Consider the following 57,671-nt stretch of genomic DNA (forward strand, 5'->3'; position numbering starts at 1 on the left):
TTCTTCTCCTACTATTGTTACCTTAGAATTTCCACTTAGACTTCCTATTACCTTACTACTTGTGCTAGCTCCTTCTCTTACATTTAGAGCACTACTTACATTTACTATTCCTGTCTTATTAGTAGTTTCCGGTTTTTCTGGTTCAGTTGGTTTTTCTGGCTCTGTTGTATTTCCTTCATCTTTAATATCCTTAATATATTCCTTAGCTACATAGCCATATGAACCTTTATATTCTATTTTATAGAATGAACCTTCTTCTCCTACGATTGTTACCTTAGAATTTCCACTTAGGCTTCCTATTACCTTACTACTTGTGCTAGCTCCATCTCTTACATTTAAAGCGCTGCTTACATTTACTATTCCTGTCTTATTAGTAGCTTCCGGTTTTTCTGGTTCAGTTGGTTTTTCTGGCTCTGTTGTATTTCCTTCATTCTTAATATCCTTAATATATTCCTTAGCTACATAGCCATATGAATCTTTGTATTCTATCTTATAGAATGAACCTTCTTCTCCTACTATTGTAACTTTTGTATTTCCACTTAAGCTTCCAATTACTTTACTACTTGTACTTGCACCGGCCCTTACATTTAAAGAGCTACTTACATTTACTATTCCAGTTTTACTATAAGCTCTAACAGCCATAAGTATTGGTTCAGCCTTAGGCTGAACTTTAACTTCTTCTTTCTTAGGTTCATCAGCCTTTTTTTCTACGACTTCTACAGCTTTATTTTCTTGAACCTTTTTATTTTTTACTTCTGCATCATTCTGTTCTTGAATTTTATTGTCACTTATATCCTTTGATATATATTTAGCATAAACATACCCATATGATCCATTAAATTCTATTTTATAAAATCCATTACTTTCAGTTATTATATTAACCTTTTCTCCACCCTTTAAACTTCCCATTATTCTACTATTGTTTGTAGCAGCTTGTCTAACATTTAAAGATGTATTTATATTAACTTTTCCAGTTCCTTCAACTGATTCTTTTTTGACTTCTTTAGCATCATTTTTTTCATATGAAATTAAACTTACGTATGAACTTGACACATATGCTCTTCTTCCATTGAAATCAATTTTATACCAACCATCAATTTCTTTATCTAAGACATTTACTTTGTCATTCTTATGTAATGTTCCAATCACTTGACCATTTTCATTTGGACTAGTTCTTACATTTAATTGGTTAGCAGAAATTAAACCAACATTTTTTTGATTTAATTCATCACCTAATATTCTTATGTCCTTAGCTTGTACATAACCAACATAGTCTTTATAAGAAACCTTACACCAATCATTTGATATTTTATCTATTATGTTAACTCTAGCACCACTAGGTATTGAAGTTATTATTTCATGAGAAGAATCTGTGCCTTTTCTTAACCCTAATGCTTCTGATGAAATAATTTCTCCAAGAACATTTCCTTTGGATTCATTAATATTTTTCACTTCATTTATTGGTTCCGCATGTACTTTTATATTAGATGCACAAACAAGTGTCCCTGTTCCAATTACAGTTCCTATTATAAGACAACTTAATCTATTTCTATTCATAATTAATCTCCTTTTTAAAAGAATTAATATTTTATAACAATTAGATTTACAAAATAATAATTATACAAATATTTCATTTAAATGAAAAATAATGCAAGTTTTAATAATTATTACATACTACTCATAATCTTTCCAATATTATTATACTTCTAAAAACAAAATTAGCCAATAATTATAAAACAAATCTTTTTTAAATTCTACCTTTTTTATTTACTAAATACATTTATTTAAATATTATTATTAGAGAATAATATTTATTTACATTTTAATCTATTTATATATACTTTTTTATTTTCTTTTAATATACAATAATAAACTTCATTAAACTTAATTTATTTTTATCTATAAATAATATTAATAAACTTTTGTTTAGTAACCCTAAAGTATATAAATAGATACTTTAGGTGCCTATATTATAAACCTTAGATAAAATAACTTTCATAAATTGAAGAACATATTATTTTCATTCTTCAATGCACTTTCTATTATTTTAAAGTTTTAATCTTTTAATTTTTTTCGTAAAAAAAGTAGTGTAGTTACTCTAAAATTAATTAAAGTAATCTACACTACTATATATATTTTTATAAAAAACTAGTTTTTATTGTTCCCTAATAAAAAAGTTCCGAAAGTAAAATCAAGCAAAAATCAGTAGTTATTCACAGGTATTTTGGAGCTAAATCATAATAAAGTTCCGAAAAAATTTCATGCATTAATCAATCAAATTCATCCACTACGCGCGAGCGAAAAACTCTTTTAATTATTGCCTATAAATCCTTTATTCATGCTATTCTTCATACATTAATCTTAATCATTTTAATCAATCTATTATCTCTTCATATTTAATTTCAGGCATAAAAAAAAGACCAACTCAGAAGCACTTACGTGCCTCCAGGCTAGTCCATATTCTGAACTTTATTATTTCGTTCGGAACTTTTTTTAGTGAATGTCGATTATATATATAAATATCTTGGATATGCAATATTACCTATTCCAAACTCAACTATAATATCTTCTATTTCACTTTTTTGTTTTATTATTTCTTCTTCTAATTTCTGAATTTCTAACTTATTAGCTTCATCTTTTTTATTGCTTAAGTCTCTTAATGTATATCCTTGTTTTTTTATGTTCTCATATTTTTTACTAGTAAGATTCTTTAAATATTGAATATCTTGTATATAGGTATTATAAGTAACTATAATTGAATTTAACACCTCTTCTATAGTAAGCTCTTCATTACGTTTTATATGATGGATTAATGTACCTAATATGCAATTTATATAGTATCTTAACATTAAAATTTTATTTTCTATATTCTTGTCCACAATTCCACCATTATGCACCAAATCATTTCTAAGCCTATAAATTGTAGTAATATTATGTCTTATAGCTTCTTCATCAAATATAATTTTATCCAATAACTCTCTAGGATTCTTTAACCAAGTATTCAAATCCACTACACTTTTGTTTATTATTACATTTGATTGTGTACACTCATATAATTTACTACCAGTTTCTTCTTTCATTAAGAATAGAGCAAATTTCTCTTTATCATATTTTTTATCATTTAAAACAGATTTACAGTTTGTTAATTCTGGTATATCAATCTTATTTTTATTTATAAGTGGAAGTATACTATCCCATAAATTATTCATTTCCCTCTTAATCGAGTACATAACTATAAGCTTAGGAATTATTTCTGTTATTTTTCCAATTATTGATTTTGAATCATAAAATCTCAAAATATTCTCTAAAGCACTCCATGCATTTAATAATCTGTTTTCTGATGTATCGTTAGAAAGCTTTTGTACGATATTTATTACTCTCTCTATATCCTTAATAGTTCTATTATTATGATTTTTCTCACGTAAATAAATAAATTCTTGTATATCCTCTTTTTCTCTTTCATTAACATACTTTGAATAATCTTGTGTTCCCTTCAAGTCCAAAATAGTATTTTCTACATAACAGCCTGTAATAGGCATTGCACCTATTGATGTGTCAAACGCTTTATATACTTCTATATAATTTTCAATTGTACTCGTAGCAACTTGTACTGCTTTTATTTCATCACACGCTATTATATCAGCCTTAAGACACACTGACTTAGGTGTTACTTTAAATTTATTATTCGTAGGTATCTCACTTTCTGATAATACACAATACTCAATATTGTCTATTGTTTTTTTATTATTCTCAAGGACATACTTTTTCAACGAATCCGGTAAATTAATGCTTATCTTAACTTCAAATTTCTTTTTATTATTTTCAGATAATTCCTTAAACTTTTCTATATAATTCTGTAATTCCTCTTCATCCTTAGCTTTATTAATATCATCATTATTGAAATTTTGTTTATACCAACTCTTCAAATAAGAAAGAGAATAGCCTTCAAATAACAACTCACTTACATAATAATCTACTAATATCTCAACATCTTTAAATGTCCTATCAAATTTATTATGTATATCAATTAAGCAATTAAGTATATTATAATTCTTCACTTTTTTACGAAATGAGCTTAAGCAAGAATATAAAATTTTATTACTTTTTTCCCTTTCAGATGTCTTTGTTACATCACCTGATTTTTCTAAATTAATTTGTTCTATAGCTGATTCTATAAGCGGTATAATTAATTGAATATCTTTAGAAAATTCTTTATTTTTATTTAACGGTATATTATGCAATGTAAACAATATACACTCCAGCAATGCTTTCTTTCCATTTAATAGTTTTTTCACATCACTACTATTTAGTCTTATATTCATTTCTAAGTCTATATAGTCTTCAAGCAAACTTCTAAGACTTTGTATTTTTTTATTTTCTATTTTACAGTACTTATTAAAAAAATATTCTTGCACTCCATATAAAAAATATTTATGTGCATTCATTTTATATCTATCCATAATTTCTCCAATCCTTATTTGACATTTCTGAAATATTACATTATAATAATAGCATAAACAAAGAAATTATAGTATTTATTTTATATATTTTGAATATAATAATATTGCAAATGTTATAGGTGTTTCATATGTGATAAGTGGGCTACAAGCGTAGATTCCCTGCATTATGAAAACACCTTTTTATATTTTTACATATTATCTTATTTCTCTAATCATCTTTTACTTCTATTTATTCCACAAATATGTTATAGACACTATATGATAAGGGCTAAACTTAGAAGCACCAATAAACTTCCAAGCTAGTCCCACTTTTCTCAATCTCAAGAAAATCTTTATTATTTATTAGATACTTCTATACTTATAATATCCAAGTCTTTATTTTTCTCATAATTATTAAATAAAGCATAATCTATAGAAATATCATCTTTAGTAGACTTATATACAATACCATCAAAACCAACTTGTAAACAAATAGCTGATACAATATTACTTAATATATACTGTTCTTTATATGTAGAACTTTCATCAACTAAGCTCTCATCAATTAATCCTGAATATTCTCCTTTAAATATATAATTGATAGGGAAAAGATTGAATTCCTTATGCGTGATTATTCTCGCAACATTGTAACATTTATTTTCATCTAGAAAAACTTCTTTTTTCAAAACATCTATATTATTCGCACAATAAAGTACACTAGTACCTATATCATTATATCTCCCATGATTTGTAATATTAAATGGAGGTTCCCACATTTCATCTTTTGATAACATTACTCCAATATTTTCTGTTCTAGCTCTAAAAATCATTCTATTAGGAGTAAGTAAATAACCTATTCTATTATCAAATAACTTCTGAATAAATCTCTCAAGTTTAGCAAAAGTTTCGTTCCTAGCAACAAATGTTTTATTTTTAAGATATTCTTCTTTTAAATTTATAAGCTCCTTGATTGAAAATGAGTTAGCTAATCCATGAATATCATTCTTTATTTCCACTAATTCATCACCATAAAACTTATGATTAAATCTATCAATATCAGATTCTCTATAGACTTCAGTATAAATATCAAATTTTCCATAATCAATTTTATCATCATAATTTTCTCCAGAGCCATTAAGACAATTAGGGCAATAAACATAATCAACTATTTGTTCATAATATTGATTCCAAAAATCATCATCATAGCAGAACAAATCATTTAATATATCTTCAATAGGAGTAGAAGTGTCATATTCATCAAAAATTTCTTCTGGGTTATCCTCTTTATCACAATAACACCTCTCAATTGATTCATGTATTTCTTCTATTTGAGCACCTTCTCCACATTCCTTGCAACATTTTATTTCATCTGTGACCAACTTTCCCATAAACTCTAATATTTCATCCATGAAATTTTCCTCATCATCAATATAGCATTCATCTTGTACTATCGTAGCGCCACAATTATCACAAATACATTCTTCATCTGCAATTTCTAATGAATCATCTAAAATTCTAGACACCTTTAATACTTCTTGTGGATTATACAAAACTAAATACTTCTCTATGTTCAACCAAAACTTATATTCACTACATCTATAACAAATCATTTATATCCCCCTCCCATTTATATACAATTCCTCTGCTGAAATTCAGCATTTTCAAACCCTTCATTATTTTTTCCGATGACTGCATTTCCAAAAAAGAATTCATTATTATATAAAAATTGATTCTTATTTAATCCTTCTAAGGCAAATCTATAACATAACTGATAATCTATGTCACAGATACTCTTACTAATCATATCAATTGTCGGCATCATATCATATATATATCTACATTCATCTAGTACAAACATATCTGTGAACATACGTGTTGATTTCGCCTTATATGTCCACCTTTTTGTTTCTTTCACATTTATATGATACGGAACTGTAATTTGACCTATAAGTACTCCTATGATACTTTGGAATGTAAATACATCGCAAAACTGTGGTGCAATTTTGCTATAATTTAAATTATAAATTTTCTTTAGTTTTTTTGAATAATACTTACTTTTCTCCGCAAAAATCAAATAATAAATTAGTTCTATATTATTTATTAATTCATTATTTCCATCAACAACTTGATTAAGAAATGATTTTGCAAATTCTATAAAACTCTCGCTAAATATATTTGTTAAGTCTTTATCGGATAGATTATTTATATTTGAATTATCTTTAATAATTGAAAATGTCCATGGTATAGGGAAAAGTTCTGTAGCTGAACTAAGCCATCCTCCACAATCATAATCATCGTCATTAGACAGCTCCTCCTCACTGTCATTATATTGTTCTAAACTTTGTAAAGCTTTTTTTTTATCCTCTTTACTCATTTGAAAAAACATATCAAAATATCCTTTATTACTTGCTATCTTTGAGTATGGTACTATTACACCACACAAATCCATAATAAATCTTGATATAAACTCTCCATAATAAAATTCCAAATTATTCTTCACTCTATCATACATCTGATTTATATTAATTCCATCTTCACTAATACAAATATTATTTGTTATAAATTCTTTAGGATATAGATACAAAGTTGCTAATTTGGCTAAGTTATCGCGTCCTAATTCATCTTGCTCTTGTGATGGCAAAGCAAAATTAGTTATAAGTACTCCAGGTGAATTAATCACATGCTCTTTTATCAATCTTAAAAGAGAGATTATACTTTTGTTCTTATTTTCTTTAACCATTAACGGTCCGCAAAAATCCAAGTAAACTATGTCAAATTTGATAGGCATGTCACATGCAAAACTTTCTATCTTTCCCTTATAAATTTTTGCTTTTGGAAACTTTTCCATAAGATTACTAACAGCTTGATTATATAATTTTTTATCTGACTCAAATGCCCATATATTTTCTTCTAATATTCCATTATCTATTAACTCTTTTATATCATTTTCAGGATTTGGACCTGCTAAAAAAGCGACCTTCAAATTGCTTACTTCTTTTTTCCCTAATAAAGAAGTATAATATCTTTCCCAAGAGTTAATCGTACTATCAGTTAACTTACTTGCTGTATCTTTTTCTTCTTGATGAAAAGATTTTTTAATAATATGGTTCTTGATTTTTCTTATATTATTAGCATTAGTTATAGTACTTTCTGCTCTTCTATCTACCAAGATTTTAATAGCATTAGTTATAACTTCTTTTCTAATAGTTCTTTTTTCCGGTTCATTATACATTTTTATACCACCTTTTCTGAAAGATACTTAGTTATTTTAAAACAGAAGATATGCATTATTATAAAATGCACACTCTCATAATAATACTATCTATCCATATATTGTTCAACAAATCATAAGTTTCTTCTATGTTCAGTAATATTTCTACTGTTTTATCCCAATCATCCTAAATTGCTCCCATTCGTGCATTTCCGGATATTTTTCTTTAACCCATTTAATCCTTCTTTGCTGAAATTGCTCTACTGATTCTACATTTTCTTCAAGAAATCTCTTGGTACCTTCTAGCTTATCCAAATACTTTGAAAGCAAATACTATTTTTCTATCTTCCTACCTACAAGATACACGTTGAGGCTTATCTTCTGATAATAATATTTCTTCTACAGCTACTTTACATAGCTTTACCATTTCCTCATCTCTTTTAATCCAATCTAATATATATGTAAAAAAATAGAGAATATAGATTTTACTCTATATTCTCTAAAAACCAAATATCTTCCACAGCTCTATTTAATACTTTCGCTATTCTTAAAGCCTCCTCTACCGGTGGCTTACTACGATTCTTTTCCCAATTAGAATAAGTCTTTAAATTTACCCCTATCCTGAATCCATTAGAAACTCTCTCATTCTTATTTCTCTAAGTCGATTTTTTATTCCCATAAGAAATACTTGCTCCTTAAGAAATACTTAATATTATTTCATAATTTCCCTTATTCCTTCTTCATAATTAAAATCTGATATTAGTATTTGTCTTTTTTTGATAACTTCAGATTTTAAAGATCCTTCTAGTTTGCTAATAAGAAATTCTTCTTTAAATTTAATTAGCTCTATAATAGATTCTTGAGCTTCATTTAAGACTGATTTATCAAATGTATCCATACTACTCAATTTGTTAATAAGCTCTTCTATCTTATTAAATTTACTAAACATCCAACAATAATTATTTTGAACAATATCATAATTTATCAATAATAAATTTTCATCTTTCTTTCTCATAAATTATCATCCCTATAATTATTTTACACTATAAGGTAATATTTTATATTTCCAAATTTATTTTATTAATAAATTTATTACAATTCTCTATTAAAATTATTGACTTTTAAGTGCCAAAGGCTTATAAATCCTTATGGGAGCTGAATGAAGGCAGAGTTATTCCCTATGAACAACATAAAAAATAAAATTATGAAGTCATAAGGAATCCTCAACTGTAAATCCTCTTTTTCGCATCGTTTCAGTTGCCCTTATTAGTTAAGTATCATCAACTGTTATAAAGTTTGTCCTATAACATCTAATACAGTTTCCCCACTCTTTAGAGTGCCAAACTACCACCGTGCCTTTTATTTTATGAATATTGGTAGACACACACCTAAGCATATATTATAACCATTGTTCCAGCTATACCAATAAGGGTAATATATAGCTAGTATAATATACTGTTGACTTTATTGCAGCTGCTCAACTAACCTATGGATTTATTTATAGTTATTCCAAAGCTTATAACTAACCTATACTTAATTTAGGGTATAGGAAATAAAGCCTTGCAAATCATCACTTTTTTTGAGATAATACTATTAAGGTGTTGGTATATCCTAGTTATTGAGGATATGCAAAGTTTTATAAAACTGTATTTAGTTTTGATAGTAGGTATTGCAAGTACCTACTATTTTTTTATTCTAAAATAAATTTAAATTTGATGTTTTTTTACTTTTTGGTATCTTTATATTTATTAAACTAGATAATCTAATACCTGTGCTTAATAACATACATACAATACAGTAATTTCTGTATTGTGAAAATGTACATTTCTTTAAATTTGGCTTTTCCAATAACTTTCTTAACTCATCATCCGTATAAGTTTCTATTGCAACTCTATCTACTTTTGGTAAAGTTATTTTAAAACTTTTCATATAATCCATTCTCATAAAGAAATAAAGAATTGTTTTTAAATCTCTTGTGTAGGTGTGTAAAGTTTGTTCTCCTATTTATTTATTTTCTTTGCATTTAATAATAAAATCATCTACTACCTTTTTGTTTATATTCTTAATTAAAATATCCTCATCAAAATATCTAATAATTGATATATAAGCTTTTTCATAATGTTTACTAGTTCCTGATCTTAAATTTCTTACTTTGCAATTGTAAATAAATTCACTAAAGCCTTCTTTGAAAGTTAAATCATTTTCTAAATTAATTTTTATCTTTTTCATATCCTCATCTTCTAATAAAAAGACGTAAAAAAATACACGTCATGCAAATTTTAATTTCACATAACGTGTATTGTTATTATTCGATTAAGTAATCAAACGAACATCTAAAAAATAGACTTAAATCTTCGCAAAGCGTTGATATATCTATTATTTGTTCATTGCTTCTTCTACAGCAACTGCAACAGCAACAGTCATACCAACCATTGGGTTGTTTCCTGCTCCGATTAATCCCATCATCTCAACGTGAGCTGGAACTGATGATGAACCTGCGAATTGTGCATCTGAGTGCATTCTTCCCATAGTATCAGTCATACCGTATGAAGCTGGACCAGCAGCCATGTTATCTGGGTGAAGAGTTCTTCCTGTACCACCACCTGATGCTACTGAGAAGTATTTCTTACCTTGCTCAACACACTCTTTTTTGTATGTTCCAGCAACTGGATGTTGGAATCTTGTTGGGTTAGTTGAGTTACCAGTGATTGATACGTCAACTCCCTCATGATGCATTATAGCAACACCTTCTCTAACGTCGTCTGAACCGTAGCATTTAACTTTAGCTCTTGGACCGTTTGAGTATGGAGTTTCTTTAACGATGTTTAATTTACCAGTTACATAGTCAAATTTAGTTTCAACATATGTAAATCCGTTAATTCTTGAAATGATGAATGCAGCATCTTTTCCAAGACCGTTTAATATAACTCTTAAAGGCTCTTTTCTAACTTTGTTAGCTTTTTCAGCTATTTTGATAGCACCTTCAGCAGCAGCGAATGATTCGTGTCCTGCTAAGAATGCGAAACATTTAGTTTCATCTCTTAAAAGCATAGCTCCTAAGTTTCCGTGTCCTAATCCAACTTTTCTGTCATCAGCAACAGATCCTGGAATACAGAAAGCTTGTAATCCTTCTCCGATAGCTTCAGCAGCATCAGCAGCAGTTTTACATCCTTTCTTTATTGCTATAGCAGCACCTAAGATGTAAGCCCATCCAGCATTTTCGAATGCTATTGGTTGAGTTTCTTTAACGATTGTGTAAGGATCTATTCCTAAATTATCGCAAACTACTTTAGCATCTTCTATTGTTTCCATTCCGTACTTTTCTAATACAGGTTGTATTTGGTTAATTCTTCTTTCATAACTTTCAAATAATGCCATTTTATTATCCTCCTTCAATAATGAATATCTAGATTATTCGTGTCTTGGATCTATAGTTCTAACAGCTTCGTCAAATCTTCCGTATTGACCAGTAGCTTTTTCCATTGCTTCGTTAGCATTCATTCCTTTAGCTACCATTTCCATCATTCTACCTAAGTGAACGAATCTGTATCCTATGATTTGATCATCTGCATCTAAAGCTACTTTTGTTACATATCCTTCAGCCATTTCAAGGTATCTTGGTCCTTTAGCTAAAGTTCCGTACATAGTACCTACTTGTGATCTTAATCCTTTTCCTAAGTCCTCAAGACCTGCTCCTATTGGTAGTCCACCTTCTGAGAAAGCAGTTTGGCTTCTACCATAAACTATTTGAAGGAATAATTCTCTCATTGCAGTATTTATAGCATCACAAACTAAATCTGTGTTTAAAGCCTCTAATATAGTTTTTCCTGGTAATATTTCAGAAGCCATAGCAGCTGAGTGAGTCATACCTGAACATCCTATAGTTTCTATTAAAGCTTCTTCTATGATACCATCTTTAACGTTTAAAGTTAATTTACATGCTCCTTGTTGTGGTGCACACCAGCCAACTCCGTGAGTTAAACCTGAAACATCTTTTATTTCTCTTGATTGAACCCATCTACCTTCTACAGGGATTGGTGCTGGACCGTGGTTTGGACCTTTAGCAATTACACACATTTCTTGAACTTCGCTTGAATACATCATATTCATTTCTCCTCCCTAAAAAATAACTTATAGCAAAAAAATTTGCTATATCTATTCCTCTTAACAACTTGGGACTTTTTTTGTCCCTATGGGATATTTAATTACCCTCACACCTATTTTAACAAAACAATGGCGATGTAACAATATATTTCTAAAAATTTTTCTAAAAAAACTCAATATTTTTTTATTTTATTACAACATTTGAGAATAATTATCATATTTTTTACCAATTTATTGAAGTAACATCTCTATTTTTTACCTATTTAATTCTTTTACAGGAATATTTTAAAAATTTTCTCATGTTAAAAGCATAAAAATAAACTAAACCTCTAAAGATTTAGCTTATTTTTATTATATTATTATCTTGCAGTTCTTAAAGTTATGGACTCCTTGCTTGAAATCTCACCATTTGAATATTTAGCTGCAATTTTAAAATTATAGATTGTGTGTCTATTTAAACCCTTAAATGTATATGAATTTTCATCAGCGGAAATTTCTCCAACCTTCTTACCATCTTTATAAAGAATATATCCTTCTAATCCTTCTGTAGTTTCTGGCTCTATCCAAGTTACAGTTAAATCCTTTTTATTTACTTCTGATTCTTTGAAGTCTCTTACTGGATTTACAATAATCTCTGTGCTAGTTCCTTCTATTATATTAACTGTTTTTTCAGCTCCTCCAATTTCATGAACTATTCCTTCTCCATCTCCTATTGATGAGTTAGTTATGCTTAAAGATGTTCCTTCAGTCTTAGCCTCTGCTTTTAAGACAATCTTCATTAAGGCTTCCTTAGCTGGTAATGGCTCTCCTGTTAATGAACTTGCTAATACTCTAACCTTTCCATCTTCTATTTTCTTAGCACTTACAAATACTCCATCCTTTGAAGTTGTTTCTACATAATCAAAAGCATTTTCATCATAATTTAATATAAAATCATAAGCCCATGCTTCTGAATTTGTTAATTCTTCTATTCCTACTCCAACTTCTATATTTTCACCTACTTTAACCTCTTCTAAAGATTCAATAGATGCACTACCTATTACTTCATTAGCTTCTTCTGCTCTATATAAATTCAATTCAGCGGCTGAAGCAAAGCCTCCAACACTATTTATAACATCAAGCTTAACAAACTTAGCATCTACAGCTTCGAATTCCACAAACTTATCCATAGAGTTGTTTGCAAAGTTTCCTGAAGCTATTTCAGTAAAGTTTTCTCCATCTAAGCTAACAGAAAGTTTATATTCTGTTATATTCCCATTTGATCCACTTTGTCTTGGAACATATCTAAATTTGTTTATTTTAGTAGCTTCATTTAACTCCAAGGTTATATTATGAGGTCCCTGAGCTGCTCCTCCTGAATATTTAGTATGCCACATTGTATCAACATCATCATCTGAGGCATTTTGAGCTGCTCCATTTTCTCCAGAGGTTTCTTCTGATGAAGCAGTAACTCTTATAGAGGTAGGATTTATTATTGATGGGTCAGCTCCCTCAGGTATATAATCAGGAACTTCTCCATCATATTCCTCTACGATAAGATTATCAATTACTAAAGTTCCATTTAATCTTTCAAAACCAATATAATAATCTGAAAAATCTCCTGTAGCAAAAGCTATTTCAAAAATTCCATTCTCTCCTTCATAAGCTGGTAATGATATATCCATTTTTTCTTGCGCTCTTCCACCTTCATCTGTTCTAACAACAAAATCATAAGCGCCATTATTCATAAGTTTGTAATCAAAAGTAACCTTATACTTTGAATTAGGCTCTAGCTTTAATAAGCCTGGGGATGTTCTTAAAACTAATCCACTATTTGTTTGTCTTGTCTTAAGAGAAAACTGACCATCTATTGTATCATCAGTAAAACCTTCATGAGTTTCTGAAAGATGTGTATGGCATTCTCCATTAACAGCACTTGTAAATGGTCCCCATCCTTCATCAACTGTTTCAAAATCTTCATAATAATAGTATTTTTCTTGATTTTCTAATTCTTTTTCACTTTTCTTTTCTTCTGTTACTCTAACATTATCAAATCTAACATAGCTATTTTCCTCTTCTCCTTTTCCAGCTTTTAAGTTTAATGTAATTTCACTTTCTCCTTCTGGTAAGAAGAATTCAACCTCTATTCTTTGGAATCTTGTTCCTCTTTTATCTGTGTTTATTATTCTATTTTGGAAATGAGTTGCATCAACATAATTTGATACTTTTTCTCTATCTGGAAGAACAACTTCTATCTCAGCTCTCTTTTTAGATTTATCTGATACTTCAGCCCATACAGATGCAGAATAATATTTTCCGCCCTCTAGTGTTAATTTTTGAGATGCTTGTCCATCGTTAGTTCCATTAACTTTTAAATAGTTTTGCCCCATAGCTACATCATTATCAACATCAAATATTATATGGTCTGTATTTTCAGCTGAAGAAGATTTTTCCCACCATCCATAAGAGTCAACTTGACCTTCTTTAAAACTAAAGCTATTAAATCCATTATCTCTTACATTACTTGTTTCTGACCATTCAGTAGACTCTGTTGTGTTTTCAACCTTTTCTTTATATAGAACATATGGCTTTTTAGAATCTAAAGTCAATGTTATCTTTCCATCGACAACTGGAATAGTTTTTACAAGTTCTCTTCCAATAGAGCTTGTTTCATAAAGATATACTTCATTAGAACCATCCCAAGAGTTTGGTAAAGTCCATTCTCTATTTTCTGCAAAGTCATTCCATGCATAAATCTTATCAGGATTATTTATATCTTCTCCCCATGGAATGAAAACTCTATTATCTCTTGAGTATAGGGTTCCACTCTTATATGTGAATCCAGAATAAATTAAATTACCATCCTTATAAAGCTCATGATTTCCTTCGTAAGCAACCCCTTCATTGTTCTCTTTAATATTGCTAGCTTTACTTACTAATCCATTTTCAAAAACAACTTCTTCTTTACTTGAATCTAAAATATTAAAGTTTTGCATGTACTTAGTTGGTAATTCCCAAGTGTAGAATTGATTTACTACATTATCTAAACTTTTTTCATTTTGCCATCCAGTAAATCCTGTATGCTTAGTTCCTTTAAGATGCAAATCATGTGGAAATACATCCTTCATTCCGTTCTCTACAAACCTTATAATATTGCTTCTAGTTCCCTTAGTATATTCACTAGAACCTTTTGCTATATCAGCCCAATGAGTCCAAATACTATTTTGTCTAAATGGACCACTATATTCTGTTGTTACTGCAAACTCATTTTCTAACAAAAATTCCTGCACTTTATACTCATTCCATGGATTTGACCAGTAAGTATCTACATACACCCAATCTATTCCCGGTGCATTTTCTTTCATCTCTTTAAGTCTTCCTAAGAGACCAGAATCACTATTATTTAATATATCATTTTTCTTATCTATAAGGTAAGCTTGATCTAACCAAGACCATCCTGGTTGCCATTGTGTACCTACTAATTCATTTGAAAAATATTTTGCTTCTGGATAAGCTTCTGTAGCATTAACATGAACCCCAAGTTTAGTACCATATTTGCTTTCTAAAACTTCTTCCATAGCATTGAAGCCTTCTAATCCACCTGCTCTTTCATTAAAGTTGTTACCATAATCAGGATGTCCACTATCGTGTCCTTCTGACTGATATCCCTTTAATAGTAACATTTGACCAAATCCATCAATATAATTAGAATACTGAGCTACATGATCAACTATTCTTTCAAAAGGATATTGAGCTTGAGATGCAAAGTTCATATTTATATGACTTACTTTATCTTTCACCATATCGTGATATTGTGGTTTTGTCATAATATCCCTATATGCTACCCCAGCATCATGCCAAGTAATTTCTCCATCCTTATTTAAATCATCAGCAATTACTATTTTAGCTGAGAAATCTCCATTTAAAACTGGTGAATCCTGTCCTTTCTCAACATCTCTATATATAATAGGTCCATTCCAAAGTCCAATTTCTTTATTACCGTCAAACTCTCTTACTCCATATTGTACTTGTGAACTATAATCTATATTATTATTTTCTATAGAAACAGCTAAACCCTCATTATTTAGAAATCCCATAGATACTTTAGTAGGGGGTGTTACATTTGCTGTTGAAACATCTAAATATATATCCTGAGAATTATTTATGCTTGTAACTTTAGCAGCTGTAAGTTTTCCAACACTTTCACCTTCATTCACTGTAACTAAATTATGATCTAAAAATTCTAAAGTTCTTAAAGTAAAGTCTTCTCCTTCTATAACATTTACTAATTTCATTTCCACATAATTATCAATAACTTCTAACGATATGTCGAAAGTTAAATCAATATCGTCAAAATCAAAGGAATAAACTGCTTTGTTTTCTGAAATTTTATTATATAAAACAATTGGTTTATACACATCGCCATTTATTTTAACCTTATCTTTTGATACTAAAGTTCCGTTTATACTTCTTTCTCCCTTATTATATCTAACTATATTAGGGAATTTATTATCAATTGTAACTACTAAATCCTCTGCTGAAATTGTATCCTGATTTTCTTCTGTAATAATCCTATCTGCTTCTTGTACTGTATCCGGAAGTTTTTTATATGATAAATTATCAAAGTGTATTTCTTTTTCTTGAGACCAAAGCCTAAATCCTATTTTTCCTTCTCCCATAGGGAAATTTGGCGCTTTGCTTAAATCAGTTTCTAAAGCAAGTTCACCATCTAAATAAACTTCCAATTTATTATCAACATATTTAAGCTTCATTCTATATTTTTTATTTGCTTGAAGAGATGGGCCATCAACACTTATATATCCACTAGCACTTTGAATTACCCATTTTCCGCCATCATAACATATCATTCCATAATTATTATCATTTTCGTATCTTATAACAACTCCAAACTGTCCTCCTGAAATCATTGTGAAATCGAATTCATATTCAGCATTTTGAAAAACTGGTGAATTATCATCAATAACTCTACACTCTGTCCATAGCTTATTAGCTAATTTAAAAACCCCATCTTCAACAACCATTTTCTTAGGTTCTCCACTAAAAATTCGATATCCATCTAAATCTGTAGCTTCCTCGAAATCCTTTGTATAAATATCCTCCTCTAAGCTCGCACTTACATTTAAATTATTATAATAAGTGCTTAATTCTTCTAGTTCTAATGTTCCTACGATATTTTTAGTAGCTTCTTGCTCACTCTCTGGACTAGCCATTACCACCTTAGGTGATATCAAACTTAAACCATAAAAGGAAGTCATTATTGCTGCTGTAAGTTTTAATCCATGCTTTTTCATAAACTTATTCCTTGTCATTTTATCCCCCTTAATCATTTTGTATTATTTTACTTAATTGTAACATCCATACATAAAGTAACACATAGAATTTTTTTACTTCTATAAATTAAAAAGCAAGAGGAAAATTCCTCTTGCTCAAAATATTGATTTACTAAAGTTCTATTTCATAAGTAAATCTATTTAAATTAGTTATAAAAATACATATTCTATCTTGCAGTTCTTAAAGTTATAGATTCCTTACCTGAAATCTCACCATTTGAATATTTAGCTGCAATTTTAAAATTATAGATTGTGTGTCTATTTAACCCCTTAAATGTATAAGAATTTTCATCTTTTCCTATTTCAGCTACTTTCTTACCATCTTTATAAAGAATATATCCTTCTAATCCTTCTGTAGTTTCTGGTTCTACCCAAGTTACAGTTACATCCTTTTTATTTACTTCTGATTCTTTAAAGTCTCTTACTGGATTTACAATAATCTCTGGGCTAGTTCCTTCTATTATATTAACTGTTTTTTCAGCGCCTTCAATTTCATGAACTATTCCTTCTCCATCTCCTATAGATGAGTTAGTTATGCTTAAAGACGTTCCTTCTGTCTTAGTTTCAGCTTTTAATACAACCTTTGTTAAGGCTTCCTTAGCTGGTAATGGTTCTCCTGTTAATGAACTTGCTAAAACTCTAACCTTTCCATCTTCTATTTTCTTAGCACTTACAAATACTCCATCCTTTGAAGTTGTTTCTACATAATCAAAAGCATTTTCGTCATAATTTAATACAAAATCATAAGCCCATGCTTCTGAATTTGTTAATTCTTCTATTCCTACTCCAACTTCTAAATTATCTCCTACTTTAACTTCTTCTAAGGTTTCAAGAGATGCATTACCTGTTACCTCATTATTCTCTTTTAATGAACCATGAACATTTAATTCTGCAGCTGTAGCAAATTTTCCTCTGCTATTTGCTTGATCTGAAACACTATCTGTAACATCTAATCTAACATATTTAGCTTCTACATTATCAAACTCTATAAACTTTATAGATGCATTGTCTGCTAATGCTCCTGATTTAACTTCTGTAAAGTTTTCTCCATCCATACTAACAGAAACTTTATATCCTGTTATTCTTCCATTTTTGCTATCTTGTCTTGGTACATATTTAACCTTGTTTATTTCATAAACATTATCTAATTCCAAAGTTAAATAATGAGGACCTTCATGAGCAGGTGCTGACCATTTACTATGCCAGAAAGTATTCATATCTCCATCTGAAGCGAAAGAAGCTGGTGCATTTTCACCTGTAACTTCTTCTGATGAAGCTGTTACTTTTACTGTGCTTGGATTTATTAATGTTAAGTCAAAGCTTAAAGCTTCTTGTATGAAAGACTGTGCAACCTTCTCAGATATAACTGCAAAGCTACTTAAAGCCTCATTTAATTTAGTCTGTGCAATTTCCTTAGCACTTTCATAAGCTTCCATGTCTCCATTTAATTGAGCTACTATCATATCTAAGCTTGCTTTGTCTCCTTGTGCTAAAGTAATAAGCTCATCAAGTTGTCTTGAACATTCTTCTAAAGCTACCTGTGGTAAATTTTCTTTTAAGTTATTGCATGCTTCTTCCATTCTTGCGAATTCACCATATAACTCCTCTATAATACTTGTAGCATCCTCTTTAGAAGATAGCTTATCCCATAAGGAATCCATCTTTTCTCTAAGCTCTGGAGCATCTTCTCTTCCTGATCTTGCCCAGGATCTATTATCCATTCTTGTTGAATGATTTGCAAAAACCTTCATGTCTTCTGCTAAATCACCATAAAGCATTTCAATTGCTCTATTCCAAGCAGTATCATAATCATAATTATCCATATTCCAGCTATAATCAGCAGCTGTGTGTATTGATATTTTTGAAAGTTCAGCATGTTCCATAGGATTTACTGTAAAGAAATCTACATATTGATCTAATCCCTTATCTAATCCATGCATTGGTCCTAAAGCAAGTTTACCTTTAAAATAGTCTGTTACAGGATAATTCCACCATACAGCCATATCTCTTTTATATATTCCACTTATAAGCTCTGCATCACTTAAAGGAATTTCATTTGTAACAACTCCAGGGCCAGTCCACATAACCTCTATATCATCTTGAATTGTTTCTGAAAAAATTCTAGTATAATTTCTAGGCTGTCCATTACTAACCATAGCTCCTGTATCATATTCTGTAGGAACTGTTATTAATGGTTTTACATCTCCCTTAACTTTTACAAATTCATCATTAAATCTATTTAAGACCTGAGCATGTTTAGCCGCACTCTTATCTGCAATGTCATCCCAATAAATAGCAAAACTTCTTACTCCCATCTCATATAAAGATTCTGCTTTGTTTAGCAAATGTTGAAAATCTTCTTCTCCTGCTTCTCCATCAAATCTTATATCTATTCCTGGAGAAATACCAAAGACAAAGTCAACTTTATTTTCATAAGCAGTATCTATAAGTTCTTGCATTCTTGCCATTTCACTTTCTGGATATGGGTCTCTCCATTTTTCTCTGTGATATGGATCATCCTTTGGAGCATAAATATATGTGTTTAACTTATTTTCTCCATAGAATTTAATTTGATCTAATCTATCCGCTTGTGTCCATGGAGTTCCATAAAATCCTTCTACAATTCCCCTTGCACTCACTGTAGGATAGTCAGTTATATTTACTTCTGGTATATTAGAATCTTTAACTAACTGTTTAAATGTTTGAACCCCATAAAAAGTTCCATCTCCATCTTTTCCTTCAATGGCTATAGTGCCATCATTTGCAACTAAAGCATACCCCTCGTCTTTTAGCTCCTCTGTTGAAGTTCCATTTAAAGCCTGATCTAATTCTGGAATGTCGTCATCAACCTCTCCAATTATAAGTGTTGTTGAATTTGAATCATGTTCTGAATTTACCTCTATACCATTTGCATCTAAAAATTCTCTTAATGACTTTACTGCATCATCATCTGCAAGATTTTCTCCAACTAAATTTATAGAAGAAGTTATTTGAAATCCATCTCCAACCACTTCTAAATTTTCTGGTGTTGGATTTAAGTTCGGAACTAAAACCTGTGTTTCCTCCCCAGTTTTAGGCCCAACAGCTCTTACAGTAGTTGTTATTAATCCATTGGCTATAAAAATACAAGCAAAAGCTGAAGTTAAAAGTCTTTTAAGCATTTTTCTTTTCATAGTCCCCTCCTATTGTAAATTATTTACAATATAATTATAATATCGTTTACAATTTATGTAAATGTATAAAAAAATCGGAAGGATAAAAATTCCCTTCCGATTTGTTTGTTTTATCTACTTGTTCTTAAAGTTAAAGATTCTTTGCTTGAAATTTCTCCATTTGAATATTTAGCCGCAATCTTAAAATTGTAAATTGTATGTCTATTTAATCCTTTAAAAATATAAGAATTTTCATGCGCTTGAATTTCAGAAACTTTCTTTCCATCTTTATATAGTATATATCCTTCTAGACCATTAGTGATTTCAGGCTCATCCCAAGTTACCTCAACTTTGTTTCTTTCAACACTTGTAGCTTCAAAATTTCTAACTGGATTTACTACTATCTCAGTACTTTCATGTTCATCTATAGTAAAATTATCAAGTACTAATATGGAATCACTTAACTTATCAAAAGCTAAATAATGATCATTATATTTTCCAGTTTCAAAAGTATATTCAAAGGTTCCATATTCTCCTTCATACTCCGGAAGAGTAACTCTGAAACCTTCTTCATTTCCTCCCTTATCAGTTTTAAGAACTAAATCATATTTTCCATAAACATCTGGTGAATCAAATTCATTAACAGGGAATTTATAATCAAATTTAACTGTATATTTTCTATTTGGTTTAAAGTTTAATATTCCTGGAGTTGTTCTTAAAACTAATCCTCTTATATGCTCCTGTGATTTTAAACTCCAATTTCCTGAAATAGTATCATTTGTGTATCCTTCATGTAATTCTGAAAGATGCGTTCTAGTTGGTCCATCAAGAGGTTGTACAAATGGTCCCCATCCTTCATCTACGCTTTCAAAATCTTCATAATAATAATGCTCATTTTGCTTTTCTATTTCCTCTGCATTTCTTTTATGATCCACAATCCTAACATTATCAAAATAAACTTTTGCTTCACTATCACCCTTTGCTACTTTTAAATTTATTGTTACTTCACTTAATTCTTCAGGCAAAGTGAAATCCACTTTTATATTTTGGAAATTAGTGTACATTTTATCACTATTTTTAGTGTAGTTCACACCATTAGCTGCATCTATTGTTTTTTCAAACTTCTCCCCAGTTCCAAGTTCTACTTCTAAAGTTACATCTCTTTCTTTTCCAGGTGTTATTTCAGCCAAAACAGAAGCAGTATAATCCTTGCCACCTTCTAATTTTATCTCCTGAGAAATTTTAGCATCTTCTTTTCCATCTACCATTGCATAAGTTTGTCCTGCTGATCTTTCATTTTCTTGGAAGAATCCTATATGGTCTATATTATCTGCTGTTGAAGACACATTCCAATATCCTGATTCATCTCCCTCTCCTTCAATAAAATCTTTACTATCAAATCCAGGATCTCCAATATTACTTGTACTTCCCCACTGAGTATCTCCTAAGGTTTCTTCAACTTTTTCATCATATAAAACATAAGGAGTTTCTGCCTTTAAGTTTAAAACAACTTGTCCATCTACAACTTCTATCTCCTTAACAAATTTTCTTCCTTGATCTGTTGTTTCATAAAGATATACTTTTTCTACATTATTATCTTTCCAAGCTTTAGGTAAATGCCACGTTCTTTCTTCTTCAAAATCATTCCATGCATAAACCTTATCAGGATTTTCTATATCAGTTTCACTATAAGGTATAAATACTCTATCATTTTTAGAAAGTAATTTATCTCCTTTATCCTCTTCTCTATCATCATTTCTATAAGTTGTCCCTGAATAAATTAGGTTTCCATCCTTATACATTTCTGTATCTCCACCTAGAACTTTACCATATTCATTTACATTTAAGGTTCCATCTACAACTTTTACTTCTAAGTCTCCTTCAAATTTAACATTTTCATTGTTGTTCCACTCCACAATAGGGAAATGTTGCATATATTTTGTAGGTAAAGTCCAATTATAGAAGGTTTCAACTGAATAATCTATATTATTTTCTATTGGACAATCTCCTGACCATCCCATAAAGCCTTTATTTTTATTACCCTTTAATAGAATATCATTAGGGAATACATCCTTCATTTCATTTTCTACAAATCTAACTATTTGGCTTCTAGTTCCTCTATATTGCTCTCCTAAATCTACTCCATTTTCTATTTTTCCTTCATTATAAGTTAAATCTGCCCAGTGAGTCCAAATTGCATTTCTTCTCATTGGCCCACTCCATTCAGTAGCTATATACCAATCATTTTCCATCAAAAATTCTTGAAGCTTATATTCATGCCATTGTTTTTTCTCTCTATAAACATCAACATAAACCCAATCTAGTTCGCTTGAAGCCTCTTTAAGTTCTTTAAGTCTTGCTCTTAATCCACTTGGTCCTTTATCTAAGATATCTTTTCTTTTATCTACATACCAAGACTGATCTAGCCAATTCCAACCTGTTCTATAAGGCTGTTCTAAAACATCAAAATTAAAATGCTTAGCTTCAGGATAAATTTCAGTAGTATTTATATGAACTCCAACTAGAGTATTATAGTCCTCTCCAACTTTTTTAGCCATTTCGTTAAATTCTTCTACTCCACCGGCTCTCTCATTAAAGTTATTACCATAATCAGGATGTCCACTATCATGTCCTTCTGATTGATATCCCTTAATTAATAACATTTGTCCAAAACCATCTAAATAATTTGAGTACTTTGCAACTTGGTCTGTTAATCTATCAAAAGTATATTGAGCTTGAGAAGCAAAATTCATGGCAATATGAGATACATTATCTTTAACCACATCATAACCATGAGGTTTGTTCATACGTTCTCTATGAGCAATGGCTGCATCCTGCCAATCAACATCTCCACTATTATTAGCATCATCAGTTATAACTATTCTTGACCATGGAAGTTCCACAATCTCATTTTCAACTTCTCTATAAGTCCAATTAGCATTCCACATTCCTGCTTTTTTTATATCCCCATCCATAACTGTTTGATAATAAAGTTGTCTTTCATAATCTAAAACGTTATTTTCCATGCTAGCTGCTAACTGACCATTTTCCATCATTATCATGGTTTGATTAACTGGTTTTTCATCTAAAGGCTTGTCCTTTAAACTATAAAAATAATCATCAGAACTTAAGACATAAAAAACTCTTGCTGCAGCTATATCTGGACTTTCTTCTTTTTCATTAATAGTAACTAAATTATGATTTGGTATTGAAATATCAAAGACCTTAAAATCACCTTTTTCTAATATATTTTCAAAATTTAAAGTTATAGTATTATTCATTAAAGAAATAGATATTTTCATTTCAACATTTATTTCATCAAAAACTAAAGTGTATAAGTAACCTTCAAACTTATCTCTAATTTCCTTTTTTTCTTTTAATCTAGGTTTATATATTTCTCCATTAATTAAAAATAAATCTTTAGATTTATCTGTTCCTTTAATTACTTTATCTCCCTTTCTATATTCAACTACATTAGGGAATTTAGTATCTAACACTACAGTTAAATCATCCGATTTAATCTCTATGGTATCCTCAATTATTCTTTCCTCACTATTTTCTATAACTTCTTGAATTTCATCAGAATAATAAGTTTGAGAAGCCCCTTCTAACTCCTCATTTAAAATCTCAGTAACATCCCTTACTTCCTGACTTTCAGATATCACACTCTCCTCTTTTTTCTCATTTGCATTTACCATGCTTGGAGAAACCAAAGATATGGCATACATTGATGTAGCTATTGCAGCTACATACTTTAAAGCGTTCTTTTTCATAAAATTATAACGTGTCATTTTAAAGTTACCCCTCCTAAATTACATCTCCATAATAATATATGCTTTACCACTTATTATTATGTTAACTTTTTTTATAGGCTATGTTTTAAACTAGTGTTACTTTTTAGATAGAACTGTAAGACCATCTTTAATGAGCAGTTAGTATTGCATCATATATGTTTAAGAAGCTTTTTCTGTTTGAGCACATCGAGTTTAAAAGCTTTAGCTATTATTCTGGAGTATATGATAGCAATACTTTGCGAATTTAAGTTAGGTCTGAAGAGCTGGCTAAAAATTAACATTTACCTAAAATATAGTCTTTTTATAATAAATTCCTTATTATAATAAAAGAGCATGAAACCTTTGGCTCCATGCTCTTTTTTATATTATTAATTCATTATCTAGCAGTTCTTAATGTTATGCTCTCTTTACTTGAAATCTCTCCATTTGAATACTTAGCAGCAATCTTAAAGTTATAGATTGTGTGTCTATTTAATTTCTTAAAGATATATGAAGTTTCTTCTTTACTTATTTCATCAACCTTTTTGCCATCTTTGTAAAGAATATATCCTTCTAATCCTTCTGTAGTTTCTGGTTCTACCCAAGTTACAGTTACATCTTTTTTATTAACTTCAAATTCCTTAAATTCTCTTACTGGATTAACAATTATTTCTGGTTCAACTGGTACTTCTTTTTGCTTAACATTAATCTCTGCTGCTGATGCATATCCACCAACACCTTCTAAAGCAATAAGTTTTACGTGAGTAGCTTCTACAGCATCAAACTTAACTACCTTAAGCTCCTCATCATTTGCCCACTTTCCAGTGCTAACAGTTGTGAAGTTTTCTCCATCATTACTTACCTGAAGTTCATATTGAGTTATTCTACCATTTCCACCACTTTGTCTTGGAAGATAAGTAAATGTATCTATAACATAACTCTTATCCCCTTCCTTATCTAGATCTAAAGTTACATGATATGGTTTATCTCCTGAACCATCCCAAGGAGTATGCCATATTGTTCCTTCATTTCCATCTAGAGCATATCTAGCTGGTCCTTCTCCACCTGCATCTGACTGCTCTGCATTAGCAACAATGCTCATCTTTTCTTGAGGAATAGCTAATGGATCTACTGGTGGTTTTGGTGGCTCTGGGAATGGATTATCAACTTCTCCATCATACTCATTTATTGTTAAATCATCTAAAACTAAGATTCCATTTCCAACCTTTTCAATAGCTATATAGTAGTCATCTTGACTTCCAGTTTCAAAGGTATATTCAAAAGTTCCTGAGCCTTGTCCTGTTTCTTCATTAATCTCATATCTGTCTAATCTTGCTCTCATAACAGTTTCTTCTTCGCTACCCTTAGCTTTATCAGATTTAACTGCTATATCATAATTACCATATTTATCTCCCTTATAGAAATCACTGTCTGGGAATTTATAATCAAGTTTTATTGAGTATTTCTTATTAGGTTCTAATTTTAATAAACCTGGAACTGTTCTAGCTACTAAACCTGATCCTCCCTCTTGAGTTTTAAATGACCAATCACCATTTATTGTATCGTTAGTATAGCCATTTATATTTCTTTCTGAAAGGTGAGTTTGACATGAACCATTATATCCATAAACAAATGGTCCCCATCCTTCATCTACACTTTCAAAATCTTCATAATAATAGTTCTCATTTTGAGAAGTTTTCTCCTCTTCACTCATCTTATGCTCAACAACCCTTACATTATCAAATCTAACATAAGAATCACTTTCTCCCTCTCCAGCATTTAATGATACTTGAATCTCATTTACTCCCTCTGGTACAGTAAAATCTACCTTAATTCTTTGGAAGTATGTGTTGTGTTTATCACTGTTTACTGTAAAGTTTCTAAAATTAGTTGAAGTTATGCTTTGTTTAAATACCTCATCTCCAACTTTAACTTCTATTTCTGCTTCTCTTTCTTTACCTGGAGTTATTTCAGCCCAAACTGATGCTGAGTAATCTTTTCCTCCTTTAAGAGTTATATTTTGAGTTACTCCACCAGCCTCTTCTCCATCTATTCTTAAATAGGTTTGTCCAGTATTATTAGTAAAGCTTCCATTAGCTTCTGAAACTCCTGTTTCTCTTTCAAAGCTTACATTGCTTCCATCACCTTCACTAGTCTTACTCCACCAACCATAAGAATCATCTTCTCCATCTTTGAAATCATAGCTATCAAATCCCATATCTCCTACAGAACTTGTTTCACTCCACTCAGTTGTTCCTATAGTTTCTTCAACTTTTTCATTATAAATAATATATGGAGTACTTGGATTTAGATTTAAAGTAATTTGTCCATCTACTACTGGAATTTCCTCAACTAATCTTCTTCCTTCTCCTGATGTTTCATAAAGATAAACTTTAGAAGTTCCTTCTTCTTTCCAACTCTTTGGTAAATGCCATGTTCTTTCCTCATCAAAGTCATTCCATGCGTAAACTTTATCAGGATTTTCTATATCAGTTTCACTATAAGGTATGAATACTCTATTATCTTTTGATAATAATTTATCTCCAGCATCCTCAGCTCTGTTGCCTTCTGAACTTCCATTTCTATAAGTTGTTCCAGAGTATATTAAATTACCATCTTTCTCAAGTTTGGTATCTCCCCCTATAACTTTTCCATACTGGTCTTTATTTAGATTCTCAATTGAACTAACTAAATTATTTTCAAATGTAGCCTCAGTATCAGTCCATTTTATAATTGGGAAGTGCTGCATATACTTTGTAGGTAAAGTCCAATTATAGAAAGTCTCTACAGAGTATTCTATATTCTTCTCTCTTGGAGCATCTCCTTCCCATCCCATAAATCCTTTATTCTTATTACCTTTTAATAAAATATCATTAGGGAATACATCTTTCATTTCATTTTCAACAAATCTAACTACTTTACTTCTTGTTCCTCTATACTGTTCTCCCCAGTTAACTCCATTTGATATATTTCCACCATCATAAGTCAAATCAGCCCAGTGAGTCCAAATAGCATTTTTTCTCATAGGACCACTCCACTCTGTAGCAACATACCAGTCATTATCCATTAAGAAGTTTTGAAGCATATACTCGTTCCAAGGATTTGTTCTATAAACGTCCACATAAACCCAATCCAATTCTGATGTAGCCTCTTTCAATTCATCAAGTCTAGCCTTTAATCCAGTTTCTGTTTCATTTAAAACATCTGCTCTTTTATCTACATAATATGATTGATCAAGCCACTTCCATCCTTTTCTATAAGGCTGCTCCAAAAGTTCATCTAAGAAATACTTAGCCTCTGGATATAATTCTGTTGTATTTATATGAACACCAACTAAAGTGTTATATTTTTCTTCTACAACCTTAGCCATTTCATTAAACTCTTCTACTCCACCAGCTCTCTGATTAAAATTGTTTCCATAGTCTGGGTGAGCACTATCATGTCCTTCTGATTGGTATCCCTTAACAAGCATCATTTGACCAAAACCATCTAAATAATTAGAGTACTTAGCAACTTGGTCTGTTAATCTATCAAATGGATATTGAGCTTGTGATGCAAAATTCATGGCAACATGAGAAACATGGTCTTTAACAACATCATCTCCATAAGGTTTAACCATATGCTCTCTATATGCAATAGCACCATCTTGCCAATCTACAACTTCATCATTGTTTTGGTCAGATGAAATTACAACTCTTGACCATGGTAATTCTGTAACACCACTAAATTTTATATTCGTTTCATCTGAATTGCTTAATTGTTCTCTATATATCCATGAACCATTCCAAAGTCCAGCTTCTTTTACACCTTCATTTAAAACAGTTTGGTAATAAACTTGCTTTTCATAATCAATAACATTGTTTTCTAAAGATGCAACTAAGTCTCCATTATTTAAAAATGCCATGGTTTGATTAACTGGACTTTTATCAACTTCTTTTTCTTTTAAATCATAAAAATAGTCATCTGAACTCAATATTCCATGAACTTTAGCTGCTGTAATATCTGAATTTTCTTCCTCTTCATTTATTGTAACCAAATTATGATTAGGAATTTGCATTGTTCCAACTCTAAAGTCACCATTTTCATTTATTTCTTCGAATTGAAGTTTCACTGTATTTTCTACTATTGTAAGTGAAATAATCATTTCAACATTTATATCTTCAAAGTTTAGTCTATATAAATAAGACTCTCCATTTGAATCCTCAGAAACCTTTTCTGATTGAACTGTTGGTTTGAATATCTTTCCATTTATTAAAAACTCATCTCTTGATTTATTAGCTCCCTTAATAACCTTATCTCCCATTCTATATTCAACTATATTAGGAAATTCAGTATCAACAGTTACAGTTAATTCTTCTGAACTTAAAGTATCTGTATTAGTTATTTTTCTAAGTTCTCCTTCTGCTGCTGGAATAATTTCGGGATTTGCAACATCCTTAGCATTAACCTCTAATTCTCTTGTAAGCTGATCAGTTACATCTACTATTTCTCCTTCTACTGTCTTTTCTTCAATAACTGCTTTACCCTCATCAACATCAGCTTTTACAACTTGAGGTGATACTAATGTTAATCCATAAATTGAAGTTAACAAGGCGGCTGTATATTTAGCTGCATTTTTTTTCATAAATTTATATCTAGTCATAATTCTCCCCCTTTTTGACTTTACTTTCTACATAATATGTATACTAAAACTATTTTACAAATATTACCATTTAATAATAAAAAAAGAAGCTTAATTTTAAAATTAAGCCTCTTTTTTTATTATTTATTATATATTATTGTAATATTCTCCACACTGCTTCCAGTTTATAATATCAAAGAAATTATTTACATACTCTGGACGTCTATTTTGATATTTTAAATAATAAGCATGCTCCCATACATCCATTGTTAATATAGGAATTAATCCTAAAGAAATAGGTGAGTCTTGATTCTTAGTTGGCATTATTTTTAATTTGCCATCTTTATCACTAACTAACCATGCATATCCGGAACCAAAAACAGAAATTGCACATTGTGTGAACTCTTCTTTAAACTTTTCGAATGAACCAAAATCTCTATCTATAGCATCAGCAATTTCAGCTACCGGTCTATTACAACCTTTACCTAAGACACTCCAATAGAATTCGTGGTTATATACTCCTCCACCTTGATTTGTTAAATCTGTCAGTATATCTTTAGGCATAGCATCTAGATTACCTAAAATTTCACATAAATCTTTACCATAAAGTTCAGGATGTTTTTCTAATGCTTTGTTTAATTTATCTACATAAGCTTGTTGATGCTTATCATGATGTATTCTTACTGTTTCTTCGTCTATTGATGGCTCTAAAGCATCATATGGATAACCTAACGGTTTTAATTTAAATCCTACTCCTGGAGTTGAAGCTGAGCCACAATAAGCCGGATACATTAATGGATTTTTTCTGTGTTTTAAAAGATTATTATTCATTTTCATTCCTCCTCAATATTCAAACATTTATATTAGTTTTTCTAAATAATAATTTATATATACTAATGTTTAAAATTAATACCCTTTAATACAAATATTTTAAACATATAATATCCAGTATAAAATATAATTGATACTATTGTTAAGGTTAATATAAAATTTAATATAGTCTTACTTTTAATAATATACAAACTATTTATTGTTCCATTAATTACATTACTATTCATAAAAAACAAAGCTAAAATCATATCAATCCATTTTGTTTTATCAAAGCCTAAATTTTCTAAAAATAATACAGAAATTAAATTAATAATTACTATTATAAAAATAGTGGTAATTAGTGTACTTTTAAAAATTCCTTCTTTTAAGATAAAAATTCTATTTTTAGTAAAAATCCAAAATATTTCATTAATTATAAAACCTATAACTAGACTTTCTATTAAGAAAAATATATTTTTTATATATTTTATATATATTAATTTTTTATTTTTACTAAAATAACTCAATCCATCTTTATAGTCTAGTATAATCATAATACAAGACAATATTCCTACTAGATATCTAAAAAAACTCCATTGAAGTGTCCCTGCCATGAATAAAGACAAAACTATGGATGTAAATAACAATTTGTGCTCTATAAATTTTTTTTTAAAAGAAAAGATTAGTTTTCTCATATCTCTCCTCCTTTAAATGACACTTCTTTATCTATCTTTATTCTACCACTTTTCCTTTACAATTAGTACACATTTATCTACCTTTTCCCAAATGAAATAATATTTTCATAAATATATTTATTAAATAAAGTTAAAATTAAATAAATCATAGTATCATTTAAAATTTAACATTTTGTAAATAATAATAAACGTTTTCACAGTAAAAATATAGCTTATTTCGATTTTGACAATAAAATTTTGTCGTTTTATAATTGTATAGTTCATATTTAACAAAAATTTAATAAAGGAGATGATTAGGTGATTAATGCTAATGAAACTTCTAAAAATTCAACCGATCTGGTCTATAAAAACAGATGGTTTATATTAGCAGTATTAGTAATGCAACCATTCATGGCATGTTTAGACAGTAGTATAGTCAATGTAGCTCTTCCAATTCTTCAAAGAGATTTAGGCGCAACTATGGCTGGAACTGAGTGGATTGTAAGTTCATATTTGATAATAATTTCTGCATCTATTTTAATCTTTGGTAGATTAGGAGATATGCATTCAAAAAGTTCAATATTTATAAAAGGAATATTAGTATTTGTTTTAGGATCTTTGCTTTGTGGAATATCTCCATCACTTCCTATTTTAGTAATATCTAGAATTGTGCAAGCTATCGGTGCCGCTATGTTAATGTCATCAAACCAAGGTATTATAACAGACGTTTTCCCTCCTAATGAAAGAGGAAAAGCTTTAGGTATTTCAGGCTCATTTGTTGCTTTAGGATCTATATTAGGACCAGCTTTAGGTGGATTTATAGTAACCTACTTCACTTGGCACTACATTTTCTTAATAAATGTTCCTATTGGTATAATATGTTATATATTTGCTAAAAAATACCTACCAATAAGAGCTTCTAAAGAATCTGAATCAATGGATAAACCAGGAGCAGTAATGTTCTTTATTGCTACAATTCTTATCTTTACTTCAATACTACTTGGTCAATCTTTAGGTTTTAATAGTATGTATGTAATTTTAGGTTTTATAATAGGATGTATTGTTCTTGCATTCTTCTTAATGTTCGAAAACAAAACAAAAAATCCTATGCTTCATTTAAACTTATTCAAAAAATCCATATTTTCTGTAAGCTTAATATGTGCATTTATTTCTTTCACAGCAATAAATACAATAAATGTTATTCAACCATTTTATTTAAATGATATTTTAAGCTATAGTCCTGGAAAGATTTCAGTAATAATGACTGCTTACCCAATTGTATTATTTATTGTAGCACCTCTTAGTGGAACATTATCTGATAAAATAGGTAGTAAAATACTTACTTTAATAGGTTTATTTTTAACTGGTGTTTCTATGATTTTATTATCATCATTAAATAGTAATTCAAAGGAAGCAACAATATTTCTTATGTTAGCTCTATTAGGTTTTTCAAATGGATTATTCCAATCACCAAATACAAGCCTAATAATGTCATCTGTTCCCAAGGATAAACTTGGAATAGCTGGTAGTACTAACGCTTTAATAAGAAATTTAGGACTTGCTTTTGGTGTATCAGCTTCAACTTCTATTTTATACGCTAAAATGAGTCATTTAGCTGGATTTAGAGTTCTAGGTGCAATACCTGGTAAACCAGAAATTTTTATTTCAGGAATGAAGTTCGTATACATATTAGTAGCAATCCTATGTTTTATAGGATTTATAATTTCCTTAATAGAATATATAAAATCTAAATCTAAATAAAACAAACCTGACATGAATATTCATGTCAGGTTTGTTTTGCTATAAATTCTTTTTAATTTCATAATATTCTTCTTTGCTTATTTCACCTTTAGCAAACCTTTGGCTTAATGCCTTTAATGCTTCCTTATTAGGATTATTAAACTCTCTAAAAAGCTTAATTAAGAAATATGCTACAAAGAAAACTATAAGAAACATTACAAGCATCATAACTATAGACCCAAAGCCTCCCATTACTCCTCTACTAAAAAAATAACTACACATTTTCATCACCTCTTTTTAAGAGTAGAATAACTTTGTGAATAAATTATGAATATAAAAATACCTATGATTAAGATAAAAACTTTAATCATAGGTATTTTTATATTAATTATTAACTTCTTGAATACTAATTATTCCTTGAGCATTATCAGATACATCTAATTTTCCTAAATTATTAGGATTACTAAAATAAATCTTTCCACCAATAAATACTATAAGTGCTAATACTATTACCATTAAAATATTTTTGCCTCTAAAACTCTTTTTCATCTATTACACCTTCTTAATAAATAATAATCTAAGTTAAATATGGTAAGAATAATGTTCCTAAACCTAAGAAGAAAAAGAATCCACATACATCAGTTACTGTTGTAACAAAAACTGCTGATGCTAAAGCTGGATCTACTTTTAGTTTCTTTAAAATAACCGGTACTAAATATCCTGCAAAAGTAGCAGCTGTCATATTTAATATCATAGCTAAGCCGATTACTAAACCAATTGCAGGCTTTCCTGACCAGAAAACAGCCACAATAGCAGTTACTAAACCTGTAGCAGCACCAGTTAAAATACCAACACCAATCTCTTTAAAGAAAATTCTCTTTGCATTTTTAAAAGTTAATTCTCCTAAAGCTATACCTCTTACTATGATTGTTAAGGTTTGAGTTCCTCCATTTCCACCCATTCCGGCAACAATAGGCATAAATGTTGCTAAAATTACAACTTTACTAATAGTTCCTTCAAAAAGCCCAACGGTAGCTGAAGCTAAGAAAGCTGTTATTAAGTTTACGAACAACCATGGTAACCTACTTTTCACAGATTCTTTTACAGTACTATCTACTTTTTCTTCTCCGTCTACACCTCCTAAACGGTGTATATCTTCGGTTGTTTCTTCTTTTATGATTTCTATAACATCATCAATAGTTATTATACCTAAAAGCATATCTTTATAATCTACAACTGGTATTGTTAAAAGACCATATTTATCAAATATATTTGCAACCTCTTCTTGATCCATATCAAAAGGAACGCTTATTACATTTTTATTTACAATCTCTGAAATTTTCTCACCAAACTTACTTATAACAAGTTCTCTTAAAGAAACTACACCTTTTAATATTCCTAAATCATCAACTACATATATGTAATAAGCAGACTCAGCCTCTGGAGCGACTAACTGAAGATACTCTAGGGTTTCTTTTATACTCATAGTTTCCTTTATTGAAATATATTCTGTTGCCATAACTCCACCAGCTGTATCTGGTGCATATGTTAATAACTTTTTTAAATCCTTAGCTTCTTGCACTGGCATACTTGAAAGTAATCTGCTGGATTCTTCATCATTTAAGTTTGCCATTAAGTCAGTAAGCTCATCTGAAGATATATTATGTAAAACCTTTTTCTTTTTTTCCTCTGGTAAACTCTTTAAAATATTTACCTTATCATCATCCTTCGCAAAATCTATAATATCTGCGATCATATCTTCTGGAAGTTTTTGTATAAGCTTAATATTCTCTTCATTTTCTTCTAATAAATCTAATATATCAGCTGGATGAATATCATCTAGTGAATTTAATTTGTTATTAGAATATTTAATCAACATATCCTTTAACTTTTCTTCTGTTATTCTTTTATTCATATTTTATCCTCTTTTCTATTATACAAGAGGATTAATTACATTTAATAAATTCTAAGCTAACATATTGTAGTACAAATGGTATAAATGTATTTTTCCTCTTGTTTTTAAATTTAAATATTAAGTTTCTACTAAGGGGATCTCCTTCCATTTACACCACCTCCAAATACAATAAAAATTTTAAAATATTATTTCTATATATTATATTAAGTAACTTTTAACGTTTTGTAAACAAAAATTTATTTTGAATTTTTGTTTTTGGGAATATTTTGTAATAAAAAATCATAAATATATAATAACAAAAATTATAATTTAGTAATTTTTAACCTCACTTTTTCTTATTTTATAAAAGCATGTAGAGCCTTCTATGAATATTATTAAACTGTATAACCTATAATTTGTTTCTTTGTGTTGTAATTCTCCTTTTACATTTTTTATTCATATTCTACATGCTGAAACCAAAAGCAGATTAGTAAATACTAATCTGCTTTTTCATTTGGCTCTATTTTAGGTTAATGTTGATTTTCATTTAAATGGATTTATCAAATACCAAAGACTTACACACTGCAAAAAATTCTCTTGCATACATTGTAGGTACTAAATACCATTGACTATTACTAGTATATAATTCTACATTGCCATACCCATTTCTTTTAGCTAAAAGTTCACTTCTCATAGCATGAAAATCTGTTGTGATGACTAAAATATTTAAATCCTTGATAGGTTTTCCACTTAAATTTTCTATGATTTCTTTAGAATATTTCAAATTTTCATAAGTGCTAGTTGCCTTATTTTCAAGTATTATTCTATTTCTTGGAACTCCTTTTTCTGTAAAATATTTTGTCATTGCCTCTGCTTCTGTTATATTTTCTCCTGGACCTTGTCCACCTGAAACTATTATTTCACCGTCATAACCAGTTTTATCTAAGTATTCTATGGTTTTATCCAATCTATCTTTTAAGGTTGCCGTTAAACTCTCACCTCTTATACCAGCTCCTAAAACAACTATATAATCACAAGTATTTAATGATTTCTTAGGATAAAAAATTATTGCTCCTTCAACTATAATAAATATGATTACAAATATAACAGTTAAAATTTTAAATGGTTTATATATTCTTTTAAACCATTTTAATTTTAAAAGTTTATCTCTTAATAATACATAGGCTATAATTCCTATTCCAACTATTAAATAAAAAAAACTAAATGTAGTTTTTCCAGTTAAGGTGTTGACTAAAAAATAATATGCTATGAAAATTACTCCTATTAGAATCGAAATAAATTTAAGTACTGATTTTTTCACAATATTCTCCTCTCAAAAGTAATCAATATAAATTTTACCAAAACTGTAAACCTGAATCTATACAATAATGTTACAAAGAGTATATATAAATTAATTACAATTCATTTAAATTCTATTGAAACCTTTAATATACTTCTTCAACTACTAATATATTAAAATTACAACAAAGTTCATAGTTCATATTAAATTTTTTAAGTTTTGAAAGCACATAAAAAGAGGCTGTATCAAAATAACTTATAAATAAAACCTATAAATAATATGAGGAGAATATATTTATAAGTTTTATATGCAAGTTTTGATACAGCTCTTTTTAAATTAATTTGTTATGTTGTCAATTATAATAACTCTCTAAAGTCTTTAATTATTTTACTGACACCAACTATATCTTTAAAGGTTTCTTTTTCTCCTATGCCATCTATAACTATTATTTCTTTTACTCCTGCATTATTTGCTGATTTTATTCCTGAAATAGCATCTTCAAAAACAATGCAGTCTTTAATATTAACTCCAAGTAAATCAGCAGCTTTTAAATAAATATCTGGATCTGGTTTACTTCTTGTATTTCCATCATCAAAAGCTATTTTATTTATATCAAACCATCTATTTAAATTAAAGCTTTCAACAAAAAAGTCTACATTCTCCTTTATAGAGGCAGTAGCTATGGTAAATGGAATTCCTCTCTCTTTTAAATAATCAAAAAATTCATTAGCTCCTGGCACTAACCTAAAATTTTCTTTATCCTTTTTACATAACTCTCTATAAACTCTTTCTTTTTCTTTTGAAAGCTTGTCTATTTTATCTTTATCACAATCTTCTCCTATAATATATTTTAAAATAAGTTCATTTGTCCTTCCATGAACCTTAGTTTTAAATTCCTCTTCATTTAATTCCACGCCTCTTATTTCTTTTGAAAATTCTTTCCAAGCAATTTCATGCTTTTCTGAATCCCAAAATAAAGTTCCATTGAAATCAAATATAACCCCTTTACAATCCATAATTCCTCCTAAAATATCATTTTTTATTATTATAACACTAACTCTTAGTAGTAATATAAATTTATAAAAAATATGTTTATTTTTATTATTATTTGAAATACTATAAATGTTTAACTTTTTTAATTTAAGGAGAAATATATTTATGAGTAGTAGAACTGGAATAGTAAAATGGTTTAACCCAGAAAAAGGATATGGCTTTATTTCTTGTGATGAAGGTGATGACATATTTGTACATATATCACAAGTTAAAGAACAAGGTCCTGAAAAAGACTTACATGAAGGTGAAAGCGTGTCTTTTGATATAAGTGAAGGTGAAAAAGGTCCTATGGCTACAAATGTTCAAAAGCTATAAACAAAAGAGCCCTATTACTTAAGTAATAGGGCTCTTTTATTTAAACTATACTAATAATTTCTTATAGGAAATCCTGTGTTTTCAATACAACCTCTTATTTCATCTTCACTTGTATTTTCATTAAACATTACTTCTATACTTCCTCTAGCTACATCTACACATACCTTTTGAACTCCACTTATATTTTCTAAAGCATTTTTTACTTGAGTTTTATTTGTGGAACTTCCTAGTCCGTCTACTAAATAATGAATCTTATCCATACTATTTTCTCCTTTCAAATGATTGTTCTAAAATAGTATGTGTAATCTAAGCTATTAAAACCGTAGTATTATCTGGTATATTCTCATATATCCATTTAGCATTATCTGTGGCAAGTCTAATACAACCATGACTTAGGGCTTGTCCTAATCTACCATCTTTAACGTTTTTTCCACTTCTATCATACAGAATAGAGTGATAATAATACCCATCAATTATTCTTGTTGCATATTTTACTGAATAGTCTGCACCTGCAAAACTTGGCTTTCTTCCATTAATTAAAAAAATGCCTTTTCTTGTTGGTGTTGAAGGCTTTCCTACTGTACTAATCCACCTATATAACCTCATCCACTTATTATTCATTTTCTTATAAACATAAGTGTATTTAGTTACTAAATTTGTTACTAAAAGATAATCAGTTTTACTCTCTAAGTTATTAGAGTTAACAAAAGAATCCATATCTATATTAAAGTTTGTATAGTTTAAAGAATTATATTTTTTTGAAAGATCTATATTCAAATTAAATCACCTAAAGAATATTAACAATATATTATATTCTTTAGGTGATATTATTCTCTACATTTATTTTTCAAATGGATAAATTATTCCCCATTGCTCTCTAACATTATTCATAATATTTGTAACATCATATGTTAATTCCATACTCTTAGACTCTTGATTATTCCTTATGCTATTTTCCATAAAAATAACCTCATAATCTAAAGCCTTTTCAACCTCTCCAACTTCTATAACCTCTACTTTTCCATCTAAATAATTTATAGTAGCCTTATTAGCTCTTGGGAAATCATCAATTGTTACAAATCCATTATCACAAGAAACAATTCCTCTCTTAGGCATCTTAGATCTAAATGCTAAGGAAATTACAGCCATTTCATCCTCTTTAGTCTTTAATATTATTCCTGATTGTTCGTCAACACCAGTATTAGCTTTTTTAACTGTAGTTAGTATTTCTACGGGCATACTAGATAAGAAATATCTAGCAAAGGATAATGCATAAGTTCCTATATCTAAAAGTGCTCCTCCAGCTAAATCAATATTAAAAAATCTGTTATTTTCATCATATTCTTTAAAACTTCCAAAAGAAACTTGAATCATATTAACTTTTCCCAATTTACCATTTTTAATTTTATTTAATACCTTTTCATATAATGGCATATGGAATATAGTCATTGCTTCTTCTAAAACTAAATTATTTTCTTTTGCTATTTTTAAAGCTTCATCTAATTCTTTCTTATTTACAGTTATTGCTTTCTCGCAAAGGACATGTTTATTATTATTTAAACTTTTTATCATATATTCATAATGATTACTATGAGGTGTTGCTATATATATAGCATCTATTTCCTCATCATTTATCATTTCCTCATAGCTTCCATAAGCTTTTTTTACATTGTTTTCACTAGCAAATTTTTCAGCTCTCTCTTTATTTCTAGATGCTACAGCATAAACCTCGCCATTAACTCTATTTAGAGCCTTTGCAAAATCTCCAGCTATGTTTCCTGGTCCTAATATTCCCCATTTAAGTTTTTTCATATTTTCAGCTCCCATCTTTAATGTAAACTATGTCATTTAAATTCATTTTAAACTAATAAACACTTTTAAGCAAAGCTTATTTTAAAACAGAGTCATAAAAAAAGTTGTATTGTTTTTTATTAACTCATCTTTTTCTAAAAGATAACTTTTAATAAGATATTCAATACAACTTTTATTTTTTATTTGACTATGTTCTAGCTAAAATCAACACTAATTTAAAACATTGCCTTTTATTTAATTATATTTTTTAAATTTCTTACAAATAAACTTTCATCTACATTTCTGCTTCTTGAACACACTATAGCAGCTTGTATCACTGTAATTAATATGGATGTATTTCTTCTATATGCAATGTATTTATATTCCCATTTATGACTAAATTTCTCCTTAAATCTTCTTAATCCTTTGAAAGAATAAAAAGCTTGTCCGTTTTCATAAACTTGAAGTGCTAATTTTTCATTCCAAAAAGCATATTTAGATAATCCAACATTAGCTAGTGGCGCCATTCCCATATTAAAGATTTCATATCCATTTTCTTTTCCATATTCAATTAAACTTATGAACATAAAATCCATAACTCCTCTTGGAGTATTATTGCTAAACCTCATTAAATCTACAGAGAAGCTTTCATCATCATACATATACATAATATTAGCGAAGGCTTTTATCTCTCCCTCTGCATCTTTTAAGATAGCTATAGGAGCTTTACTTAAATAGTCTTCATCAAAAAATCCAACTGAAAATCCTTTTTCTTTTCTTCCATCTAACCATTCATCTGATATATCTTTTAAAGAATCTAAGAACTCTCTTGAAAATGGTGGCTCAACCATATGGAAAGTATATCCTTCCTTAGTTACCTTACTTCTTGAAGTTTTTAAACTCTTCATCTTGTTTCCTACAACTTTAAATTCTTTTACATCTACCTTAGCTTCTTCTCCAATTTTCATAAAATCATATCCATTAGAGTGAAGATAACTTATCATTTCATCATTAACTTGATAAAATACTGGTGTATAACCATAGTTGTCAGCATATTCACAGAACTTTTCTATTTCTCTAAATAAATTTTCCGTATTTCCTACAGGATTTCCTAAAACAAAAAGCTTGTCTCCATATACCTCATACTGAATAAATAGATCTTTATCTTCATTTAAATAAATATATTTGTCCTTTAAAAATACTAAATGAGTTAGGGAATCTCCCTTATATTCTTCTATTATTCTTTCAACCTCTTCCTTACATTCATCAAATACTCTTACAGGAATTTTTCTTCTTACATTGAAGAAATAGATAGCAACATAAATTACTGTTACTAATACAAATGCTATAAAACCAAATTTATACGCCATTTTATAAGGCATTTTACGCAATATTCCAACATATTTAAGATGTCTTCCAAATCTAATTAAAATGAAGAAATAAACTGAAAAAGATGCCATTAATATTGCCGAATCTATTATAGTATTTTTACAACTCACAACGAAACTATCTCTATAAAACATTCTTCTACTTAAATATAATATATATGCCACAATCATTATAAAAACTAATTCATATGGATTTATTCCTCTTGTAAGTGATAGCGGTATTCCTAAAAGAAGTAGAATCATACTTGTTTTATATATACTTTTAGCTCTATACTTCATCATAAGAGCTGTAAGCATTATTAAGAATCCTAATACTACACTCATTCCCATGGAAAGTCCTAATACTTGTTTTCCTAAAAGTTCTTTTAATAATCTTATTTTAAATAAATATTGTGGTGCTATATTTGATAAAGTTATAACCGCTCCTGATATGAATACTAAAGCTACTACTACTTTATAAGCCACTTTAGAAACTATTTCATATGGTAAACCATTAAACTTTTCATTTATTTTGCTACCAAAATCATGTACAAAAAGTAGTACACCAATAACTGCTGGAACTATAAAGTAACTTATTCTATAAAGTATTATAACTAGTAATGTTTGTTCTATAGGAATTCCAACGCCTTCTAATCCATTCATAAATGTTAAATCGAAAGTACCAATTCCACCTGGAATCATACTAATTATACCTATAACAGCTGCTTCAATATATATTGGTAAGAAAGTATTAACACTTATTGATGCTCCTGTTATTCTTAAAGTAGCGTAAATTAAAATTATAGTTGTAAGCCACTCTAAGAAAGATATAAATATAGTACCTAATGTACTGAAAAATTCTAATCTATCCTTTGTCTTAACATATTTATAAGTTGAATAAATTATAAATACTGGTGCATATAAAGCTATTATTGCTATAGCATACTTTATTACCCCCAAATTATTCCAAGAATATACTTGCATTCCCATATATGCACAACAAACGATTGATAATCCTGTTAGATTTAAAGCTACTATTTTACCTATTTCTTTTAATAACTTCTTTTTGTCATCTACGTACTCCCCATAGAAATATTGTTTAAATGCTAATGATGTAGCACCTCCAAAGCCAAGTAAACTCGCTATTGAACTGGCTATCCATGAATATTTGTAAAGTCTACTATTTTTTAACCTTATCCCTACTTTTTTCTTTAAAATAAAATCATAAAAAGATAATGGAATATATGAAATAATACCTAAAGCTGCAATTATTAATAGATTTACAAAATCTAATTTATTTCTATACATAAAGAAATACTCAGTATTAAAATTTCTAAATACTGAAGTAAACTCTCTTACTATAAACAGTATAACTACCGAAACAAATGCTATTTTTAAAAATAATTTTAATTTATCTCCTATTTTTAACTTCACTTTTTATCCTCCCATTGTTCAAATTTCAATAATATTATATATTCATAACGTAATTGTAAGCCATTGATTAATATTTCATTTACATTACAATTATGTAAGGATTCTATCTTAGAATAAAAAGGAAATCAATATAGAAAAGGTTACAATAACCGTATTTAACCTAATTATATGTAAAATTTAATGTAAATTTAAGAAAAGAAAAATAATTTAATTTTTGGTTTATCAAAAAACTTATTTGATTATTTATCATATATTTCACTTCTCTTGATATTTAAATATAACTCTTTTTTTCATTTCATCACCTCATTTATATATTTATCTAAAATGTATAAATATACTTAAATATTAATTTAAAAAAGCCATTATATTTAAAATATACAATGACTTTTTAAATTCTATTTACTTTTATTCTTTATTATTGTTTTAAAATTCATACCAAAATCATGAACATATAAAATTAAACCTATGACTGCTGGTAATATAAAATAACTTATTCTATAAAGTATTATTACTAAGAACGTTTGCTCTATTGGAATTCCTAATGCCTTAAATCCATTTATAAAGGTTAAATCAAAAGTTCCTAGTCCTCCTGGAACCATACTTGCTATCCCAATTGCTGTAGCTCTTATATAAACATAAAAATATTCAGCTATATTTATATGAGCACCTGTAATAAAAAGTATTAAATATATAAGTAGCATGTTTCCAATCCACTCTATAAAAGATATACCTATTACCCTTAAAACAAATCCCTCTTCTTCTTTTTTCTTTTTATATTTATATAATGAATTTATAACAACTAATGGTGTATATGTAGCAATTGCAAAAACTATATACTTTATAATTCCTAAATCTTTTAAATCTTTAAACTCTAGAAAAACATAAATTATACATAATATTGATAAACCACTTAAATTTAAAAATATTATCTTACCTATTTCTTTTAAAAGTTTCTTTTTATCTTTAACATGATTCCCATAAAAATATTGTTTAAAAGCTAATGAAGTTGCTCCACCAAACCCAAGTAAACTTGCTATTGAACTTGCTATCCAAGAATACTTATATAACTTTTTATTATTCATATCTATACCAACATTCTTTTTAAGAATAAAATCATAAAAAGATAAAGGCATATATGCTACAATACCAGCAATACCAATTAAAAATAGTTGTAGAAAATGCAATCTATCTCTATACATATTAAAATACTTAATATTAAATTCCTTAAACATATTTTTAAAACCAAATACTACTAAGACTAGTATTACTGTTATAAAACTTAATTTCAAGAAAAGCTTAATTCTATTATTTAATTTAATTTTCAAACCCTTTCTCTCCTTTTGCCTTTGTTAACATTTCATTAATATTATTTTACATTAAATTAAATAAAATTCAAAATATAATTTATATTTTTTAAGACATATAAAGCCTTTCTTTTTGTATACATATAAGAGTATTTGTATACATATAAGAGTATTTTTATACATATTTCTTATGTTTTACTTATTTTTTACGCATAATAATTGCATAATTATACTTTTAGTTGTATAATGCTATTATATTCTATTTATAACAAGGGGGCAATTTATTATGAAAAAATATAAAAAAGTAGTCTTAGCATATTCAGGAGGACTTGATACTTCTATTATCATACCGTGGTTAAAAGAAACTTATGGCTGTCAAGAAGTTATTGCAGTTGTTGGAAATGTGGGGCAAGAAGATGAACTTTACGAACTAGAGGAAAAAGCTGTAAATACTGGGGCGTCAAAAATATATATTGAAAATTTAAAAGAGGAATTTGTAAATGAATTTATATTTCCAACTATTCAAGCTGGGGCAACTTATGAAGGAAAATATTTACTTGGAACAGCATTTGCAAGACCTATCATCGCAAAGAGAATAGTTGAAATAGCAAAAAAAGAAGAAGCTGATGCTATTTGTCACGGCTGTACTGGTAAGGGAAATGATCAAGTAAGATTTGAACTTGCAATAAAAGCTTTTGCACCTGATATGCCAGTTATAGCACCATGGAGAATATGGGATATAAAATCTCGTGAAGAAGAGATAGAATATGCAATTAAGAAAAATATTCCTATAAATATAACTTACGAAACTAATTACAGTAAAGATAAAAATCTTTGGCACTTAAGTCATGAAGGTTTAGATTTAGAAGATCCATCAAATGAACCAGATTATAAGAAAATACTAGAACTTTCAAAGACATTAGAAGATGCACCAGATGAACCAACGTATATAACTATTAGTTTTGAAAAAGGTATTCCTCTAAAACTTAATGGTGAAAATTTAGATGGTGTTGGAATTATAAAAAAATTAAATAAGCTTGGTGGAGAAAATGCAATTGGAATAATTGATATGGTTGAAAATCGTTTAGTTGGTATGAAATCAAGAGGTGTATATGAAACTCCTGGTGGAACAATATTAAACTTTGCTCATAAGGAACTTGAATCAATTTGTCTAGATAAAGAAACTTCTCATTATAAAGAAATGGTTGCCTTAAAATTTGCTGATATTGTATATAATGGTCAATGGTACACTCCACTTAGAGAAGCTCTTTCAGCATTTGTTTCAAAAACACAAGAAAATGTAACTGGTGAAATAAAACTTAAATTATACAAAGGAAATATAGTTAACGCAGGAATTACATCACCTTATTCATTATATAGTGAAGAATTTGCAACCTTTGGCGAAGATTCTGTATATAATCAAAATGACTCTACTGGATTCATTAACTTATTTGGGTTACCTATAACAGTAAAAGCTAAACTTGATGAAACGTTAAAAGATATTTAAGGAGTTGATCATATGAAACTTTGGGGAGGAAGATTTAAATCAGGAACAAATACATTAGTAAATGATTTTAATTCATCAATAAGAATTGATAGTAGAATGTTTAAAGAAGATATTTTAGGAAGCTTAGCTCATGTTAAAATGCTAAGAAAGCAAGAGATAATTCCTGAAGATGCCTATAATAAAATCGAATCGGGATTAAATGATATTTTAATAAAATTAGAAAATAATCTTATAGAAATTGATGAGAACTCTGAAGATATCCATAGCTTTATAGAAGGTCTATTAACTTATTATATAGGACCATACGGCAAAATGCTTCATACTGGACGAAGCAGAAATGATCAAGTAACTCTTGATTTAAAACTTTATTTAAAAGGATATGTACCACTACTTATAAGAGATATTATTGATTTTTTAGAAGTACTTTATAAAAAATCTGAAGAAAATATAGATACCATAATGCCAGGATATACTCATATGCAAAAAGCTCAACCAATTACTTTTTCTCATCATCTCTTAGCTTATTGTGAAATGTTTAAACGTGATGTATCTAGACTTAAAGACTTTCTAATTAGATTAGATGAAATGCCACTTGGAAGTGGTGCTTTAGCTACATCGACTTATCCTATTGATAGAGATTTTGTAGCTAAAGAACTTGATTTTTCAAAAATAACTTTAAATAGTTTAGATTCAGTATCTGATAGAGATTATGTTATAGAAGTTTTGTCTACTCTATCAATTATAATGATGCATCTTTCTAGGTTTTCAGAAGAAGTTATTATTTGGTGTACAAATGAATTTAATTTTGTAGAATTGTCTGATGAATATAGTACTGGAAGTAGTATAATGCCTCAAAAGAAAAATCCTGATGTTGCAGAGCTTGTTCGTGGTAAAACTGGAAGGGTATATGGAGATTTAATTGCTTTACTTACAGTAATGAAGGGATTACCTTTAGCCTATAATAAAGATATGCAAGAGGATAAAGAAGCATTATTTGATGCATTAGATACAGTAAAACTATCACTTCAAACATTTTCTGGTATGATAGATACTATAAAAATAAATAAGGATATTATGAAAGATGGAGCTTCCAAAGGTTTTACTAATGCAACAGATCTTGCTGATTATCTTGTCAAAAAAGGAATTCCATTTAGAGATGCTCATGGAATTGTTGGAGAAACTGTTCTTTACTGCATAAAAGAAAATAAAGGAATTTCTGATCTTTCTTTACTAGAACTTAAAAGATTTTCTAATATCTTTGAAGAAGATGTTTATGAAGCTATTGATTTTTTTACTTGTGTCAATGAGAGAAAAGTTATTGGAGGACCGGCTAGAGAATCTATAGAGCTTCAGTTAAAATATCTTAAACAATTTATTGAAACTAACAAATAAAAAATTATAATTTAGATGGGCCGTACCAAAACTTAATAATAAAACTTATAAATATATTACTAGAATTACTGAATTTCACTAATAATTTATAAGTTTTATTCAGTTATTTTGATACAGCGCCTTCTTTTTTTATTAATTATAATAATACCTTTTTTAAACTCATATAAATATAACTCTAAACTTTCATCGTTTCATTAAAATCGTTTACACCTTTAAAAAAATCTTCTATATCTAAAAATACATCTTTTAATCTCCCTGAATTTATTACAGTATATTTTGATGCTTCTTTGTTTCTTAAAAGAGAATTATTAGGCAACTCTATGACATATTTATTTTCATCAATACTATTATTATTTATAACAATTACATCCTTGTTTTCTAAAAAAATATATAATTTTCTATTGCTATCATTTATAGGATTGTAATCTGTATTATCCTTTATACTTTCTTCATTTAAAACATTTGTTATTTCTTCAATACTTTTTTTCTCCAAATCATTAGGTATTGTATAATAATTTTCATATCTTTCTTCACTTATATAATATTTCATCGAAACCACTTCATGCTCTCTAATCTCAAAGGAAGTTAATTTAGTAATAAAGCCGACCATAATTATTCCCACAATAAAAACTACTACTACTATAGGAATTAAAATTCTCTTTCTCATAAAAATCCCTCCTATTTTTTTTATTCATACAGTAGTGATATTACAATATTTTTCAATATTTTTAAAGTTATACTGCATAACTGGTCTTTTTTCGTGCATAACTGGTCTTATTTTGTAAATAATATCCAGATAAAATTTTCTATTTTCTACCCTAAAATGATATTTTTATAAAAAATAAAAGATATATTTAAATATATCTTTTATTTCTCTTACTATTATTTAAGTAATCCACTAAAGTTATTTTACTTAAATCATTTACTTGCATATTATTTAAATGTAAATATATATAATTTAAAATATCAATTTGTTCTGATACAGAAAATATATTACCATACTTATTTTCAAAATTAATATATATAATTTCATCTATCTTTTCTTTATACTTTAAAACTAAATTTTCAAGATTTTTAACATACTCTTCTTTTATAAAATCTAGTGCATATAAAAGTTCTATTTCTATCTTATTCTTTATACTTTCAGATCCTATGAATTTTTCTAAGTCAATTAAAATTCTACTCTTTAAAAACCCTTTATTATAAAAATCTATTAATTTAAAGAAACGCTTATTTAATGAACTATAATCAACCTTTTGTGATTCATAAAGCTTATGTTCTTCCATGCTTATTCCTAGATTATTTTGTATATCAAGAAAGTTTTGAAAAATCTTTTTTTCACCCTTTAAATATATACTGAATATTTCCTCATTTAATATATTTAATTCTAAAACTTCATTTTTTATTATATCTATAACATTTAGATTAACGTCTTCATGTGAAATTAATTTTATTTCATTTAATATAGATTTACTATCTAGATTTATTTTCTCTTTTAGTCTTTCTGTAGAATTATTTAAAAATTTCTTTAGTTCTATTAAAAACTCTTTTTCTATTTCTTTACCTTTAACCCCAAAACTAATCCTTAATTCATTATGGTATGAATATGCACCATTTAAAGCTTCTTTATATTCATTGATGTTTGGTAATACCTCATATTTTAAGTTTAATAAAAATTCCTCTATAATTTCTTCTTCTGATAACTCAATACTCTTATCATTTAAATCTTCAATTTTAATATTTATAATATTTAATTCTTTTCTAACAGACTTCAAAAATGAATCTACTTCATTTTTATTTTCACAATCATTTTTTGTAATCTTTTCTAAATTATCTAAGCTTTCCTTTAATAATTCTAAATAACTCTTTAATTTTAAGCACATCATATCTAACTTGTTTTCTTTTTCATATTTCTTTATACTACTATATAGTTTTAAAAACTTTTTCTCTAAATCTGATGGGATCTTATTTTCTATAATATTATCACTACTTTTTAATTCATACTCTTTAACCAGCATAATTTTTCTCCTAAAATAACACAGCTAAAACACCTACAATAGCTACAATTGAAACTAAAAAATAATATTTTTTTTCAAACTCACTTTTCAACTCATCATTAAAATATGGTTCAGTTATCTCTTTATTATTACTAGCCATTTTCTTATCTATATTATTAATTTTATCTCCAAGCCTTCTAGTCGCATCAATAGCATCAGCATTATATTTTGCTATTGTGCTATTTAATAACTCCATAGAGTTGTCCATATTAGTGTTTCCTTCTTCCAATAAGTCCTTTAATTCATCAAAATCCAATTTAGCTTTATGTTCTAATCTCTCAAAACTATTTTCTATATGCTCTCTAAATTGTAACAAGGAGTTTTCTAAATCTCCTTTACTAATCTTCAATCTGTTCTCTAATTTATTAACGCAATTCATCATTTTTAAACATTCGCCTTTTAGCATTTTATCAATTTCTTCTATTTTCTCTATATGCTCCTTGGCTATATTATTGCTTAAATTTACACTTTTAGTTAAATCTTCAGCTATTTCTTTTAAATTATCTATATTGTGCATTCCCTCTTCTTGAGATAATTCACATATATTTTTATTTATAATACTAATTTGTCTATTTAAGGCCTCAATTTCATTAAATGTTTCCTTAGCTTTCTCTTGAAGAACATATATATTGGCTCTAGATTTAGTAGATAGTTCTTCTATATTATTTAAAAATTTATTAGCTTTATTCTCAAATGTTTTTTCTCCCTGTTCAATACCTAGATTAAAATCCGATATAGCATCATCTAGTATTACTTTTAAATTATTTTGTAAACTTATTAAATTGTTTCTATTTATCGTAGCAGTTTTTTCTGAAGTACTTGCAAGAGTCTTTATTAAATTTTCTTCTGTAAGCTTCAAATCTCTATAAATAGATTTATCAAAGACGGATTTACTTATTTCTGAAACTAATTCATTAAACTCATCTATTAAATTATCCTCATTTAAATTATCCTCATTTAAATTATCCTCATTTCTATTTTCCATAACTTCCTCCTAACCCACTACCTAGATGCTTTTATGCACCATAAAAATTCATTTACTACTAAATATCCCTAATAAAAGCCATAAAATTTAACTCTTCTTTACAATAATTATACTTTATTTTCCATATATGTAAATAAGCTCTGCTCACTGTTTTAAATAATTTAATTTTTACAAAAAAAATAAACCAGTAGATTAAATTCTACCGGTCTATCTTTTCTTTAATTATTATCCATTATTTTAGCTAAAAGACTTAATATTTCAGTATATAACCATATTAAAGTTACCATTAAGCCAAAAGCTCCGTACCACTCCATATATTTAGGATATCCATATTGTTCAGCTTTTAATATGAAATCATAATCCATTATTAAACTTGCTGTAGCCACTACTACAACAAACAAACTAAATCCAATACCAATTATTCCTGAACCATATATAGGTAACATTATTCCAAAGAAGCTAAGTATCATTCCTAATAAGTAAATAGCTGCAATTGATATTATTGCTATGAAAACTCCTTTTCTTATTCTTCCTGCTACCTCTGGTGTTCTTCTATATATAAGAACTGTTGCTACTAAGCATATTATTGTTAAAAGTATAGCTGGAAATACAATTCCAGGAAACATACTTTCAAAGTATCTAGATATAGAACCTAAAAGAACCCCTTCAAAGGCAGCATAGAAAACTGCTGTGTATTGTGCAATTTTTGGTATAAATGATGTTAATAATCCTAAAATTAAGGCACCTATCATTGATACTACTAAAGCACTTCTATAATTTACATCAGGATTTTGAAAAGCTATCCAACTATAAACAAAAGCAACTCCTAAGATTGCTGTCATTATTAATATCTTAACTATAGTCCCTCTTACTGTCATGGTAGTTCCATCACTAACAGCCTTTTCAAAGCCAACTGCTAATGCAGGATTTGTTTCTTTTCTCATATTCTTACCTCCTTATATAAGTATAATTTATTTACTATAGTTTAAATTATATAGTCAAAGTATGTCAAATTTGTTTCATTTTATACTTTAGATATATAAATCTTATGTATTATTTCATTAAAACCAACTTATAATTATTAAACTTAAAAATATAAAGACTGCATTAAAAGTAAATAGAAAATATAAATATAATATTTATATATATTCATATCCCATTTTATATTTTAATACAGCCTTTCTTTAGTCTTCCTCTGAATCAACCCACTCATTCAAGCAATAATTCCCAAAGGTTTCTTTTATTATATTATTACTATTGCATCTAGGACACTTTTTATTATTTTTTAAAAATAAAATTCTCTTAAGTAGTCCTATATTAAATTCATTACCACAATCTATACAGATAAATCCATAAGTGCATACTATCCAAAGTCTATATAAAAAAATTTCTAAAACTACATATGTTAAAAAAAGTATTCCACCACTTAAATTCATTGGTTTTAATATATACGCAATTACAGCTGTTGAAATCAATATAATACTAAAAATTATTACACTAATTTTATTTTTTTTAGATTTCATATGAAATTGCTCCTTAATATTATTTAAATGACTTTATTATTTTTCACTCCTTAAATAATAATCTATTGACTTAGCAGCTTTTTTGCCTGCTCCCATAGCAAGTATAACTGTAGCAGCTCCTGTCACAGCATCTCCCCCAGCATAAACTCCCTTTAGAGAAGTCTTTAAACTTTCTTCTTCAACAACAAGACATCCTCTCTTATTAACCTCTAGTCCTTTTGTTGTTGATGATATTAATGGATTAGGTGAGGTTCCTAAAGACATTATTACGCTATCTACTTCCATAATAAACTCTGACCCGTCAATTTCTATTGGCTTTCTTCTACCTGATGAATCAGCTTCTCCAAGTTCCATCCTTATACATTTTATTCCATTAACCCATCCTTTTTCATCAGTTAATATTTCAGTAGGGTTAGTTAAAATATCTAAAACAACTCCTTCTTGCTTAGCATGATGTACCTCTTCTAATCTAGCTGGTAATTCCTTTTCACTTCTTCTGTAAATTATATGAGTTTCTGCTCCTAATCTTAAGGCTGTTCTTGCTGCATCCATAGCAACATTTCCTCCACCAACTACAGCAACCTTATCTCCTAAGTTTAAAGGAGTGTTGCATTCTCCTTGAAAAGCCTTCATAAGATTTACTCTAGTTAATACTTCATTGGCTGAAAAAACTCCATTAGCAGTTTCGCCTGGAATTCCCATAAACTTAGGAAGTCCTGCCCCTGATCCTATAAAAACTGCTTTAAAGCCTTCATTTTCTATTAATTCATTAATATCAACAGTCTTTCCAACAACAACATTGTTTTCTATTTTAACGCCTAATTTTTTTATTTGTTCTATCTCATACTTAACCACCTTTTCCTTAGGTAGTCTAAATTCAGGAATTCCATAAACTAAAACTCCACCAGCCTCATGTAATGCTTCAAAAATAGTTACATCATAACCCAATTTAGCCAATTCTCCTGCACAGGTTAACCCTGCTGGCCCACTTCCAATTACAGCAACCTTTTCTAAAATCTCTCCATTACCTTTTAAAGTGCTTATTGAATTTTTCTTAGCCCAATCTGCTATAAATCGTTCTAATTGCCCTATGGATACTGCTTCTCCTTTTATTCCCAAAACACATTTTCCTTCACATTGAACTTCTTGTGGACAAACTCTTCCACATACTGCTGGTAGAGAATTATATTTTGATAATTCCTCAAAAGATGATGAAAAGTCTCCTTTTTTTATAAAAGATATAAAACCAGGTATATTTACAGAAACAGGACATCCTTCCATACACTTAGGATTTTTACACCCTAAACACCTTTTTGCCTCTTCAATAGCGTCTTCTTTCTTATATCCTAAAGAAACCTCATTGAAGTTATTTACTCTTTCTAAAGGATCTTGCTCTTTTGCTTTAACTCTTTTCTTTTTTAAATTACTCATTTTTTAAATCACCTCTACATCCACATCCACCATGACTGTGTGTTTTTCCCTCTTTAAGCTTTAAAAAAGCTCTTCCTTCCTCAGTTTTATACATAGCTTGTCTTCTAATTGATTCATCAAAATCTACTAAATGCCCATCAAACTCTGGTCCATCAACACAAGCAAACTTAACTTCTCCTCCTACTGTAACCCTACATGCTCCACACATTCCTGTTCCATCAACCATTATAGGATTTAAACTTACTATAGTAGGAATATTTAACTCCTTTGTAAGACTACACATAAACTTCATCATTACCATAGGCCCAATTACAATTGCCTTATCATATTTTAATCCCTTATTTTTAACTAAATCATTCAATAGTTCAGTTACTTTACCTTTAAATCCATAACTTCCATCATCCGTTGCTATATATAAGTTTTCTGAAACTTCCTTAAGCTCCTTTTCAAATATTAATAACTCCTTATTTCTAGCTCCTACTATAACATCTGCATTAATCCCATTATTATGAAGCCATTTTACTTGAGGATATATAGGTGCTGCTCCTACTCCTCCAGCTACAAAGAGTATTTTTTTATTTTTTAACTTTTCAATATTCTCATGTATAAACTCACTTTCTTTTCCTAAGGGACCAACAAAATCATTTATATAGTCTCCTTTATTGTATTTCCCAAGCTCTACCGTAGTTGCTCCAAGACTTTGAACAACAATAGTTACACTTTTATCCTTAGCATTATAATCAGCTATTGTTAAAGGAATTCTCTCTCCCTTTTCATTAGTTCTAAGTATAATGAATTGACCAGGCTTAGCTTTATTAGCTACTCTTGGCGCTTCAACCTTCATTAAATAAACTGATTCATTTAAATATTTTTTCTCTAAAATCTTAAACATAGATCTAAACTCTCCTAAATTTTATTTATAGCTTTATTTTATAAATAAGCTCTTGTTTTAGGTGAATGTTGATTTTGGGCTAGCCCTTCAGACCATGTTAATGAACAGTTATAGCTAAAAATCAACACTAGTCTAAAACATGAACTATAAATAAAAAACCTCTAAATTTATCTTTAGAGGTTTCTCTTTTATCTTAAAGCTTATTTTAAATTAGCTTTATAAATTATAAAGCCATGAATTTTTTATAAGATAAACTTCATTAAAGTTTAACTGATAAATTATATAAATATGAAGTTAGTCTCACTTTATATTTATACTTTAAAAGTCAACATTATTACCATAATACGTACAAGTATAAAGTTTTTCCATAGTTTCATCATTTATTTCTCTTGGATTGGAACCTGTGCATGGATCTAATACTGCATTATGGGCTATAAATTTAAGATTATCCTTAAACTCAGTTTCATCTACTCCATATTCTTTCATAGAACATGGTATATTTAATTCTTTATTTAATTTATTTATTAACTCTATAAGAGCATCGGTTAATTCACAGTCATTTTCTCCTTTTAATCCAATATGTCTAGCTATATCACCATATCTATTTTCACAAGCTTTTCTATTATATTTAATTACATATGGTAAGAAAATAGCATTGGCACAACCATGAGGTATATGGAATACAGCTCCTACTTTATGAGCCATAGAATGCACTATACCTAAAAGAGCATTTGAGAAAGCCATTCCTGCTAGACATTGAGCCTCATGCATTTCGCCTCTTGCTTTCATATCTCCCTTAAAGGAGTTTACTAAATGAGTATTCACCATTTCTATTGCTTTTAAAGCTAATGGATCTGTGAAATTAGAGCTTTGACTTGCTGTATAAGCTTCAATAGCATGAGTTAACGCATCCATTCCTGTGTGAGCTACTAACTTTTCTGGCATAGTTTCAGCTAAACTTGGATCTACAATAGCTATATCTGGTGTGATTTCAAAATCAGCTAATGGATACTTAATCTTAGCTTTGTAATCAGTTATTACTGAAAAAGCAGTAACTTCAGTAGCAGTTCCAGATGTTGATGGAATAGCTATGAATTTTGCTTTTTTTCTGAGCTTAGGTAATCCAAAAGGAACAATAGCTTCTTCAAAGGTAAAATCAGGATATTCATAAAAAATCCACATAGCCTTTGCTGCATCAATAGGTGATCCTCCTCCTATTGAAACTATCCAATCTGGTCCAAAAGCTTCCATTTCTTTAGCACCCTTCATAACTGTTTCAACTGAAGGATCTGGTTCTACTCCTTCAAATACCTTTGTTTCTATTCCAGCTTCCCTTAAATATCCTTCAACCTTATCTAAGAAGCCAAATCTTTTCATTGAACCTCCGCCAATAACAATAAAAGCTTTTTTTCCTTCTAAAGTTTTTAGTATTTCTAAAGAATCTTTTCCATGATATAAATCTCTTGGTAAAGTAAATCTTGCCATGCTAATGCCTCCTAACATAATAGTAACATTGTATATTTTTTCAAATAAAATAGGTTTTATACCTAGTATAAAACCTACTTTACATTTTATTTCTTATAATTAAATTTTATTCCTAAATTCTATTTATTTTCTTTCTTCCACTGATCTAATTGACTTTGCATTTCTGTTTTAACCTTTTCTAATCCACAGTCATATAACTTTTTGTTTAATCTTTCTAAACCATCAACTGCATCTATAGAACCAGAGAATAATAATCTTTCAAACTCTTTAAGTGCGTTATTTATAGCAGTTATTTCTGATGTAACTGGTTCTGTATTAAACTTAAATCCTAATACAGGTGAAGATTTAGATGCATCATTAAACTCTTCAAAAGCTTGCCATTTATCTTTTGGGTCACTATCTAAAACATAAGTATCAAATAGATTTCCATATGCCCAACTTGTTACATTATAATTTTCTTGACCTTCAGGAGTTCTCTTTATTTGATTATCACTAACTTTTTCATAGTGAGTTCCCTCTAATCCAAACATTAACATATTTCTTAATGTAGAATCAGTATTTATTAAATTAATAAGCTCCATAGCCTTTTCTGGATTCTTAGATGTTGCTGATATAGCTGTCATTGCTCCTGTTGTTGAGTTATTTGATACAAAAGGATCTATTATAGATGTTGAAACAACCTCATAACCTGCGTTTTTACTCCATATGTTATCTGCATAAGGCTGACCATCAGATTTCGATACGAATCTCTTAATTTCTTTTTCCATATTTTTAACTGCAGCATCTTGATTTATATATCCTTTTTCATAATACTCTCTAAGCTTTATAATCATTGCTTTCATTTCTTCAGTTTCATATATATTTTGAACTGTTAAAGTTTCATCATCTAAGAAAACACCTAAGGGTCTTAGAAGATCATCAAAATTAATTGGTAGAGTATCTCCCTGAGTATAGAATGGTACTACATCAGGTTCATTTTCTTTTATAATCTTAAGCCATGGCTCTAAGTCCTCTACTGTATGAATGTCTTCATAAGGTATGTTATATTTATCTACATATTCCTTAGTAAATACCCACATAGGAGCTATTCCTATTTCCTTTTGGTTCGGAACGGCATAAATCTTTCCATCAATTTCAGCCCCCTTCCAAAGTCTTTCATCAATAACATCCTTAAGTTCTGCCCCATGAGAATCTATAAGATCATTTAATTCCATAAATGCACCTTTTCTAGCATTTTCCAAATATGGATTTGCCCATGAACATGTAAATATTAAATCAAATTCTTCTCCTGAATTTGATAAAACATTGGTTTTTTGAGTATAATCACCAAAGTCTATAGATTTAATATCAACAGTTGCATTTATTTTGTCCTTTATATATTTATTTACTTCCTCTTCAACTAAATCACCATCTTTAGGATTTGCTCCTATAACGTACCAAACCAAATTAACTGGTTTATCTCCGTCAGCTGAATTTGAAATTCCTCCGGATCCTCCACATCCAGTTAGTACAACTGAAGTTGTAACCATGGCTCCTAACATTATTGCTAGTAATTTTTTTCTTTTAAGCATTTTTATTTCCCCCTTAAATGATATTTAAATCACATCATTATATATGTTTATTTTTTTACATGATATAACATATTCCACAGAATTTAATAAAACGTTTACAACAATAGTTTTTAGTTAATAAAAGGGGACTTATTAGTCCCCCTTTCTAAATTCTATTTATTTTCTTTTTTCCATTCATCTAATTGTTTTTGCATTTCAACTTTTATATCTTCTAATCCAGCATCATATAATTTCTTGTTTAACTTTTCTAATGATTCTTCAGTATTTACTGAACCAGTATATAACGGTCTTATAAACTCACTTAATACATTGTTTACAGCTGATATTTGCGTTACAACTGGCTCTGTATTAAACTTAAATCCTAAGATAGTTGATGTCTCAGCATTTTTGTTAAATTCTTCAAAAGCATCCCACTTATCCTTAGGGTCGGCATCTAAAACATAAGTATCAAATAGGTTACCATATGCCCAACTTGTTACATTGTATGGTCCATTTGGATCCCTCTTTATTTGGTTATCACTAACTTTTTCATAGTGAGTTCCCTCTAATCCAAACATTAACATATTTCTTAATGTAGAATCAGTATTTACTAAGTTAATAAGCTCCATAGCCTTTTCTGGATTCTTAGATGTTGCTGATATAGCTGTCATTGCCCCTGTTGTTGAATTATTTGTAACGTATGAAGGTATTATTGATGAAGTTACAACTGGACGTCCTAAAGATTGTCCCCATCCATTTTCAGCATATGGTTGTCCATCTGCCTTCCATACAAATCTCTTAACTTCACTTTGCATATTATTTACTGCTGCATCTTGATTTATATATCCCTTTTCATAAAATTCTCTTAATTTACTTAAAAGATACTTTAATTCTTCAGTTTCATATAAATTTTTAACTGTTAAACTTTCATCATCATAGAATATTCCTAAAGGTGACATTATATCTTCAACGCCCTCTAATGGAATTCCATCTCCTTGAGTATAGAATGGAACAAAATCTGGTTCCTTTTCTTTTATAAGTTGAAGCCATGGCTCTAAATCATCTACAGAGTGAATATCCTCATATGGAACATCATATTTTTCAACAAGCTCTTTATCAAATACCCACATAGGTGCTGCTGCTATCTCCTTTTGATTTGGCACTGCATATATACCTCCATCAACCTCTGCTCCCTTCCAAAGCCTTTCATCTATAACGCCTTTAAGCTCAGCTCCTTCTTTATCTATAAGATCATTTAATTCTAAGAAAGCTCCCTTTCTAGCATTATCTAAATATGGGAAAGCCCATGAACATGTAAATGCTAAGTCATATTCCTCTCCTGAGTTAGCTAAAACATTCATTTTTTGAGTGTAATCTCCAAAAGAAATATGTTTAATATCAACTGTAGCATTTATCTTGTCCTTTATATATTTATTGACTTCTTCTTCTACCACTTCATTATCAGCTGGTGCATCCCCTATTACATACCATACTAAATTCACTGGTTTCTCTCCTTCTCCACCTGATGAAGCGCTTCCACCTGAGCCACATCCAGTTAAAAGAGCAGATGTTCCAATCATTCCTCCTAATATTAATGCTATTATTTTTTTGTGTTTAAGCATTTTTATTTTCCCCCTTAAGTAAAACTATTAATTTCTTGTAATATATATTTATTATGTAAACCAAATTATTATTCTTATTTCATTAACATTTAATAAAACGTTTACTTAAAATAAATAAAGGTGATTACCAATAGATATTTAAAATAAAAAATAGCTAATTTAAAAATTAGCTATTTTATAATAATTAGATTACATAGAATTATAAAATCACATGAAAGACTCTTCTATTTTCTTTGAAAGTTCAAATTTACTAAATTCCCTATTCCCTAATATATTAACAACAATATCTTTGTCTGGATATATTGCAGACATAAAGGTAACACCAGGATCTGAACCTGTCAAATAATATTTATATATACCACCTTCTCTCTTTATAATCCAAATACCATACCCATAATAAACATCATAATTTACATATACATGAGGAGTTAACAGCTTCTTTGTTATATCTTCATTTAAAATTTCAAAGTTAATTAACCCTCTCCATAACTTGTCCATATCCTCTTCTGTTACAAAAACTCCACCATCACCGCCACCTACAACAGGTAGGGAATATATATTGCTCTTTAATTGTCCATTTTTTGTTTCTTCATATCCATAAGCACAATTTTCAGGAAGCATATCCATAGCAAAGTATCCTGAATCTTTCATATTTAAAACATCAAATATATTTGCTTGTACAAAATCCTTAAAACCTTGGTCACTCACTTTTTCAACTATTAAAGATAAAATAACAAAACCAGAATTATTATAAGAAAATTTATCTCCTGGTTTGAATTTCATTTTTCCTTTTTTTAAAAGAGGTAGAAAATCCTTTGGTTCTCTTAAAAGATACATTGGTATATCTCTCCAAAGTTCGCTAAAATCGTTCATTTCATCCTCATCAAAGTAATCAGGAATCCCTGAAGTATGTGT

The 57,671-nt window shown here is 28.7% G+C and carries 41 protein-coding genes (1 of these 41 running past the window's edge); 4 read left to right on the forward strand and 37 right to left on the reverse strand.

Annotation, left to right across the window (positions count from 1 at the left end; all coding sequences use genetic code 11):
• From OIF33_RS00005 to OIF33_RS00080, 16 genes are all read right to left on the reverse strand, one after another.
• Positions 1–1,557 (reverse strand): SH3 domain-containing protein (locus OIF33_RS00005; RefSeq protein WP_322502170.1); only part of this gene is annotated, 1,557 nt, incomplete at its 3' end.
• Positions 1,558–2,507: 950 nt separating this feature from the next.
• Entirely contained in the window at positions 2,508–4,460 is a 1,953-nt protein-coding gene (locus tag OIF33_RS00010) for a hypothetical protein (protein WP_322502171.1), read from the reverse strand.
• A gap of 335 nt (positions 4,461–4,795) precedes the next feature.
• The gene (locus OIF33_RS00015) at positions 4,796–6,049 is read right to left on the reverse strand and encodes an RES domain-containing protein (protein WP_322502172.1); all 1,254 of its coding nucleotides are present in this window, start codon (positions 6,047–6,049) and stop codon (positions 4,796–4,798) included.
• Between the two features lie 17 nt (positions 6,050–6,066).
• Entirely contained in the window at positions 6,067–7,671 is a 1,605-nt protein-coding gene (locus OIF33_RS00020; protein WP_322502173.1) for a hypothetical protein, read from the reverse strand.
• Positions 7,672–8,135: 464 nt separating this feature from the next.
• Positions 8,136–8,270: a helix-turn-helix transcriptional regulator gene (locus OIF33_RS00025; RefSeq protein ID WP_322503243.1), complete on the reverse strand. Its 135-nt coding sequence runs from the start codon at positions 8,268–8,270 to the stop codon at positions 8,136–8,138.
• 92 nt (positions 8,271–8,362) lie between these two features.
• Complete coding sequence (locus OIF33_RS00030; protein WP_322502174.1) at positions 8,363–8,665, reverse strand: hypothetical protein; 303 nt, start codon at positions 8,663–8,665, stop codon at positions 8,363–8,365.
• Positions 8,666–9,345: 680 nt separating this feature from the next.
• Complete coding sequence (locus OIF33_RS00035; RefSeq protein WP_322502175.1) at positions 9,346–9,579, reverse strand: hypothetical protein; 234 nt, start codon at positions 9,577–9,579, stop codon at positions 9,346–9,348.
• 75 nt (positions 9,580–9,654) lie between these two features.
• On the reverse strand, positions 9,655–9,879 hold the full coding sequence (locus tag OIF33_RS00040; protein WP_322502176.1) for a hypothetical protein: 225 nt from the start codon (positions 9,877–9,879) through the stop codon (positions 9,655–9,657).
• Between the two features lie 147 nt (positions 9,880–10,026).
• Positions 10,027–11,028 carry a GGGtGRT protein gene (locus OIF33_RS00045; protein ID WP_322502177.1) on the reverse strand — a complete coding sequence of 334 codons (1,002 nt, stop codon included), beginning with the start codon at positions 11,026–11,028 and terminating at the stop codon, positions 10,027–10,029.
• Positions 11,029–11,061: 33 nt separating this feature from the next.
• Positions 11,062–11,754, reverse strand: coding sequence for an iron-sulfur cluster assembly scaffold protein (locus tag OIF33_RS00050; protein ID WP_011592237.1), 693 nt, complete (start codon positions 11,752–11,754; stop codon positions 11,062–11,064).
• Positions 11,755–12,113: 359 nt separating this feature from the next.
• Positions 12,114–17,063 (reverse strand): endo-alpha-N-acetylgalactosaminidase family protein, encoded by a 4,950-nt coding sequence (locus tag OIF33_RS00055; RefSeq protein ID WP_322502178.1) that lies wholly within the window; start codon positions 17,061–17,063, stop codon positions 12,114–12,116.
• 188 nt (positions 17,064–17,251) lie between these two features.
• Positions 17,252–20,257 (reverse strand): beta-N-acetylglucosaminidase domain-containing protein, encoded by a 3,006-nt coding sequence (locus OIF33_RS00060; RefSeq protein ID WP_322502179.1) that lies wholly within the window; start codon positions 20,255–20,257, stop codon positions 17,252–17,254.
• 110 nt (positions 20,258–20,367) lie between these two features.
• Positions 20,368–24,027, reverse strand: a complete 3,660-nt coding sequence (locus OIF33_RS00065; RefSeq protein ID WP_322502180.1) for an endo-alpha-N-acetylgalactosaminidase family protein — start codon at positions 24,025–24,027, stop codon at positions 20,368–20,370.
• Positions 24,028–24,406: 379 nt separating this feature from the next.
• Complete coding sequence (locus tag OIF33_RS00070; RefSeq protein ID WP_322502181.1) at positions 24,407–28,651, reverse strand: endo-alpha-N-acetylgalactosaminidase family protein; 4,245 nt, start codon at positions 28,649–28,651, stop codon at positions 24,407–24,409.
• 126 nt (positions 28,652–28,777) lie between these two features.
• A complete protein-coding gene (locus OIF33_RS00075) occupies positions 28,778–29,461 on the reverse strand; it encodes a superoxide dismutase (protein ID WP_322502182.1) in 684 nt (227 codons plus the stop codon).
• 62 nt (positions 29,462–29,523) lie between these two features.
• A complete protein-coding gene (locus OIF33_RS00080) occupies positions 29,524–30,135 on the reverse strand; it encodes a hypothetical protein (protein ID WP_322502183.1) in 612 nt (203 codons plus the stop codon).
• Between the two features lie 297 nt (positions 30,136–30,432).
• Between OIF33_RS00080 and OIF33_RS00085 the strand changes: the two genes are divergently transcribed.
• Positions 30,433–31,875 carry an MFS transporter gene (locus OIF33_RS00085; protein ID WP_322502184.1) on the forward strand — a complete coding sequence of 481 codons (1,443 nt, stop codon included), beginning with the start codon at positions 30,433–30,435 and terminating at the stop codon, positions 31,873–31,875.
• A 39-nt stretch (positions 31,876–31,914) separates the two neighbouring features.
• Here OIF33_RS00085 and OIF33_RS00090 read toward each other — a convergent pair whose 3' ends face one another.
• From OIF33_RS00090 to OIF33_RS00110, 5 genes are all read right to left on the reverse strand, one after another.
• Entirely contained in the window at positions 31,915–32,136 is a 222-nt protein-coding gene (locus tag OIF33_RS00090; RefSeq protein WP_322502185.1) for an SHOCT domain-containing protein, read from the reverse strand.
• Between the two features lie 102 nt (positions 32,137–32,238).
• Positions 32,239–32,403: a hypothetical protein gene (locus tag OIF33_RS00095; RefSeq protein ID WP_322502186.1), complete on the reverse strand. Its 165-nt coding sequence runs from the start codon at positions 32,401–32,403 to the stop codon at positions 32,239–32,241.
• A gap of 28 nt (positions 32,404–32,431) precedes the next feature.
• On the reverse strand, positions 32,432–33,769 hold the full coding sequence (gene mgtE / locus OIF33_RS00100; RefSeq protein ID WP_322502187.1) for a magnesium transporter: 1,338 nt from the start codon (positions 33,767–33,769) through the stop codon (positions 32,432–32,434).
• 526 nt (positions 33,770–34,295) lie between these two features.
• Positions 34,296–35,069, reverse strand: coding sequence for a YdcF family protein (locus tag OIF33_RS00105; RefSeq protein WP_322502188.1), 774 nt, complete (start codon positions 35,067–35,069; stop codon positions 34,296–34,298).
• 335 nt (positions 35,070–35,404) lie between these two features.
• Positions 35,405–36,064 carry an HAD family phosphatase gene (locus tag OIF33_RS00110; protein ID WP_322502189.1) on the reverse strand — a complete coding sequence of 220 codons (660 nt, stop codon included), beginning with the start codon at positions 36,062–36,064 and terminating at the stop codon, positions 35,405–35,407.
• A 142-nt stretch (positions 36,065–36,206) separates the two neighbouring features.
• On the opposite strand from OIF33_RS00110, the gene OIF33_RS00115 reads away from it, so the two are divergent.
• Positions 36,207–36,416 (forward strand): cold shock domain-containing protein, encoded by a 210-nt coding sequence (locus OIF33_RS00115; protein WP_322502190.1) that lies wholly within the window; start codon positions 36,207–36,209, stop codon positions 36,414–36,416.
• A 50-nt stretch (positions 36,417–36,466) separates the two neighbouring features.
• Here OIF33_RS00115 and OIF33_RS00120 read toward each other — a convergent pair whose 3' ends face one another.
• From OIF33_RS00120 to OIF33_RS00140, 5 genes are all read right to left on the reverse strand, one after another.
• Positions 36,467–36,676 carry a heavy metal-associated domain-containing protein gene (locus tag OIF33_RS00120; RefSeq protein ID WP_322502191.1) on the reverse strand — a complete coding sequence of 70 codons (210 nt, stop codon included), beginning with the start codon at positions 36,674–36,676 and terminating at the stop codon, positions 36,467–36,469.
• 46 nt (positions 36,677–36,722) lie between these two features.
• Positions 36,723–37,133, reverse strand: coding sequence for a L,D-transpeptidase (locus tag OIF33_RS00125; RefSeq protein ID WP_416173349.1), 411 nt, complete (start codon positions 37,131–37,133; stop codon positions 36,723–36,725).
• Between the two features lie 123 nt (positions 37,134–37,256).
• Positions 37,257–38,228 (reverse strand): Gfo/Idh/MocA family oxidoreductase, encoded by a 972-nt coding sequence (locus OIF33_RS00130; protein WP_322502193.1) that lies wholly within the window; start codon positions 38,226–38,228, stop codon positions 37,257–37,259.
• 230 nt (positions 38,229–38,458) lie between these two features.
• Positions 38,459–41,008 carry a bifunctional lysylphosphatidylglycerol flippase/synthetase MprF gene (gene mprF, locus OIF33_RS00135; protein ID WP_322502194.1) on the reverse strand — a complete coding sequence of 850 codons (2,550 nt, stop codon included), beginning with the start codon at positions 41,006–41,008 and terminating at the stop codon, positions 38,459–38,461.
• Between the two features lie 395 nt (positions 41,009–41,403).
• Complete coding sequence (locus OIF33_RS00140) at positions 41,404–42,333, reverse strand: flippase-like domain-containing protein (RefSeq protein ID WP_322502195.1); 930 nt, start codon at positions 42,331–42,333, stop codon at positions 41,404–41,406.
• A 265-nt stretch (positions 42,334–42,598) separates the two neighbouring features.
• On the opposite strand from OIF33_RS00140, the gene OIF33_RS00145 reads away from it, so the two are divergent.
• Together OIF33_RS00145 and argH are read left to right on the forward strand one after the other, a co-directional pair.
• Positions 42,599–43,819, forward strand: coding sequence for an argininosuccinate synthase (locus OIF33_RS00145; protein ID WP_322502196.1), 1,221 nt, complete (start codon positions 42,599–42,601; stop codon positions 43,817–43,819).
• Positions 43,820–43,831: 12 nt separating this feature from the next.
• Positions 43,832–45,211: an argininosuccinate lyase gene (gene argH / locus OIF33_RS00150; RefSeq protein WP_322502197.1), complete on the forward strand. Its 1,380-nt coding sequence runs from the start codon at positions 43,832–43,834 to the stop codon at positions 45,209–45,211.
• A 175-nt stretch (positions 45,212–45,386) separates the two neighbouring features.
• On the opposite strand, the gene OIF33_RS00155 is transcribed toward argH, so the two are convergent.
• From OIF33_RS00155 to OIF33_RS00205, 11 genes are all read right to left on the reverse strand, one after another.
• Positions 45,387–45,878 (reverse strand): hypothetical protein, encoded by a 492-nt coding sequence (locus OIF33_RS00155; protein ID WP_322502198.1) that lies wholly within the window; start codon positions 45,876–45,878, stop codon positions 45,387–45,389.
• A gap of 187 nt (positions 45,879–46,065) precedes the next feature.
• On the reverse strand, positions 46,066–47,229 hold the full coding sequence (locus tag OIF33_RS00160) for a hypothetical protein (protein ID WP_322502199.1): 1,164 nt from the start codon (positions 47,227–47,229) through the stop codon (positions 46,066–46,068).
• A gap of 10 nt (positions 47,230–47,239) precedes the next feature.
• Positions 47,240–48,253, reverse strand: coding sequence for a hypothetical protein (locus tag OIF33_RS00165; protein ID WP_322502200.1), 1,014 nt, complete (start codon positions 48,251–48,253; stop codon positions 47,240–47,242).
• Between the two features lie 218 nt (positions 48,254–48,471).
• Positions 48,472–49,197: a Bax inhibitor-1/YccA family protein gene (locus OIF33_RS00170; RefSeq protein WP_322502201.1), complete on the reverse strand. Its 726-nt coding sequence runs from the start codon at positions 49,195–49,197 to the stop codon at positions 48,472–48,474.
• Between the two features lie 240 nt (positions 49,198–49,437).
• On the reverse strand, positions 49,438–49,776 hold the full coding sequence (locus tag OIF33_RS00175; protein WP_322502202.1) for a hypothetical protein: 339 nt from the start codon (positions 49,774–49,776) through the stop codon (positions 49,438–49,440).
• A gap of 36 nt (positions 49,777–49,812) precedes the next feature.
• Positions 49,813–51,207 carry an NADPH-dependent glutamate synthase gene (gltA, locus tag OIF33_RS00180; protein WP_322502203.1) on the reverse strand — a complete coding sequence of 465 codons (1,395 nt, stop codon included), beginning with the start codon at positions 51,205–51,207 and terminating at the stop codon, positions 49,813–49,815.
• Positions 51,200–52,099, reverse strand: coding sequence for a sulfide/dihydroorotate dehydrogenase-like FAD/NAD-binding protein (locus OIF33_RS00185; RefSeq protein WP_322502204.1), 900 nt, complete (start codon positions 52,097–52,099; stop codon positions 51,200–51,202). Before OIF33_RS00185 ends, gltA begins: the two co-directional genes overlap by 8 nt.
• A gap of 318 nt (positions 52,100–52,417) precedes the next feature.
• Positions 52,418–53,584 carry an iron-containing alcohol dehydrogenase gene (locus OIF33_RS00190; protein WP_322502205.1) on the reverse strand — a complete coding sequence of 389 codons (1,167 nt, stop codon included), beginning with the start codon at positions 53,582–53,584 and terminating at the stop codon, positions 52,418–52,420.
• Between the two features lie 119 nt (positions 53,585–53,703).
• The gene (locus tag OIF33_RS00195; RefSeq protein WP_322502206.1) at positions 53,704–55,155 is read right to left on the reverse strand and encodes an ABC transporter substrate-binding protein; all 1,452 of its coding nucleotides are present in this window, start codon (positions 55,153–55,155) and stop codon (positions 53,704–53,706) included.
• Between the two features lie 152 nt (positions 55,156–55,307).
• Positions 55,308–56,756, reverse strand: a complete 1,449-nt coding sequence (locus OIF33_RS00200) for an ABC transporter substrate-binding protein (RefSeq protein ID WP_322502207.1) — start codon at positions 56,754–56,756, stop codon at positions 55,308–55,310.
• A gap of 207 nt (positions 56,757–56,963) precedes the next feature.
• Positions 56,964–57,671, reverse strand: partial view of a serine hydrolase gene (locus tag OIF33_RS00205; protein ID WP_322502208.1) — the 3' portion only. It continues 300 nt past the right edge of the window; the window shows 708 of its 1,008 coding nt (coding positions 301–1,008); its start codon lies off the right edge, out of view; it ends in the stop codon at positions 56,964–56,966.

The organism is Clostridium sp. LIBA-8841 (assembly GCF_034439435.1).
GTDB lineage: Bacteria > Bacillota > Clostridia > Clostridiales > Clostridiaceae > Sarcina.

What these genes read in the sequence shown, in the direction of transcription:
- OIF33_RS00010 (WP_322502171.1), bottom strand. Translation starts at nt 4,460, where the DNA reads ATGGATAGATATAAAATGAATGCACATAAATATTTTTTATATGGAGTG.
- OIF33_RS00015 (WP_322502172.1), bottom strand. Translation starts at nt 6,049, where the DNA reads ATGATTTGTTATAGATGTAGTGAATATAAGTTTTGGTTGAACATAGAG.
- OIF33_RS00020 (WP_322502173.1), bottom strand. Translation starts at nt 7,671, where the DNA reads ATGTATAATGAACCGGAAAAAAGAACTATTAGAAAAGAAGTTATAACT.
- OIF33_RS00030 (WP_322502174.1), bottom strand. Translation starts at nt 8,665, where the DNA reads ATGAGAAAGAAAGATGAAAATTTATTATTGATAAATTATGATATTGTT.
- OIF33_RS00035 (WP_322502175.1), bottom strand. Translation starts at nt 9,579, where the DNA reads ATGAAAAGTTTTAAAATAACTTTACCAAAAGTAGATAGAGTTGCAATA.
- OIF33_RS00040 (WP_322502176.1), bottom strand. Translation starts at nt 9,879, where the DNA reads ATGAAAAAGATAAAAATTAATTTAGAAAATGATTTAACTTTCAAAGAA.
- OIF33_RS00045 (WP_322502177.1), bottom strand. Translation starts at nt 11,028, where the DNA reads ATGGCATTATTTGAAAGTTATGAAAGAAGAATTAACCAAATACAACCT.
- OIF33_RS00050 (WP_011592237.1), bottom strand. Translation starts at nt 11,754, where the DNA reads ATGATGTATTCAAGCGAAGTTCAAGAAATGTGTGTAATTGCTAAAGGT.
- OIF33_RS00055 (WP_322502178.1), bottom strand. Translation starts at nt 17,063, where the DNA reads ATGACAAGGAATAAGTTTATGAAAAAGCATGGATTAAAACTTACAGCA.
- OIF33_RS00060 (WP_322502179.1), bottom strand. Translation starts at nt 20,257, where the DNA reads ATGAAAAGAAAAATGCTTAAAAGACTTTTAACTTCAGCTTTTGCTTGT.
- OIF33_RS00065 (WP_322502180.1), bottom strand. Translation starts at nt 24,027, where the DNA reads ATGACACGTTATAATTTTATGAAAAAGAACGCTTTAAAGTATGTAGCT.
- OIF33_RS00070 (WP_322502181.1), bottom strand. Translation starts at nt 28,651, where the DNA reads ATGACTAGATATAAATTTATGAAAAAAAATGCAGCTAAATATACAGCC.
- OIF33_RS00075 (WP_322502182.1), bottom strand. Translation starts at nt 29,461, where the DNA reads ATGAATAATAATCTTTTAAAACACAGAAAAAATCCATTAATGTATCCG.
- OIF33_RS00080 (WP_322502183.1), bottom strand. Translation starts at nt 30,135, where the DNA reads ATGAGAAAACTAATCTTTTCTTTTAAAAAAAAATTTATAGAGCACAAA.
- OIF33_RS00090 (WP_322502185.1), bottom strand. Translation starts at nt 32,136, where the DNA reads ATGTGTAGTTATTTTTTTAGTAGAGGAGTAATGGGAGGCTTTGGGTCT.
- OIF33_RS00095 (WP_322502186.1), bottom strand. Translation starts at nt 32,403, where the DNA reads ATGAAAAAGAGTTTTAGAGGCAAAAATATTTTAATGGTAATAGTATTA.
- mgtE (WP_322502187.1), bottom strand. Translation starts at nt 33,769, where the DNA reads ATGAATAAAAGAATAACAGAAGAAAAGTTAAAGGATATGTTGATTAAA.
- OIF33_RS00110 (WP_322502189.1), bottom strand. Translation starts at nt 36,064, where the DNA reads ATGGATTGTAAAGGGGTTATATTTGATTTCAATGGAACTTTATTTTGG.
- OIF33_RS00115 (WP_322502190.1), top strand. Translation starts at nt 36,207, where the DNA reads ATGAGTAGTAGAACTGGAATAGTAAAATGGTTTAACCCAGAAAAAGGA.
- OIF33_RS00120 (WP_322502191.1), bottom strand. Translation starts at nt 36,676, where the DNA reads ATGGATAAGATTCATTATTTAGTAGACGGACTAGGAAGTTCCACAAAT.
- OIF33_RS00125 (WP_416173349.1), bottom strand. Translation starts at nt 37,133, where the DNA reads ATGGATTCTTTTGTTAACTCTAATAACTTAGAGAGTAAAACTGATTAT.
- OIF33_RS00130 (WP_322502193.1), bottom strand. Translation starts at nt 38,228, where the DNA reads ATGAAAAAACTTAAATGGGGAATATTAGGACCAGGAAACATAGCTGGA.
- OIF33_RS00145 (WP_322502196.1), top strand. Translation starts at nt 42,599, where the DNA reads ATGAAAAAATATAAAAAAGTAGTCTTAGCATATTCAGGAGGACTTGAT.
- argH (WP_322502197.1), top strand. Translation starts at nt 43,832, where the DNA reads ATGAAACTTTGGGGAGGAAGATTTAAATCAGGAACAAATACATTAGTA.
- OIF33_RS00155 (WP_322502198.1), bottom strand. Translation starts at nt 45,878, where the DNA reads ATGAGAAAGAGAATTTTAATTCCTATAGTAGTAGTAGTTTTTATTGTG.
- OIF33_RS00160 (WP_322502199.1), bottom strand. Translation starts at nt 47,229, where the DNA reads ATGCTGGTTAAAGAGTATGAATTAAAAAGTAGTGATAATATTATAGAA.
- OIF33_RS00165 (WP_322502200.1), bottom strand. Translation starts at nt 48,253, where the DNA reads ATGGAAAATAGAAATGAGGATAATTTAAATGAGGATAATTTAAATGAG.
- OIF33_RS00170 (WP_322502201.1), bottom strand. Translation starts at nt 49,197, where the DNA reads ATGAGAAAAGAAACAAATCCTGCATTAGCAGTTGGCTTTGAAAAGGCT.
- OIF33_RS00175 (WP_322502202.1), bottom strand. Translation starts at nt 49,776, where the DNA reads ATGAAATCTAAAAAAAATAAAATTAGTGTAATAATTTTTAGTATTATA.
- gltA (WP_322502203.1), bottom strand. Translation starts at nt 51,207, where the DNA reads ATGAGTAATTTAAAAAAGAAAAGAGTTAAAGCAAAAGAGCAAGATCCT.
- OIF33_RS00185 (WP_322502204.1), bottom strand. Translation starts at nt 52,099, where the DNA reads ATGTTTAAGATTTTAGAGAAAAAATATTTAAATGAATCAGTTTATTTA.
- OIF33_RS00190 (WP_322502205.1), bottom strand. Translation starts at nt 53,584, where the DNA reads ATGGCAAGATTTACTTTACCAAGAGATTTATATCATGGAAAAGATTCT.
- OIF33_RS00195 (WP_322502206.1), bottom strand. Translation starts at nt 55,155, where the DNA reads ATGCTTAAAAGAAAAAAATTACTAGCAATAATGTTAGGAGCCATGGTT.
- OIF33_RS00200 (WP_322502207.1), bottom strand. Translation starts at nt 56,756, where the DNA reads ATGCTTAAACACAAAAAAATAATAGCATTAATATTAGGAGGAATGATT.